Annotated in this window: 54 protein-coding genes and 2 tRNA genes; 37 read left to right on the top strand and 19 right to left on the bottom strand. The window is 69.2% G+C overall.

Annotated elements, in window-relative coordinates:
• Positions 1–56 precede the first annotated feature (56 nt).
• Complete coding sequence (locus tag BK819_RS16600) at positions 57–593, bottom strand: hypothetical protein (protein WP_143049307.1); 537 nt, start codon at positions 591–593, stop codon at positions 57–59.
• A gap of 235 nt (positions 594–828) precedes the next feature.
• Here BK819_RS16600 and rpsA point away from each other — a divergent pair, with 235 nt between their 5' ends.
• The 7 genes from rpsA (at position 829) to BK819_RS13520 (ending at position 9,037) form a co-directional block, all read left to right on the top strand.
• Positions 829–2,283 carry a 30S ribosomal protein S1 gene (gene rpsA / locus BK819_RS13550; protein WP_060921208.1) on the top strand — a complete coding sequence of 485 codons (1,455 nt, stop codon included), beginning with the start codon at positions 829–831 and terminating at the stop codon, positions 2,281–2,283.
• 144 nt (positions 2,284–2,427) lie between these two features.
• Positions 2,428–3,279, top strand: a complete 852-nt coding sequence (locus tag BK819_RS13545; protein ID WP_071329597.1) for an ABC transporter ATP-binding protein — start codon at positions 2,428–2,430, stop codon at positions 3,277–3,279.
• Entirely contained in the window at positions 3,276–4,316 is a 1,041-nt protein-coding gene (locus BK819_RS13540; RefSeq protein ID WP_071329596.1) for an aliphatic sulfonate ABC transporter substrate-binding protein, read from the top strand. Before BK819_RS13545 ends, BK819_RS13540 begins: the two co-directional genes overlap by 4 nt.
• A complete protein-coding gene (locus tag BK819_RS13535; protein WP_071329595.1) occupies positions 4,313–5,170 on the top strand; it encodes an ABC transporter permease in 858 nt (285 codons plus the stop codon). The genes BK819_RS13540 and BK819_RS13535 overlap by 4 nt, the downstream gene beginning before the upstream one ends.
• Positions 5,161–7,167: an acetate--CoA ligase gene (acs, locus tag BK819_RS13530; RefSeq protein WP_071329594.1), complete on the top strand. Its 2,007-nt coding sequence runs from the start codon at positions 5,161–5,163 to the stop codon at positions 7,165–7,167. Before BK819_RS13535 ends, acs begins: the two co-directional genes overlap by 10 nt.
• Positions 7,164–8,465 (top strand): O-acetylhomoserine aminocarboxypropyltransferase/cysteine synthase family protein, encoded by a 1,302-nt coding sequence (locus tag BK819_RS13525; protein WP_071329593.1) that lies wholly within the window; start codon positions 7,164–7,166, stop codon positions 8,463–8,465. The genes acs and BK819_RS13525 overlap by 4 nt, the downstream gene beginning before the upstream one ends.
• A complete protein-coding gene (locus tag BK819_RS13520) occupies positions 8,465–9,037 on the top strand; it encodes a CoA-binding protein (protein WP_071329592.1) in 573 nt (190 codons plus the stop codon). Before BK819_RS13525 ends, BK819_RS13520 begins: the two co-directional genes overlap by 1 nt.
• Positions 9,038–9,064: 27 nt before the next feature.
• Here the strand turns inward: BK819_RS13520 and BK819_RS13515 are convergent, their stop codons facing one another.
• Genes BK819_RS13515 through BK819_RS13505 form a run of 3 tightly spaced genes read right to left on the bottom strand, consistent with a single transcriptional unit; the run spans position 9,065 to position 10,699 of the window.
• Positions 9,065–9,595, bottom strand: coding sequence for a hypothetical protein (locus BK819_RS13515; RefSeq protein WP_143049306.1), 531 nt, complete (start codon positions 9,593–9,595; stop codon positions 9,065–9,067).
• Positions 9,592–10,107 carry a signal peptidase I gene (locus tag BK819_RS13510; RefSeq protein WP_256209474.1) on the bottom strand — a complete coding sequence of 172 codons (516 nt, stop codon included), beginning with the start codon at positions 10,105–10,107 and terminating at the stop codon, positions 9,592–9,594. The genes BK819_RS13515 and BK819_RS13510 overlap by 4 nt, the downstream gene beginning before the upstream one ends.
• 34 nt (positions 10,108–10,141) lie before the next feature.
• Positions 10,142–10,699 carry a hypothetical protein gene (locus BK819_RS13505; protein WP_071329616.1) on the bottom strand — a complete coding sequence of 186 codons (558 nt, stop codon included), beginning with the start codon at positions 10,697–10,699 and terminating at the stop codon, positions 10,142–10,144.
• A gap of 126 nt (positions 10,700–10,825) precedes the next feature.
• Here BK819_RS13505 and coaE point away from each other — a divergent pair, with 126 nt between their 5' ends.
• Genes coaE through BK819_RS13490 form a run of 3 tightly spaced genes read left to right on the top strand, consistent with a single transcriptional unit; the run spans position 10,826 to position 13,914 of the window.
• Positions 10,826–11,425: a dephospho-CoA kinase gene (gene coaE / locus BK819_RS13500; RefSeq protein ID WP_071329590.1), complete on the top strand. Its 600-nt coding sequence runs from the start codon at positions 10,826–10,828 to the stop codon at positions 11,423–11,425.
• Positions 11,426–11,482: 57 nt separating this feature from the next.
• Positions 11,483–13,555 (top strand): excinuclease ABC subunit UvrB, encoded by a 2,073-nt coding sequence (gene uvrB / locus BK819_RS13495; protein WP_025105040.1) that lies wholly within the window; start codon positions 11,483–11,485, stop codon positions 13,553–13,555.
• Positions 13,556–13,566: 11 nt separating this feature from the next.
• The gene (locus BK819_RS13490; RefSeq protein WP_071329589.1) at positions 13,567–13,914 is read left to right on the top strand and encodes a TfoX/Sxy family protein; all 348 of its coding nucleotides are present in this window, start codon (positions 13,567–13,569) and stop codon (positions 13,912–13,914) included.
• Between the two features lie 11 nt (positions 13,915–13,925).
• On the opposite strand, the gene BK819_RS13485 is transcribed toward BK819_RS13490, so the two are convergent.
• A complete protein-coding gene (locus tag BK819_RS13485; RefSeq protein WP_071329588.1) occupies positions 13,926–14,174 on the bottom strand; it encodes a hypothetical protein in 249 nt (82 codons plus the stop codon).
• Positions 14,175–14,213: 39 nt separating this feature from the next.
• Here BK819_RS13485 and BK819_RS13480 point away from each other — a divergent pair, with 39 nt between their 5' ends.
• The 11 genes from BK819_RS13480 to BK819_RS13430 all read left to right on the top strand — a co-directional run bounded on the left by BK819_RS13480 (position 14,214) and on the right by BK819_RS13430 (position 26,126).
• A complete protein-coding gene (locus BK819_RS13480; RefSeq protein ID WP_071329587.1) occupies positions 14,214–14,657 on the top strand; it encodes a MarR family winged helix-turn-helix transcriptional regulator in 444 nt (147 codons plus the stop codon).
• A gap of 122 nt (positions 14,658–14,779) precedes the next feature.
• On the top strand, positions 14,780–17,668 hold the full coding sequence (gene uvrA, locus BK819_RS13475; RefSeq protein WP_060921194.1) for an excinuclease ABC subunit UvrA: 2,889 nt from the start codon (positions 14,780–14,782) through the stop codon (positions 17,666–17,668).
• Positions 17,668–19,572, top strand: coding sequence for an excinuclease ABC subunit UvrC (uvrC, locus tag BK819_RS13470; RefSeq protein ID WP_071329586.1), 1,905 nt, complete (start codon positions 17,668–17,670; stop codon positions 19,570–19,572). The genes uvrA and uvrC overlap by 1 nt, the downstream gene beginning before the upstream one ends.
• Before the next feature lie 38 nt (positions 19,573–19,610).
• Entirely contained in the window at positions 19,611–20,483 is an 873-nt protein-coding gene (rapZ, locus tag BK819_RS13465) for an RNase adapter RapZ (protein ID WP_060921192.1), read from the top strand.
• A gap of 63 nt (positions 20,484–20,546) precedes the next feature.
• Positions 20,547–21,524, top strand: a complete 978-nt coding sequence (gene whiA / locus BK819_RS13460; RefSeq protein ID WP_060921191.1) for a DNA-binding protein WhiA — start codon at positions 20,547–20,549, stop codon at positions 21,522–21,524.
• Between the two features lie 160 nt (positions 21,525–21,684).
• Positions 21,685–22,311 carry a superoxide dismutase gene (locus BK819_RS13455; RefSeq protein WP_025105027.1) on the top strand — a complete coding sequence of 209 codons (627 nt, stop codon included), beginning with the start codon at positions 21,685–21,687 and terminating at the stop codon, positions 22,309–22,311.
• Positions 22,312–22,426: 115 nt separating this feature from the next.
• Complete coding sequence (gene gap / locus BK819_RS13450) at positions 22,427–23,437, top strand: type I glyceraldehyde-3-phosphate dehydrogenase (RefSeq protein WP_071329585.1); 1,011 nt, start codon at positions 22,427–22,429, stop codon at positions 23,435–23,437.
• A gap of 10 nt (positions 23,438–23,447) precedes the next feature.
• Positions 23,448–24,662 (top strand): phosphoglycerate kinase, encoded by a 1,215-nt coding sequence (gene pgk, locus BK819_RS13445; RefSeq protein WP_071329584.1) that lies wholly within the window; start codon positions 23,448–23,450, stop codon positions 24,660–24,662.
• Positions 24,653–25,444, top strand: a complete 792-nt coding sequence (gene tpiA / locus BK819_RS13440) for a triose-phosphate isomerase (RefSeq protein WP_071329583.1) — start codon at positions 24,653–24,655, stop codon at positions 25,442–25,444. Before pgk ends, tpiA begins: the two co-directional genes overlap by 10 nt.
• Before the next feature lie 80 nt (positions 25,445–25,524).
• Positions 25,525–25,773 carry a preprotein translocase subunit SecG gene (gene secG, locus BK819_RS13435; RefSeq protein WP_025105023.1) on the top strand — a complete coding sequence of 83 codons (249 nt, stop codon included), beginning with the start codon at positions 25,525–25,527 and terminating at the stop codon, positions 25,771–25,773.
• A complete protein-coding gene (locus tag BK819_RS13430) occupies positions 25,773–26,126 on the top strand; it encodes an RNA polymerase-binding protein RbpA (RefSeq protein ID WP_025105022.1) in 354 nt (117 codons plus the stop codon). The genes secG and BK819_RS13430 overlap by 1 nt, the downstream gene beginning before the upstream one ends.
• Before the next feature lie 56 nt (positions 26,127–26,182).
• Here the strand turns inward: BK819_RS13430 and BK819_RS13425 are convergent, their stop codons facing one another.
• Positions 26,183–27,412: a hypothetical protein gene (locus BK819_RS13425; protein WP_071329582.1), complete on the bottom strand. Its 1,230-nt coding sequence runs from the start codon at positions 27,410–27,412 to the stop codon at positions 26,183–26,185.
• Positions 27,413–27,483: 71 nt separating this feature from the next.
• Positions 27,484–27,557, bottom strand: a tRNA-Gly gene (locus tag BK819_RS13420).
• Positions 27,558–27,651: 94 nt separating this feature from the next.
• Between BK819_RS13420 and BK819_RS13415 the strand changes: the two genes are divergently transcribed.
• The 11 genes from BK819_RS13415 (at position 27,652) to BK819_RS13365 (ending at position 37,503) form a co-directional block, all read left to right on the top strand.
• Positions 27,652–27,725, top strand: a tRNA-Pro gene (locus tag BK819_RS13415).
• A gap of 60 nt (positions 27,726–27,785) precedes the next feature.
• Complete coding sequence (gene tig, locus BK819_RS13410) at positions 27,786–29,264, top strand: trigger factor (RefSeq protein WP_071329581.1); 1,479 nt, start codon at positions 27,786–27,788, stop codon at positions 29,262–29,264.
• Positions 29,265–29,336: 72 nt separating this feature from the next.
• On the top strand, positions 29,337–29,831 hold the full coding sequence (locus BK819_RS13405; RefSeq protein WP_071329580.1) for a tetratricopeptide repeat protein: 495 nt from the start codon (positions 29,337–29,339) through the stop codon (positions 29,829–29,831).
• An 81-nt stretch (positions 29,832–29,912) separates the two neighbouring features.
• Positions 29,913–30,500 (top strand): ATP-dependent Clp protease proteolytic subunit, encoded by a 588-nt coding sequence (locus tag BK819_RS13400; RefSeq protein ID WP_025105018.1) that lies wholly within the window; start codon positions 29,913–29,915, stop codon positions 30,498–30,500.
• Positions 30,501–30,517: 17 nt separating this feature from the next.
• Complete coding sequence (locus BK819_RS13395) at positions 30,518–31,159, top strand: ATP-dependent Clp protease proteolytic subunit (RefSeq protein ID WP_025105017.1); 642 nt, start codon at positions 30,518–30,520, stop codon at positions 31,157–31,159.
• A 153-nt stretch (positions 31,160–31,312) separates the two neighbouring features.
• On the top strand, positions 31,313–32,248 hold the full coding sequence (locus BK819_RS13390) for a sugar-binding transcriptional regulator (RefSeq protein WP_060921184.1): 936 nt from the start codon (positions 31,313–31,315) through the stop codon (positions 32,246–32,248).
• Positions 32,245–33,246, top strand: coding sequence for a deoxyribose-phosphate aldolase (deoC, locus tag BK819_RS13385; RefSeq protein ID WP_143049305.1), 1,002 nt, complete (start codon positions 32,245–32,247; stop codon positions 33,244–33,246). Before BK819_RS13390 ends, deoC begins: the two co-directional genes overlap by 4 nt.
• Before the next feature lie 10 nt (positions 33,247–33,256).
• Entirely contained in the window at positions 33,257–34,699 is a 1,443-nt protein-coding gene (locus tag BK819_RS13380; protein ID WP_071329579.1) for an aldehyde dehydrogenase family protein, read from the top strand.
• A complete protein-coding gene (locus BK819_RS13375; protein ID WP_071329578.1) occupies positions 34,696–35,547 on the top strand; it encodes an aldehyde dehydrogenase family protein in 852 nt (283 codons plus the stop codon). The genes BK819_RS13380 and BK819_RS13375 overlap by 4 nt, the downstream gene beginning before the upstream one ends.
• Before the next feature lie 147 nt (positions 35,548–35,694).
• The gene (gene clpX, locus BK819_RS13370) at positions 35,695–36,963 is read left to right on the top strand and encodes an ATP-dependent Clp protease ATP-binding subunit ClpX (RefSeq protein ID WP_025105011.1); all 1,269 of its coding nucleotides are present in this window, start codon (positions 35,695–35,697) and stop codon (positions 36,961–36,963) included.
• A 3-nt stretch (positions 36,964–36,966) separates the two neighbouring features.
• Positions 36,967–37,503 carry an NUDIX hydrolase gene (locus BK819_RS13365; RefSeq protein WP_071329577.1) on the top strand — a complete coding sequence of 179 codons (537 nt, stop codon included), beginning with the start codon at positions 36,967–36,969 and terminating at the stop codon, positions 37,501–37,503.
• Positions 37,504–37,518: 15 nt separating this feature from the next.
• Here the strand turns inward: BK819_RS13365 and BK819_RS13360 are convergent, their stop codons facing one another.
• Genes BK819_RS13360 through BK819_RS13350 form a run of 3 tightly spaced genes read right to left on the bottom strand, consistent with a single transcriptional unit; the run spans position 37,519 to position 41,029 of the window.
• Positions 37,519–38,016 (bottom strand): GyrI-like domain-containing protein, encoded by a 498-nt coding sequence (locus BK819_RS13360; RefSeq protein ID WP_071329576.1) that lies wholly within the window; start codon positions 38,014–38,016, stop codon positions 37,519–37,521.
• A gap of 19 nt (positions 38,017–38,035) precedes the next feature.
• Positions 38,036–40,087 (bottom strand): M3 family metallopeptidase, encoded by a 2,052-nt coding sequence (locus BK819_RS13355; protein ID WP_071329575.1) that lies wholly within the window; start codon positions 40,085–40,087, stop codon positions 38,036–38,038.
• Positions 40,088–40,096: 9 nt separating this feature from the next.
• Positions 40,097–41,029, bottom strand: coding sequence for a LysR family transcriptional regulator (locus tag BK819_RS13350; protein WP_071329574.1), 933 nt, complete (start codon positions 41,027–41,029; stop codon positions 40,097–40,099).
• An 81-nt stretch (positions 41,030–41,110) separates the two neighbouring features.
• On the opposite strand from BK819_RS13350, the gene tdh reads away from it, so the two are divergent.
• From tdh to BK819_RS13330, 4 genes are read left to right on the top strand one after another with little or no spacing between them, the layout of a single operon-like run.
• Positions 41,111–42,154 carry an L-threonine 3-dehydrogenase gene (gene tdh, locus BK819_RS13345; protein WP_071329573.1) on the top strand — a complete coding sequence of 348 codons (1,044 nt, stop codon included), beginning with the start codon at positions 41,111–41,113 and terminating at the stop codon, positions 42,152–42,154.
• Entirely contained in the window at positions 42,154–43,332 is a 1,179-nt protein-coding gene (locus tag BK819_RS13340) for a glycine C-acetyltransferase (RefSeq protein ID WP_071329572.1), read from the top strand. The genes tdh and BK819_RS13340 overlap by 1 nt, the downstream gene beginning before the upstream one ends.
• A 54-nt stretch (positions 43,333–43,386) precedes the next feature.
• Positions 43,387–44,010: a transcriptional regulator gene (locus BK819_RS13335; RefSeq protein WP_071329571.1), complete on the top strand. Its 624-nt coding sequence runs from the start codon at positions 43,387–43,389 to the stop codon at positions 44,008–44,010.
• Positions 44,007–44,225 carry a hypothetical protein gene (locus tag BK819_RS13330; RefSeq protein ID WP_071329570.1) on the top strand — a complete coding sequence of 73 codons (219 nt, stop codon included), beginning with the start codon at positions 44,007–44,009 and terminating at the stop codon, positions 44,223–44,225. Before BK819_RS13335 ends, BK819_RS13330 begins: the two co-directional genes overlap by 4 nt.
• 83 nt (positions 44,226–44,308) lie before the next feature.
• Here BK819_RS13330 and BK819_RS13325 read toward each other — a convergent pair whose 3' ends face one another.
• Positions 44,309–44,518: a hypothetical protein gene (locus BK819_RS13325; protein ID WP_071329569.1), complete on the bottom strand. Its 210-nt coding sequence runs from the start codon at positions 44,516–44,518 to the stop codon at positions 44,309–44,311.
• A complete protein-coding gene (valS, locus tag BK819_RS13320; RefSeq protein WP_071329568.1) occupies positions 44,518–47,112 on the bottom strand; it encodes a valine--tRNA ligase in 2,595 nt (864 codons plus the stop codon). Before valS ends, BK819_RS13325 begins: the two co-directional genes overlap by 1 nt.
• Before the next feature lie 157 nt (positions 47,113–47,269).
• Between valS and BK819_RS13315 the strand changes: the two genes are divergently transcribed.
• Positions 47,270–48,319 carry a P1 family peptidase gene (locus BK819_RS13315; protein ID WP_071329567.1) on the top strand — a complete coding sequence of 350 codons (1,050 nt, stop codon included), beginning with the start codon at positions 47,270–47,272 and terminating at the stop codon, positions 48,317–48,319.
• 96 nt (positions 48,320–48,415) lie between these two features.
• Here BK819_RS13315 and BK819_RS13310 read toward each other — a convergent pair whose 3' ends face one another.
• From BK819_RS13310 to BK819_RS13280, 7 genes are all read right to left on the bottom strand, one after another.
• Positions 48,416–49,228 (bottom strand): serine hydrolase, encoded by an 813-nt coding sequence (locus BK819_RS13310; protein WP_071329566.1) that lies wholly within the window; start codon positions 49,226–49,228, stop codon positions 48,416–48,418.
• Positions 49,225–50,058, bottom strand: a complete 834-nt coding sequence (locus BK819_RS13305) for a serine hydrolase (RefSeq protein WP_071329565.1) — start codon at positions 50,056–50,058, stop codon at positions 49,225–49,227. Before BK819_RS13305 ends, BK819_RS13310 begins: the two co-directional genes overlap by 4 nt.
• Entirely contained in the window at positions 50,055–51,017 is a 963-nt protein-coding gene (locus tag BK819_RS13300) for an LD-carboxypeptidase (protein WP_071329564.1), read from the bottom strand. Before BK819_RS13300 ends, BK819_RS13305 begins: the two co-directional genes overlap by 4 nt.
• On the bottom strand, positions 51,014–52,663 hold the full coding sequence (locus tag BK819_RS13295) for an ABC transporter ATP-binding protein (RefSeq protein WP_071329563.1): 1,650 nt from the start codon (positions 52,661–52,663) through the stop codon (positions 51,014–51,016). Before BK819_RS13295 ends, BK819_RS13300 begins: the two co-directional genes overlap by 4 nt.
• A gap of 1 nt (position 52,664) precedes the next feature.
• Positions 52,665–53,579 (bottom strand): ABC transporter permease, encoded by a 915-nt coding sequence (locus tag BK819_RS13290; protein ID WP_082758500.1) that lies wholly within the window; start codon positions 53,577–53,579, stop codon positions 52,665–52,667.
• Positions 53,576–54,619: an ABC transporter permease gene (locus tag BK819_RS13285; protein WP_060921166.1), complete on the bottom strand. Its 1,044-nt coding sequence runs from the start codon at positions 54,617–54,619 to the stop codon at positions 53,576–53,578. Before BK819_RS13285 ends, BK819_RS13290 begins: the two co-directional genes overlap by 4 nt.
• Before the next feature lie 72 nt (positions 54,620–54,691).
• The gene (locus BK819_RS13280; protein ID WP_256209473.1) at positions 54,692–56,497 is read right to left on the bottom strand and encodes an ABC transporter substrate-binding protein; all 1,806 of its coding nucleotides are present in this window, start codon (positions 56,495–56,497) and stop codon (positions 54,692–54,694) included.
• Between the last annotated feature and the right edge of the window lie 19 nt (positions 56,498–56,516).

The following is a 56,516-nucleotide window of genomic DNA, read 5'->3' as shown; positions in this document are numbered from 1 at the left end:
ACTGCTTGATGGAGCAATGAAGCCGAGCGTTGAAAGTGTGATCGCGACGACCGCAGCTAAGAGGCGCACGTAAACTCCTCCGAGCTCTGCAGGCCGGAGATCGTCGAGGCGGCGTTGGCGGTAGCGGCAAAGGTCACCACTGTGGGTTGCAGGGCTGGTCTATCTGGAGCGACGATCGAAGCGCCGTCAGAGTCGACGACATCCACTTCACTTACGTCTATGCAAACTCGAGCTTGCACCCCACCCGAGTCGGCGTCGGCGGACACTCCGCTCACCCATGAAAACCGCGTCGCGCCTGAAGTGCGGACTCCTTCGGCATGAAATTGGCTGAACGCGCGCCTCGTGGATTCAGCCGCCTGCCCCGATAGATGACTGAAGACGCCCTCGAAGGTTGCTGGGTCAGAGAAGTCGACGCGGTTCAAGGCGTCAATGTACTCGGAGAAGGTGGCCTCGGCAGCGACGAAGGCTTCTTCTTCGGAGGTGAACGCGGGGGAGGGGGTCGGCGTGGACTCCGGAGCGGGGGTGCATCCGGAGAGCAGCGAGACGCCGAGTGCCAGCACGGCCAGGAGACGGAGAGGAGTGGGCGACATCACCGAGCCACCGTATGCGGAATGCGCTGGTCGCGGCGGGCGTTATCCACAGAGTGGCTGCGGGAGATCCGCTCCTTCATGGGGCGACAACTTCTGGTAGCCTGAACTGTCACTCGTGGCGTGTACACGCATGCCCAGGTGACGAACACACCACAATCCACCTGCTGCGAAGCACATCCCGGCCGTGCGCGGCCATGCTCCGCAGCCCGAGTATCCATTCACAAGGACAACCCACTACATGACTACCGCAACGACCGCCCCGGCCACCAAGCAGGTCGCCATCAACGACATCGGATCTGCTGAGGACTTCCTGGCCGCGGTCGAGAAGACCCTGAAGTTCTTCAACGACGGCGACATCATCGAAGGCACGATCGTCAAGATCGACCGCGATGAGGTCCTGCTCGATGTCGGCTACAAGACCGAGGGTGTCATCCCCTCGCGCGAGCTCTCGATCAAGCACGACGTCGACCCCAACGAGGTCGTCAAGGTCGGCGACGAGGTCGAGGCCCTGGTTCTCCAGAAGGAGGACAAGGAAGGCCGCCTGATCCTCTCCAAGAAGCGTGCGCAGTACGAGCGCGCCTGGGGAGACGTCGAGAAGATCAAGGAGAACGACGGCGTCGTCACCGGTACGGTCATCGAGGTCGTCAAGGGTGGACTCATCGTCGACATCGGCCTCCGTGGCTTCCTCCCGGCCTCGCTCATCGAGCTCCGCCGCGTCCGCGACCTCACGCCGTACCTCGGCCAGGAGATCGAGGCGAAGATCCTCGAGCTCGACAAGAACCGCAACAACGTCGTTCTCAGCCGCCGTGCGCTGCTGGAGCAGACCCAGTCGGAGTCGCGCACCACGTTCCTGAACAACCTGCACAAGGGTCAGGTCCGCAAGGGCGTCGTCTCCTCGATCGTCAACTTCGGTGCGTTCGTGGACCTGGGTGGCGTGGACGGCCTCGTGCACGTCTCCGAGCTGTCCTGGAAGCACATCGAGCACGCCTCCGAGGTCGTCGAGGTGGGCCAGGAGGTCACCGTCGAGATCCTCGAGGTCGACCTCGACCGCGAGCGCGTCTCCCTGTCGCTGAAGGCGACGCAGGAGGACCCGTGGCAGGTCTTCGCCCGCACCCACGCGATCGGTCAGGTCACGCCGGGTAAGGTCACCAAGCTCGTTCCGTTCGGTGCGTTCGTCCGCGTCGCAGACGGCATCGAGGGCCTCGTCCACATCTCCGAGCTCTCCAGCAAGCACGTCGAGCTGGCCGAGCAGGTCGTGTCGGTCGGCGAAGAGGTCTTCGTCAAGGTCATCGACATTGACCTCGAGCGTCGTCGCATCTCGCTGTCGCTGAAGCAGGCCAACGAGTCGGTCGACCCCAACGGAACCGAGTTCGACCCGGCTCTGTACGGCATGCTCGCCGAGTACGACGAGAACGGCGAGTACAAGTACCCGGAGGGCTTCGACGCCGAGACCGGTGCGTGGAAGGAAGGCTTCGACGCCCAGCGCGAGGCGTGGGAGCAGGAGTACGCTGCGGCCCAGGCTCGCTGGGAGGCGCACAAGGCTCAGGTCGCGAAGGCGGCCGAGGCCGAGGCTGCGGCCGGCGACGACTTCGGCGGCCAGTCCTTCTCGAGCGAGTCGGCCGGTGCCGGCACGCTCGCCGATGACGAGGCTCTCGCGGCTCTGCGCGAGAAGCTCTCGGGCGGCAACTCCTAAGCAACACTCCGAAAAGGGTCGTCACCGCGCTTCACGGCGGGTGTGGCGGCCCTTTTCGTATGCCCGGAATCCCGCGGAACACCTGCGTGACGCAACATTACGGCCGCATTCGTAACATTCCGGAGCCTCCGACAGCATGGGGACATGACCGCCCTCCTGCCCGCTGCGTCGCACACCGCTGAGGCCCCGAAGACCGCGGGCTCCGCACAGCCCGTGCGCCTCGACGGCATCGCACGGTCGTTCCCGCTCGCACAGGGGCGACGCGAGGTGCTCCGCGGTCTCGACCTGGACATCGCCGCCGGGGAGATCGTCGCCGTCGTCGGCCCGTCCGGGTGCGGGAAGTCGACCCTGCTGCGCCTCATCGGCGGACTGGACACCCCCACGCGGGGGACGATCCGCCTGGACGGCTCCGGTGTCGCCGATGTCGACGAGCGCACAGCGATCGCGTTCCAGGAGCCGCGGCTGCTTCCGTGGCGCACCCTTGCGCAGAACGTCGAGCTCGGTCTTCCCCGCAGCGTCTCCCGCACCGTCGGACGCACTCGCGTCCGCGAACTGCTGCAGCTCGTCGGTCTCGAGCACGCCGCGGATCAGCGTCCGCGCGAGGTGTCCGGAGGCATGGCGCAGCGGGCGTCCCTCGCCCGCGCTCTCGCCAGGAACCCCGGGGTGCTGCTGCTCGACGAGCCGTTCGGCGCCCTCGACGCCCTCACCCGCCTCCGCATGCACGACCTGCTCTTGAAGATCCACGCGGCCGAGCCCACCACGGTGCTGCTCGTGACCCACGACGTGGAGGAGGCCCTCTATCTCGCCGACCGCGTGCTGCTGCTGCGCACCGTCGGCGACGCGGACGACACGGCGTCGTCCGTCGCGCGGACGATCCGCGTCCCCGGCATCCGCCCCCGAGACCGCGCCGACCGCGGCCTCGCCGACCTGCGCGCCGAGCTCCTCGAAGGGCTCGGCGTCGACACGCACCACCACACCCCCGAGGAGACCCGATGAGCACCATCACCCGCCGCATCATCCCTGCGATCGCCGTCGCCGGGACGATGATGCTCGTCGCCACCGGCTGCGTCGCCGGGGAGAACGCGTCCGCCGAGGCCGAGTCCACCCCCGCCGGGAACGGCGAGTGGTCGGCGGACACGCTCTCCATCGACTTCGCGACCTACAATCCGCTCAGCCTCGTGATCCGCGACCAGGGCATCCTGGAGGACATCCTCGGCGACGACGTGACCGTCGAATGGGTGCAGTCCGCCGGCTCGAACAAGGCCAACGAGCTCCTCCGCTCGGGTTCGGTCGACGTGGGATCGACGGCGGGCTCGGCCGCGCTGCTCGCCCGCGCGAACGGTTCGCCCATCCAGGTGATCGACATCTTCTCCCAGCCCGAGTGGTCAGCCATCGTCGTCGGGCCCGACAGCGACATCACCTCGGTGGAGGATCTCAAGGGCGCCTCTGTCGCGGCCACCAAGGGCACGGACCCCTACTTCTTCCTCCTCCAGGCCCTGGAGGAGGGCGGGCTGTCGCTGGCCGACGTCGAGGTGCAGAACCTCCAGCACGCCGACGGGCGCGCGGCGCTCGACGGCGGTTCGGTCGACGCATGGGCGGGTCTCGACCCCATCATGGCCGCCGCGGAGCAGGAGTCGGGCGACAAGCTCATCTACCGCAACGTCGACTTCAACACGTACGGCTTCCTCAACGCGACCGAGGACTTCATCGACAACCACCCCGACCTCGCTCAGGCCGTCGTCGACGCCTACGAGGAGGCCCGTGCGTGGGCGCTCGAGAACCCGGAGGAGACTGCCGCCCTGCTGGCAGAGGTCGCCGGTATCGACCTCGAGGTCGCGACCACGGTCATCCAGGAGCGGTCGAACCTCGACGTGAACGGCATCCCCGGTGACGACCAGCTGAAGGTGCTCGAGAAGATCGCTCCCGTGCTCGTCGAGTCCGGCGACGTCCAGGGTGGGCAGGAATCCGTCGACAAGGCGCTGTCCAGCATCATCAACGACACCTTCGCGACGAAGGCGGGCGCAGGCGAGTGACCGGTTTCGAGGATCGGGTGGTCGTCCCGGCGGAATCGCGGGACGCGCTCGAGTTCGCGAAGGGCGCTCCCCGGCGGGGGACGGGAGGAGCACGGCGTGGTCTGCCGCCCGTCGTACGGATCGTCGGGGGCTTCCTGCTCCCGGCTGCGATCCTCATCGCCTGGCAGGTGGTCACGACGGCCGGCCTCATCGAGCCGTACCGACTCCCGGCGCCGGCGTCGGTGTTCCAGGCCGGGGTGGAACTGGCCGAGTCCGGACAGCTCTGGACCCACATCGCCATCTCCGTCCAGCGAGTGCTGCTCGGGTTCGCGATCGGCTCGGTCGTCGGCCTCGCAGCGGCCGGCATCGTCGGGCTCTCACGCTGGGGCGACGTGCTGCTCAGCCCGACCCTCGCGGCGGTTCGCGCGGTGCCGTCGCTCGCCTGGGTGCCGCTGCTGATCCTGTGGATGCAGATCGGCGAGGAGTCCAAGGTGACCCTCATCGCGATCGGTGCATTCTTCCCGGTCTACACGACCGTCGCCTCCGCGCTCCGGCACGTGGACCCGCAGCTCGTCGAGGCGGGACGCTCCTTCAGCCTGCACGGATGGTCGCTGTTCCGCACGGTCCAGCTCCCGGCCGTGGTGCCGTCCGTCGTCGCGGGCCTCCGCCTCGCGCTCGCCCAGGCGTGGCTGTTCCTGGTCGCCGCCGAGCTGATCGCGTCGTCCATGGGGCTCGGCTTCCTGCTCACGGACTCGCAGAGCACCGGGCGCGTCGACCGCATCCTGCTCTCCATCGTGCTGCTCGCGTTGCTCGGCACGATCACCAACGGCGTGCTCGCGCTGCTGGAGAAGTACCTGCTGCGGCGATGGACGTGACGACGACCGAGGCTCGGCTGCAGGAGGAACGGGTCTATCCTCCGTCGCCCGCGTTCCTCGACGCCAACGTGACCGCGGAGGCCTATGCCCGGGCGGCCGCTGATCCTCTGGCCTTCTGGGAGGACGCGGCCCGCCGACTGGACTGGGCCGAGCCGTGGACGGCCGTGCACGAGTGGGAGCCGCCCGTCGATGGTGCGGTCCCGGCGGCGCGATGGTTCCTCGGCGGCCGGCTGAACGTCGCGGTGAACTGCGCGGACCGTCATGTCGACGCCGGGCGCGGAGACAAGGTGGCGCTGCACTTCGAAGGAGAGCCCGGTGACCGGGTCTCGGTGACCTACGCCGACCTCCAGCGCCGCGTGGCCCAGGCCGCGCACGCGCTGGAAGACCTCGGGATCCGACCGGGGGACCGCGTGGTGATCTACCTCCCCGTGCTCGTGGAGACGGTGGTCATCACGCTCGCCTGCGCGCGGATAGGAGCCGTCCACTCGCTCGTCTTCGGAGGGTTCTCCGCGGAGGCCGTGCGGTTCCGGCTCGAGGACACCGGGGCGAAGCTGCTCGTCACCAGCGACGGCCAGTTCCGGCGGGGGACGGCGACCGAGGTCAAGTCCGCCGCCGACGCCGCCGCCGCGGGACTGCCGGACCTCGAACACGTCCTCGTGCTCCGTCGCACCGGACAGGGCGTCCCGTGGACCGAAGGCAGGGACGTGTGGTGGCACGACGTCGTCGACACGGCTCCCACCGTGCATCGGGCGGAGGCCTTCGACGCCGAGCACCCGCTCTTCATCATCTACACCTCCGGCACGACGGGGAAGCCCAAGGGCCTCGTGCACACCTCCGGCGGCTACCTGACGCACGCAAGCTGGGCGCACTGGGCGCATTTCGACGCCAAACCGGACGACGTCCATTGGTGCACGGCCGACCTCGCCTGGGTGACGGCGCACACCTACGAGATCTACGGGCCGCTGTCGAACGGGCTCACCCAGGTCATCTACGAGGGCACGCCGGACACTCCGCGCCGCGAGCGGCACTTGGAGATCATCGAGCGCTACGGCGTCACGATCTACTACACGGCTCCGACGCTGATCCGGACCTTCATGACCTGGTTCGGCGACGAGCTGCCGAGCGGCCACGATCTGTCGACTCTGCGACTGCTCGGCACGGTGGGCGAGGCGATCAATCCGGAGGCCTGGGTGTGGTTCCGCCGGAACTTCGGGCGGGATGAGCTTTCCGTCATCGACACGTGGTGGCAGTCGGAGACCGGCGCCGCGATGATCGCGCCCTTGCCCGGCGTCACACCCCTGAAGCCCGGCTCCGCGTCGATCCCGCTTCCGGGCATCGACGTCGCGGTGGTCGACGAGAACGGTGACGAGGTGGCGCCTGGACGATCCGGGACGCTGGTCGTCCGGCGTCCGTGGCCGGGGATGGCGCGGACCGTCTGGGGGAACCCGGAGCGCTACCGCGACGCGTACTGGTCTGCGTACGCCGGTGTGGGCGCGCACGGCGGCTACTACGTCGCCGGAGACGGGGCGACACAGGACGCCGACGGCTTCATCTGGATCCTGGGACGACTCGACGACGTCGTGAACGTCTCCGGTCATCGCCTCTCGACGATCGAGATCGAGTCGGCGCTCGTGGCGCACGAGACGGTCAGCGAAGCCGGGTCCGCAGGCGTGGCTGATCCGGTCACCGGGCAGGCGGTCGTGGCGTTCGTCACCCCGTCCGGCCGGGCGGCGATCGACGCGCAGGCGCTGCGCGCTCAGGTCGCCCGCGCGATCGGTCCCGTCGCGAAGCCGAAGCACGTCGTCGTCGTGCCGGACCTGCCCAAGACGCGCTCGGGGAAGATCATGCGCCGCCTGCTCGCGCAGCTCTGGGATGCCGAACAGGATCGGCGCGCGGGACGCGCTCCGCAGGCCCTCGGCGACACGACGTCATTGCAGAACCCCTGGGCCGTCGACGACATCGCCGGCGCTCTCGCCGCAGAATCGAGGACATCATGACCGACGACCACCGCTTCGGGTTCCGCACGCGCGCCCTGCATGCCGGGGGTACACCGGACGCCGCCACCGGAGCGCGGGCGGTCCCGATCTACCAGACGACGTCCTTCGTCTTCGACGATGCGGCCGACGCCGGAAACCTCTTCGCGCTGCAGAAGTACGGCAACATCTACTCGCGCATCGGCAACCCCACCGTCGCCGCCCTGGAGGAACGGCTGGCCTCGCTGGAGGGCGGCATCGGGGCCGTGGCGACCGCCTCGGGGATGAGCGCGGAGTTCATCACGTTCGCCGCGCTCGTGGGCGCGGGCGATCACGTCGTCGCCGCCGCGCAGCTCTACGGCGGCACGGTCACACAGCTCGATGTGACGCTTCGACGCTTCGGCGTGGAGACGACGTTCGTCAGCTCCTCCGACCCTGCCGACTTCGCCGCGGCCATCCGTCCGGAGACCAAGGTCGTCTACGTCGAGATGATCGGGAACCCGTCGGGCGAGATCGCCGACATCGCGGGTCTCGCCGCCATCGCCCACGACGCCGGGGTGCCACTCGTCGTCGATGCGACGCTCGCCACGCCCTACCTCGCGCGCCCGCTGGAGCACGGGGCGGACATCGTCATCCACTCGGTGACGAAGTTCCTCGGCGGCCACGGCACGACCCTCGGCGGTGTGGTCATCGAGAAGGGCACGTTCGACTGGGGCAACGGCAAGTTCCCGCAGATGACCGAACCGGTGGCCTCCTACGGCGGCATCTCCTGGTGGGGCAACTTCGGCGAGTACGGATTCCTCACCAAGCTGCGCTCCGAACAGCTGCGCGACATCGGACCCGCCCTGAGCCCGCAGTCGGCCTTCACGCTCCTGCAGGGCGTGGAGACGCTGCCTCAGCGTATCGACGCTCACATCGCCAACGCCCGGGTCGTCGCCGAGTGGCTGGCGGCAGACCCCCGCGTCTCCTACGTCACCTGGGCAGGACTGGAAGGTCATCCGCATCATGAGCGTGCCGCCCGGTACCTGCCGCTGGGGCCGGGATCTGTGTTCGCGTTCGGAGTCGCCGCCGAGGACGGCCGCGCCGCGGGGGAGACGTTCATCGAGAACCTGCAGCTCGCGTCCCACCTCGCCAACATCGGCGACGCCCGCACCCTGGTGATCCACCCGGCCTCCACCACGCACCGCCAGCTCACCGCGGAGCAGCTCGTCGCCGCCGGCGTGCGGCCCGACCTGATCCGCATCTCCGTCGGCCTGGAGGACGCGGAAGACATCATCTGGGACCTCGATCAGGCCCTCACCCTCGCGACGGGAGCCCACTGATGAGCACGACCTCCGCCGGGGACGCCTGCGCCGTCCCTCAGACCACGGATGCCGCCAGCTGCGCGCTCCCCGCTGCCGTCGAGCCGGGCCGCACGTGGACCGGGCCCTCGCAGCCGCAGCGGTTCGGACTGCTGCGGCGCGCCCGATCGATCGCCATCGTCGGTGCCTCGGGGAATCCGTCACGGGCCTCGTACTTCGTCGCGACCTACCTGCTGTCCAGCACGGCCTACGACGTCTATCTCGTGAACCCGAGGGAGACCGAGATCCTCGGGCAGCCGGTCTACCCGTCGTTGAGCGCCCTGCCCGTGCAGCCCGACATCGTCGACGTCTTCCGTCGTCACGACGACCTTCCGGGGGTCGCGCAGGAGGCGATCGACAGCGGTGCCAAGACGCTGTGGCTCCAGCTCGGCTCCTGGAACGAGGAGGCGGCCGCGCTCGCGGAGGAGGCCGGTCTCTCGGTCGTCATGGATCGCTGCATCAAGATCGAGCACGCCCGCTTCCACGGCGGCCTGCATCTCGCCGGCTTCGACACCGGCGTGATCAGCTCCCGACGGCAGCTGCTCGCGCGCTGAGGGGCGCTCGCTGCGTCCCCGGGGCGCTCACGCGCAGATCGTGTTCGCCGTGCTGCGTTGCAGCGTCACGGGAACCTGCAGGTCGGTGAGGTGCCAGTCGAGACTGCGGCCGGTGAGCCGCGGCAGAGTCGAGCACGTCCATGCGCGGTCGGGCGTGACATGGCTGCCTGGGAGCACCCCCGCTTCGGCCCAGGAAGTCCACGTGCGGGGAAGGCTCGTCGCCCTCTTCAGATCGACATCGACGTCGACGTGGTGCGACCCGCCCGGTGCGTTGGTGCTGATGTAGAAGTGGCCGGAGGTGTCGCTGATCTCCTCATAGCGGATGGCCGTGATCGCGCAGGTCGTGGGGGCGGCCGACGGGCTGCTGTACGCCTTGCACGAGTTCCCGGTGAACGGGGACAACCATGTTGAGGCGGACGTCACCGTCGCCGTGACCACGGTCCGATCCGTCCACGCCGCGCTGGTGGTGGAAACGCTTCCCTGGGTGACGGACAGGAAGACGAGCGCCATCGCGACCGCGACGCCGGCCACCGGGGAGAATCGTCGTACGGGTGTCACGTGGTCAGCGGCTTACGCGACGGTCGCTCGACGGGACTCATCATGCTGAGGCCGAGCAGGCCCAGGAGCCCAAGCAGCAGCGGGACGGCGACGGGAGGCGACGTCATCCTCATGATGGCGGTTCCCCACCCGGGGAGCTGTACTGCCGGCTTCCACACCTCGCCGGTCACGGCATAGTCCAAGGCGTCGGAGAAGTCGTTATTGTCGCCCTTCATAGTGATCGTGTGCGCGCCATCGGCGGCCTCGATGGCGGTGATGCGGTGGGTCACCAGGGTGTCGGTCAGCGCGCTCGGGAGGCTGACGACGTCCCCGACCTCGAGGGAGTCGGCGGGGACCTTGGTCGCGACGAGGAGGTCGCCCGTCATGATCTCGGGTTCCATGGAGCCCGAGATCACGACGAGCGGCTGGATGAGCCCGATCGCCGTGGCGCCCCAGACGACGCCGCAGCCCACGCCCGCGGCGGCCAGCGCCCAGAGCACGAGCAGGGCGAGCCGGCGGAGGAGCTGCACCACGGTTCGTCCCTCGTCTCTGCTGTCTCGGTGAGTGTCAGTTGGTCGCGGTGGCGGAGACCGTGACGACGATGGTGCCGCTCTTGCCCTGGTTGCTCGTCGCCCAGTCGGTCGGCGTGGTGACGACGAGCTCGAACTCGTCGCTCGCCGTGGAGCCGGAGGAGGTCAGCGACGCCGCGAGCCCGGTGATCGTCGCCGTCGGCTTCACCGTGAAGTCGGTCGCCGCGTTGCCGGGTGCGTACTCGACGGTCGAGGTGAGGGCGGCGTTGACGGAGCTGGAGTTCTTGACCCAGAGCTTGATGGTGCGGGTCTCGCCCGGGAGCAGATTCGCCAGCTTCTCCGCCGGGACGACGAGCTCGACGCTGTTCTTGGTGGCCGACTCCTTCCAGGTGGTTCCATCGGTCGAACCCTGGAGGTTGAAGGTGGCCGCCGCGGCGGGGGCGCTGAAGAACGTGTTGTCGGTCCACGCGGCGCTGGTGAGGGCGGCGCCGATGCCGCCCGTCGCGAGCACGGCCAGCGCGAACGCCATGATGGGGCGCCGCCTGGAGGGTCGCTCGGTGCGGTCAGGGCGTGCGGTGGCTTCCGTGTTCGTCATGGCTTCGACGTTACGCAGCACACCTCAGGGGACCGTCAAGTCTTCCTCAAGAGGGACCGAAGCTTTCCCGATTGTTCCTCGGCAGCGTCGTGCGACGCCCTCGGTCAGGCGTGGCAGGATGGTCGGATGCCGCTCATCGCTCTCACCGGAGGTATCGCGTCGGGGAAGTCCACCATCGCGAACCGGCTCGCCGAGCTCGGCGCGGTGATCGTCGACGCGGATCGGATCGTTCGCGAGGTCCAGGCGCCGGGATCCGAAGTGCTCGATGCGATCGCTCGGGCGTTCGGCGACGAGGTCATCGCCGACGACGGATCGCTCGACCGGGCGGCCCTCGGGGCGACCGTGTTCGCCGATCCGGACCGTCTCGCGCAGCTGAACGCCATCGTGCACCCTGCCGTGCGGGCCGAGTCCCAGCGCCGTTTCGACGCCGCGTTCCGTGCCGATCCGGATGCTGTCGTCGTCTACGACGTGCCGCTTCTCGTGGAGGCGCGTGTCGACGACCCGTGGGATGCGATCGTCGTCGCGCACGCTCCCGAGGAGGTCCGTCTCGAGAGGCTCGAGCACCTGCGCGGGATGACGCCTGACGAGGCCCGCGGGCGGATCGCCGCGCAGGTTCCCGACGACAGGCGGCTCGCGATCGCCGACATCGTCATCGACACCGCCGGATCGATCGCGGACACGCTGGCCCAGACGGACGCGCTCTGGGACCGGCTCCGCGCGAGCTGAAGCGCTGCCGCCACCGGACGCGGCCCCGATGTCGGAGGGGCGGCATACGCTTGATGTATGCAGCCCACCCGCAGTGTCCGCCCCTTCGAGGTCATCAGCGAGTACGCCCCCGCCGGTGACCAGCCGCAGGCCATCGCCGAGCTGGCGTCCCGCATCAACGCGGGCGAGACCGACATCGTGCTGCTCGGGGCGACCGGAACAGGCAAATCGGCGACCACGGCCTGGCTCGTCGAACAGGTGCAGCGCCCCACGCTCGTGCTCGCGCATAACAAGACCCTCGCGGCGCAGCTCGCCAACGAGTTCCGCGAGCTCATGCCGAACAACGCCGTCGAGTACTTCGTCTCGTACTACGACTACTACCAGCCCGAGGCCTACGTCCCGCAGACGGACACCTTCATCGAGAAGGACTCCTCGATCAACGCGGAGGTCGAGCGCCTCCGCCACTCGACGACCAACTCCCTGCTGAGCCGTCGGGATGTGGTCGTGGTGTCGACCGTCTCCTGCATCTACGGCCTGGGCGCCCCGGAGGAGTACCTGCGCGCCATGGTCGCGCTCCAGGTGGGGGAGCGGTACGACCGCGACGCCTTGATCCGTCAGTTCATCGCGATGCAGTACAACCGCAACGACGTCGACTTCTCGCGCGGCAACTTCCGTGTCCGCGGCGACACGATCGAGATCATCCCGGTGTACGAGGAGCACGCCATCCGCATCGAGCTGTTCGGCGACGAGATCGAGGCTCTCTACTCGCTGCACCCGCTCACGGGCGAGGTCATCGAGAAGCTGGACGCCGTGCCGATCTTCCCGGCCTCGCACTACGTCGCGGGCACCGACGTCATCCAGCGCTCCATCGGCACCATCGAGCACGAGCTGGAGGAGCGGCTGAAGGAGTTCGAGCGCCAGGGCAAGCTCCTCGAGGCACAGCGACTCCGAATGCGGACCACGTTCGACCTGGAGATGCTGCAGCAGCTCGGATTCTGCTCCGGCATCGAGAACTACTCGCGTCACATGGACGGACGCATGCCGGGCGAGCCTCCGCACACGCTCCTCGACTTCTTCCCGGACGACTTCCTGCTCGTCATCGACGAGTCCCACGTCACGGTGCCGCAGATCGGCGCGATGTACGAAGGAGACGCGTCCCGCAAGCGCACCCTCGTCGACCATGGATTCCGGCTGCCGAGCGCGATGGACAACCGCCCACTGCGCTGGGACGAGTTCAAGAACCGCGTGGGGCAGACCGTCTACCTGTCCGCCACCCCGGGCAAGTACGAGATGGGCATCGCCGACGGAGTGGTGGAGCAGATCATCCGCCCGACCGGCCTGGTCGATCCGGAGATCATCGTCAAGCCGTCGAAGGGGCAGATCGATGATCTCCTCGAAGAGATCAGGCTTCGCGTGGAGCGTGACGAGCGCGTGCTCGTCACGACGCTCACGAAGAAGATGGCGGAGGAGCTGACCGACTTCCTCGGCGAGCATGGCGTCCGGGTGCGCTACCTGCACTCCGACGTCGACACCCTGCGTCGCGTCGAGCTCCTCAGCGAACTGCGCGCCGGCGTGTACGACGTCCTGGTGGGTATCAACCTGCTGCGCGAGGGACTCGACCTCCCGGAGGTGTCGCTCGTCGCGATCCTCGACGCAGACAAGGAGGGCTTCCTCCGCTCCGGGACCTCGCTCATCCAGACCATCGGCCGCGCCGCGCGAAACGTGTCCGGTGAAGTGCACATGTACGCGGACAACATGACGGACTCCATGGCCAAGGCCATCGAGGAGACCGACCGCCGACGTGAGAAGCAGATCGCGTACAACAAGGAGCACGGCATCGATCCGCAGCCGCTGCGCAAGCGCATCGCCGACATCACGGAGGTGCTGGCGCGCGAGGGTCAGGACACCGCGGAGCTGATGTCCGGCCGAGGCCGCGCGTCGGGCAAGGGGAAGTCGCCGACACCGAACCTGCGGCGCACCGGGATCGCGGCCGAGGGCGCCCAGCAGCTGGAGGCCACGATCCAGGACCTCACCGATCAGATGCTCGCGGCGGCCGCCGAGCTGAAGTTCGAGCTGGCCGGACGCCTGCGTGACGAAGTGCAGGATCTGAAGAAGGAGCTCCGGTCGATGGAGCGGGCCGGGCACGCGTAGACGGAGTGGAGATGGATGCGGCAGGAGAGGAACTCGCGGACCGCGTCCGCGCACTGCTCGGGGCCGACCCTTCCATCGAGGAGCGCCGGATGTTCGGGACCAGGGCGTTCCTCGACGAGGGGCGCATCCTGGTGGGCGCCCGGAAGGACGGGACGCTTCTCGTCCGTGTGGATGAGGAGAACGGCGCCGTCGCGGTGACCCTGCCCGGAGCTTCCCGCGCCGTGATGGGGTCCCGCACCATGGGGTCCGGGTGGATCGATGTCTCCGCGTCGGCGATCGCCGACGATGCCGCGCTCATGACCTGGATCGACATGGCCCGGGAGTCGGTCGGCGCCGCCCTCGCAGCCGACGACGACTGACGCCGAGGGGCCTACGGGCAGTGCACCAGCGTCTTCGCGCCGGAGCGGTCGATCTCGTGCTCGGTCATCGGCGCACCGCAGAGCGGACAGGCTCGTTCCGCGCGCTCCGCGGCGCTCGGCGGGGGCGTCTTCTCGTAGGGCCCGACCGAGGCCGGACCGGCGAGACGCACGAGGTTGGTGTTCACCCAGGTGTAAAGGCCCCCCGCTTCGCGGATTCGGGTGCGAAGAGGGGGGCGGCTGGAGTCGCGTGACATGTTCATTAGTGTACTAATGATTCGTGCAGATGTATAGTCAAGATCGTGACTGACACCGATGATCTGCTCCGGCTCGAGAACCAGCTCTGCTTCGCCGTGGTCACGGCGGCGCGGAATGTGGTGGCGATCTACCGGCCGATCCTCGAGCCGCTCGGGTTGACGCACCCGCAGTACCTGGTGATGCTCGCCCTGTGGGAGCGGTCGCCGCGGACCCTGAACGACCTCGCCGCCGACCTCGCGCTGGAGCCCGCGACCGCGTCGCCCCTCGTCAAGAGGCTCGAGGCCGACGGGCTGGTGACCCGCCAGCGAAGCAATGAGGACGAGCGCCGGCTGGAGATCACGCTCACCGACGCCGGAGCGGCGCTGCGTGCGAGGGCCGTGGACGTGCCGCATCGGGTGATGGCCGCCGTCGGGATGGGCATCGGCGAGATCGCCGCACTCCGGGACGGGCTCGGGGCCTTCGCGGGGCGGCGCTCCGAGCAGAGCTGAGCCGTCCGGGGGCCCGGGGGGAGCGGCCCGCTCGCCGTGACGACTCCGGGAAGCCCCCTCGCCGGGACCAGGCGTTGGGCGTTCTCGGAGCCGATGTCCGTGGCCCCTCGTAGACTTGTTCGGTGCCCATCGTCCCCGTTGCTTCCCCAGGAAAACTCAGTGTCCGCGGCGCCCGCGTGCACAATCTCAAGAACGTCGACATCGACATCCCTCGCGACTCGCTGGTGGTCTTCACCGGCCTCTCCGGATCGGGGAAGTCGAGCCTCGCCTTCGACACGATCTTCGCCGAGGGGCAGCGTCGGTACGTCGAGTCGCTGAGCGCCTACGCGCGGCAGTTCCTCGGCCAGGTCGACCGGCCGGACGTCGATTTCATCGAGGGGCTGAGCCCGGCGGTGTCGATCGATCAGAAGTCGACGAACCGCAATCCTCGGTCGACGGTCGGCACGATCACCGAGATCTACGACTACATGCGTCTGCTCTGGGCGCGCATCGGCGTTCCGCACTGTCCGGTGTGCGGAGAGAAGATCCAGCGTCAGACTGTCCAGCAGATCGCCGACCAGCTCATGGAGCTGCCGGAGCGTACCCGCTACCAGGTCGTCGCGCCGATCGTCTCGCAGAAGAAGGGCGAGTTCGTCGACCTGTTCCGGGAGCTCGGGGCGAAGGGGTACTCGCGGGCGATCGTCGACGGCGAGCTCATCCAGCTGGCCGAGCCTCCGACGCTCAAGAAGAGCTACAAGCACGACATCGCCGTGGTCGTCGACCGCCTCGTCGCCTCGCCGGACATCCTCGGACGCGTGACCGACTCGGTGGAGACCGCTCTCGGACTCGCCGGCGGTGTGGTGCAGATCAACTACGTCGACGGCGAGGGCGACGACGCCTGGCAGACCTTCTCGGAGAAGCTCGCGTGCCCCAACGGCCACGCGCTCACCCTCACCGAGATCGAGCCGCGCACGTTCTCCTTCAACGCGCCGTTCGGCGCCTGCCCCGCCTGCTCGGGCCTCGGCACCCGCATGTCGGTGGACGTGGACCTGATGCTCGGCGACGAAGACCTCTCGATCCGCGAGGGCGTCATCATCCCGTGGACCACCCAGGGCAAGGGCCTCTTCCAGTACTACGAGCGCCTGCTCGAAGGACTCTCCCGCGACCTCGACTTCTCCCTCGACACCCCGTGGCGCGAACTGCACTCCGACGTCAAGGAAGCGGTGCTGCGCGGAGAGAACTACAAGGTCACGGTCAAGTGGAAGAACCGCTACGGCCGTGAGATGCGCTATGCCTCCGGCTTCGAGGGCGTGGTGCCGTACATCGAGCGGCAGTACCTGCAGGCCGAGTCCGACACGCAGCGCAGCCGGTGGGGCGAGTACCTCCGCGAGGTCCCGTGCCCGGTCTGCAATGGCGACCGTCTCAAGCCCGAGGTGCTGGCCGTGCAGGTACACGGTCACTCCATCGCCGAGGTCTCGCACCTGAGCCTGGCCGATGCCCGGGCCTTCATGGAGAAGCTGCACCTCACCGACCGCGAGGCCAAGATCGCCGCCCAGGTGCTCCGTGAGATCCGCCTGCGCCTCGACTTCCTCCTCCAGGTCGGTCTGTCCTACCTGAACCTCAGCCGCTCGGCGGGCTCGCTGTCGGGTGGCGAGGCCCAGCGCATCCGCCTCGCCACGCAGATCGGCTCCGGCCTGACCGGCGTGCTCTACGTCCTCGATGAACCGTCGATCGGACTGCACCAGCGCGACAACCGCCGACTCATCGAGACGCTGCTCACGCTGCGCGACCTCGGGAACACCCTGATCGTCGTCGAGCACGACGAAGAGACGATCGAGGCCGCGGACTGGGTGGTCGATATCGGTCCCGGCGCGGGTGTGAACGGCGGAGCGGTGGTCCACTCCGGGCCGTACTCGGCGCTGCTCGCCGACACCGACTCCATGACCGGCGACTATCTCTCGGGCCGTCGAGAGATCCCGATGCCGGCGAAGCGCCGGAAGATCGACAAGAAGCGCATGCTGAGCGTGGTGGGCGCGCGCGCCAACAACCTCCGCAACGTCACGGCGGACTTCCCGCTCGGCGTCCTCACCGCGGTCACCGGCGTCAGCGGATCCGGGAAGTCGTCCCTGGTGAATGACATCCTGTACCAGGTGCTCGCGTCGCGGCTCAACGGCGCGCGAACGGTGCCGGGCAAGCACACCCGCGTGACCGGCCTCGACAACCTCGACAAGGTCGTGCACGTCGACCAGGCACCGATCGGCCGCACCCCGCGATCGAACCCGGCGACCTACACGGGCGTCTTCGACCGCATCCGCACGCTCTTCAGCGAGACGCCCGAGGCGAAGGTCCGCGGCTACCAGCCGGGCCGGTTCAGCTTCAACGTCAAGGGCGGACGCTGCGAGGCCTGCTCGGGTGACGGCACGATCAAGATCGAGATGAACTTCCTCCCGGACGTGTACGTGGACTGCGAGGTGTGCCACGGCAAGCGGTACAACCGCGACACCCTCGCCGTGCACTACAAGGGCAAGAACATCGCCGAGGTGCTGGAGATGCCCATCGAGGAGGCGGCCGAGTTCTTCGAGCCGATCCAGGCCATCCACCGCTACATGAAGACCCTCGTCGACGTGGGGCTGGGGTACGTGCGCCTCGGCCAGTCGGCGACCACGCTGTCCGGCGGTGAGGCGCAGCGCGTGAAGCTCGCGACCGAGCTCCAGCGCCGCAGCAACGGGCGGAGCATCTACGTGCTCGACGAGCCGACGACGGGTCTGCACTTCGAGGACGTGCGCAAGCTCCTCGAGGTGCTGAACGGTCTGGTCGACAAGGGCAACACGGTGATCGTGATCGAGCACAACCTCGACGTGATCAAGTCGGCCGACTGGGTGATCGACCTGGGTCCGGAGGGCGGTTCCGGCGGCGGCACGATCCTCGCCACCGGCACGCCGGAGCAGATCGCGCGGGTCGAGGAGAGCCACACCGGCCAGTTCCTCGCCGAGATCCTGGGTGAGGGGCGCTCTGCGCGGAAGGCCAGCTGATGGCCGACGTGCTGCCGTACAAGCCCCGGGCGGGCGAGATCCCGACCGACCCGGGGGTGTACCGGTTCCGCGATGCCAACGGCCGGGTGCTGTACGTCGGGAAGGCGAAGAACCTCCGTCAGCGGCTGTCGAACTACTTCGCTCCGCTGCGGACGCTGCATGAGCGCACGCGTCGGATGGTGACGACGGCGGCGTCGGTGGAGTGGACGGTCGTGCCCACCGACGTCGACTCCCTTCAGCTCGAGTACATGTGGATCAAGGAGTTCGATCCGCCGTTCAACGTCAAGTACCGGGACGACAAGTCCTACCCGTTCATGGCGGTCACGCTGGGGGACGAGGCGCCGCGGGTGCTCGTGACCCGGAACCGGAAGATCCCCGGAGCCCGCTACTTCGGTCCTTATCCGAAGGTGTGGGCGGTGCACGAGACCATCGACCTGATGATCAAAGCCTTCCCCATCCGCACCTGCAGCGACGCGAGCTACAAGCGGGCGATGCAGACGGGCCGCCCGTGCTTCCCGGGGCAGATCGGCAAGTGCGGCGGGCCGTGCTCGATGACGGTGTCGATCGAGGAGCACCGCGCCATGGTCGACGATTTCGTCGCTTTCATGGCGGGCGGTGACGAACGCTTCACCCGCGAGCTCACGCAGCGCATGCTCGCCGCGTCGGCGGCCATGGACTACGAGGCGGCCGCGAAGTACCGGGACAAGCTCTCGGCGATCGAGGCCGTGCTCGGCAAGAGCGCCCTCGTGCTGCCGGCGGACGAGGACGCCGACCTGTTCGGCATCGCCGAGGACGAGCTCGCGGCCGCGGTGCAGCACTTCGTCATCCGCGGCGGTCGTGTCCGAGGGGTCCGGGCTCTGACGATCGAGAAGGAGATCGACATCTCCGGCGGGGAGCTCGTGGAGCAGGTCCTCCAGCAGGCGTACGGGGAGGCGCAGGACGTGCCACGTCGCATCCTCGTCCCTGTGCTTCCCGACGACGCCTCCGAGCTGGAGGCGTGGCTGCGTGAACGTCGAGGCCGGAAGGTCGAGATCGCGGTGGCGCACCGCGGCCAGCGGGCCGACCTCATGCGCACGGCCACCCTGAACGCCCAGCAGGCGCTGATCAGGCACAAGACGCGTCGGACGAGCGACTACGTCGCGCGCACGCAGGCGCTGACCGATCTGCAGGAAGCGCTGGGCATGGAGGAGGCGCCCCTCCGGATCGAGTGCTTCGACATCTCGCACCTCGGGGGCACGAACGTGGTCGCTTCCATGGTCGTGTTCGAGGATGGGCTGCCGCGGAAGGACCAGTACCGCACCTTCAACATCGCGGAGACCACCGACGACACCGACTCCATGTACCAGGTGCTGCGGCGTCGGCTCGCCTACCTCGACCGCCCGGAGGAGCAGGAGACCGTCGACCCCACCACCGACGACGTGGTCGCGGAAGACGTCGGCGAGGCGGGTGTGCGCCGGAAGCCCCGGTTCGCCTACCCGCCGCAGCTGCTGCTCGTGGACGGCGGGCAGCCCCAGGTCGAGGCCGCAGCTCGAGCCCTCCGCGACGCGGGACACACCGAGATCGCCGTCTGCGGCATCGCCAAGCGCCTGGAGGAGATCTGGCTTCCGGGAGACGACTTCCCGGTCATCCTCCCGCGGACCAGCGAATCTCTCTACCTGCTCCAGCGGCTTCGCGATGAGGCGCATCGATTCGCCATCACGCACCAGCGGAAGAAGCGCAAGAAGGACATCACGACGGTGCTCGCCGAGGTGCCCGGTCTGGGGGCGTCGCGGATCAAGGTCCTGCTGAAGCACTTCGGCTCGGTCACGGCGCTGCGCGCCGCCGAACCCCACCAGATCCAGGAGGTCCAGGGGATCGGACCGGTGCTGGCCCAGAACATCCATACGCACCTGTCCACTCGCTAGGCTGGGAGGCCGAGGGGGAGAAGGAGCAGTGAGTAGCGATGTCTGACGGGGAGAAGGGCGAGTTCCTCATCGTCACCGGGATGTCCGGCGCGGGGCGCACCACGGTGGCCAATGCGCTCGAGGATCTCGGCTGGTACGTCGTGGACAACCTGCCGCCGCAGATTCTTCGTCCGCTGCTCGACCTCACCGGCATGGGCGGGGATTCGCTCCCGAAGGTCGCCGCGGTGGTCGACGTCCGCGGTCGCAACCTCTTCGACGACTTCCCCGAGGTGGCGCGTGTGCTGCGCACCCGGGGATCGATCCGCGTGCTGTTCCTCGATGCGTCCGACGACGTCCTCGTCCGTCGGTTCGAGGCGGTGCGTCGCCCCCACCCGCTCCAGGGCGATGGGACGCTCCTCGACGGCATCCGCACCGAGCGCACCCGGCTGGCGCCGATCCGCGAGGCCGCAGACCTCGTGATCGACACCACGGCGTTGAACATCCACCAGCTGGCGACGAAGGTGTCCGACATCTTCTCCGAGGAGGGGGAGGCCCGGCACCGGGTCACGCTGCTCAGCTTCGGATTCAAGTACGGGCTCCCCACCGATGTCGACGTCGTCGCCGACATGCGCTTCCTGCCGAACCCGTACTGGAACGAAGACCTGCGCGGACTCACGGGGCAGGATGAGACGGTACGCGAATACGTGCTCTCTCGCGACGGCGCGGAGGAGTTCCTCGACGCCTACGCGAAGGCTCTCGTGCCCGTCCTCGAGGGGTACCAGCGCGAGAACAAGAGCCACTCCACGATCGCCATCGGGTGCACGGGAGGCAAGCACCGTTCGGTCGCGATGTCCGAGGAGCTCGCCCGTCGACTGGCGGGAATCCCGGGCGTCGCGGTCAACGTCCGCCACCGTGACCTCGGCAGGGAATAGGCCCCCGAGCGAGTAAGCTGGAGGTTTGCGTCGCGACCCGGCGCGTGAACGTGAAGGAGTCTCGTGGCACTAACCACCGACGTCAAGGCTGAGCTCGTCAGCATCCGCAATGCACCCCCGACGGTGCGCGTCGCTGAGGTGACGGCCATCCTCCGGTTCGCCGGTGGTCTGCACTCCATCGCCGGCCGGGTGGCGGTGGAAGCGGAGGTCGATGCCGAGACCCTCGCCCGCCGCGTGGCTCGTGACCTCGCCGAGATCTACGGCGTCCGTCCGGAGATCGCCCAGGTGCAGTCGAGCACCGCCAACGACGGCGCCCGCTGGGCGGTGCGCGTCATCGCGCAGGGGGAGACCCTGGCCCGCCAGACCGGGCTTCTCGACCAGCGTCGCCGCCCGGTCCGCGGACTCCCGAACCGCCTTACCACGGGTTCCCGTGCGGAGGTCGCCGGCCTCTGGCGCGGGGCGTTCCTCGCCGCGGGGACGCTCAGCGAGCCGGGCCGCTCCGCCATGCTCGAGGTCGCCTGCCCGTCGTCCGAGGCGGCCATGGCGCTCGTGGGTGCCGCTCACCGTCTCGGCGTCGCTGCGAAGGCCCGCGAGGTCCGTGGGCTTCCCCGCGTAGTCGTCCGCGAGGGCGAGGCCATCCGCACCATTCTCAGCGAGATGGGCGCCCAGCGCACCGCCCTCGCCTGGGAGGAGCTGCGACAGCGCCGCGAGGTGCGCGCCGGCGTGAACAGGCTCGTCAACTTCGACGATGCGAACCTCCGCCGTTCCGCGCAGGCGGCCGTGGCGGCATGCGCCCGGGTCGAGCGTGCTCTCGAGATCCTGGCCGACGAGGTGCCCGACCACCTCCGTGTCGCCGGCGAGCTCCGCCTCGCGCACCGTGACGCCAGCCTCGACGAGCTGGGGCACCACGCCGACCCTCCGCTCACCAAGGACGCCGTGGCCGGCCGCATCCGCCGGCTGCTGGCGATGGCGGACAAGCGTGCGCAGCAGGAGGGCATCCCGGGGACCGAGGCCGCCGTCCCCGCAGGGCTCGACGTCTGACCCGGTGACGCCGCCCTGGACGGCGTGTCAACCCCTGGAAGGATCCGGACACCCGAGGCGTTGTCGTCAGTAGGATGAAAGTCGTCCGCTCTCCGTCGCACATCGGCGACGCGGAGCATCGGCAAGCGCCGCGGCGCGGCGCGGATTGGATGAATGCGATATGGCAACCTACACGCTCCCCGACCTTCCCTACGACTTCGCCGCTCTCGAGCCGCACATCAGCGGCAAGATCATGGAGCTGCACCACGACAAGCACCACGCGACGTATGTCGCAGGCGCCAACACCGCCCTGGAGCAGCTGGCCGAGGCCCGCGAGAGCGGCAACCTCGCGAACGTGAACAAGCTCGAGAAGGACCTCGCGTTCAACCTCGGCGGCCACGTCAACCACTCGATCTTCTGGACGAACCTCTCGCCGAACGGCGGCGGTCAGCCCGAGGGCGAGCTCAAGGCGGCCATCGACGAGTACTTCGGCTCCTTCGAGAAGTTCCAGGCGCACTTCACCGCCGCCGCCACCGGGATCCAGGGTTCCGGCTGGGCCGTCCTGAGCTGGGACTCGATCGGCTCGCGCCTCATCATCCAGCAGCTCTTCGACCAGCAGTCGAACACCGCGCAGGGCACCATCCCGCTGTTCCAGCTGGACATGTGGGAGCACGCCTTCTACCTCGACTACCTCAACGTGAAGGCCGACTACGTCAAGGCCGCGTGGAACATCGCCAACTGGGAGAACGTCGCCCAGCGCCTCGAGGTCGCCCGTCAGCAGACGAACGGCCTGCTGGTACTGTCGTAATCGGGTCGCGTCCCGGCGGGCCCACGGCTCGTCGGGGCGCCATCTCAGCCAAAAAACCCGCGCATGGCGCACGCTCGACGGCGGCGCTCGGCGCATGAGAAACAGGGAGACCTGAGTGTCTGTCAAGATCGGTATCAACGGCTTCGGCCGCATCGGACGCAACTACTTCCGCGCAGTTCTCGCGCAGGGAGCAGACCTTGAGATCGTCGCGGTCAACGACCTCACCGACAACAAGACCCTGGCACACCTGCTGAAGTACGACTCGGTCAGCGGTGTCCTCGACGCCGAGATCACGTACGACGACGACAGCATCAGCGTCGACGGCAAGGAGATCAAGGCCTTCGCAGAGCGTGACCCCGCCAACCTCCCGTGGGGCGAGCTGGGCGTGGACATCGTCATCGAGTCCACCGGCTTCTTCACCAACGCCGACGCCGCGCGCAAGCACATCGACGCGGGTGCGAAGAAGGTCGTCATCTCGGCTCCGGCCACGGGTGACGACCGCACCATCGTCATGGGCGTGAACGAGGAGACGTACAACCCGGAGACGGACCACATCATCTCCAACGCCTCCTGCACCACGAACTGCCTCGCGCCGCTGGCCAAGGTGTTCAACGACGCCTTCGGCATCGACCGCGGCTTCATGATGACGGCCCACGCGTACACCGCCGACCAGAACCTGCAGGACGGCCCCCACAAGGACCTCCGCCGCGCCCGTGCCGCCGCGATCAACATCACGCCGGCCTCGACGGGGGCCGCGAAGGCCATCGGCCTCGTCCTCCCGGAGCTGAACGGCAAGCTCAGCGGCTCGTCGTACCGCGTGCCGGTCCCCACGGGCTCGATCGTCGACCTCACCCTCATCACGGATCGCGAGAACCTCACGGTGGACGAGGTCAACGAGGCCTACAAGAAGGCTGCGGCCGAGGGCCGTCTGGCCGGGTACCTGCAGTACAACGAGGACCCGATCGTGTCGAGCGACATCGTGCACAACCCGCACTCGTCGATCTTCGACTCCACGCTCACCAACGTCAGCGGCAACCTGATCAAGGTCTCGAGCTGGTACGACAACGAGTGGGGCTACTCCAACCGTCTCGTCGACCTGACCGAGTACGTCGCCGAGCGCATCTGAGCTCCGCCACATGACTCTGCGCACCCTGGACTCACTGGGTTCGCTCGAGGGCAAGCGCGTCATCGTCCGTTGTGATCTGAACGTCCCCTTGCGGGACGGGGTCATCACGGACGATGGCCGTGTCCGCGCCTCGCTGCCGACCCTGAAGACCCTCATCGACGCGGGCGCCCGCGTCGTCGTCTGCTCGCACCTCGGCCGCCCCGACGGCGCCCCCGACCCGCAGTACAGCCTCGCGCCGGTCGCCCAGCGGCTGTCCGAGCTGCTCGGCGCGCCGGTCGCCTTCGCGGGCGACACGGTCGGTGAGGCCGCGAAGGATGCCGTGGCGTCCCTCGAGAACGGTCAGGTCGTCGTGATCGAGAACCTCCGATTCAACCCCGGGGAGACCTCGAAGGACGACGCCGAGCGCGGTGCCTTCGCGGCGCAGCTCGCGGAGCTGGGCGACGTGCTCGTCTCCGACGGCTTCGGCGTCGTGCACCGCAAGCAGGCGAGCGTCTACGACCTCGCGAAGCTGCTGCCCTCGGCGGCCGGCCTCCTGATCGCGACCGAGCTCGACGTGCTCGACCGCTTGACGGAGAACCCGGAGCGGCCGTACGCGGTCGTGCTCGGCGGGTCCAAGGTGAGCGACAAGCTCGGAGTCATTTCCCACCTGCTGCCGCGGGTGGACCGCATCCTCGTCGGCGGCGGCATGCTCTTCACCTTCCTGAAGGCGCAGGGCCATGCCGTCGCGTCGAGCCTCCTTGAGGAGGACCAGCTCGACACCGTCCGCGGGTACATCGCCGAAGCGGCGGAGCGCGGCGTGGAGCTCGTGCTCCCCACCGATGTGGTGGTCGCCGCATCCTTCGGCGCCGAGGCGGACCACGAGGTGGCTGCCGCGGACGCGATCGAGGAGACGGCGTTCGGCTCGTCGGGCATCGGCCTCGACATCGGACCGGAGACCGCGGCGCGCTTCGCCGAGGTCATCCGCGGATCGAAGACGGTGTTCTGGAACGGCCCGATGGGCGTGTTCGAGTTCCCGGCCTTCGCCGCGGGCACCAAGGCGGTCGCGCAGGCGCTGACCGAGGTCGACGGCCTCAGTGTGGTCGGTGGCGGCGACTCCGCCGCAGCCGTCCGCCAGCTCGGATTCACCGACGACCAGTTCGGGCACATCTCGACCGGCGGCGGTGCGAGCCTCGAATTCCTCGAGGGCAAGAAACTACCTGGGCTGGAGGTCCTCGGATGGGCGTGAGCTCCCGTACCCCGCTGATCGCGGGCAACTGGAAGATGAACCTGGATCACCTGCAGGCGGTGGCGTTCGTGCAGAAGCTGCACTGGACGCTGAAGGACGCCAAGCACGAGGACGGCTCCGTGGAGGTGGCGGTCTTCCCGCCCTTCACCGATATCCGCAGCGTGCAGACGCTGATCGACGCGGACAAGATCCCGTTCGCGTTCGGTGCGCAGGACGTCTCGGCGCACGACTCCGGTGCGTACACCGGCGAGATCTCCGGGGCGTTCCTGGCGAAGCTCGACGCGAAGTACGTCATCATCGGACACTCCGAGCGTCGCGAGTATCACGCCGAGTCCGACGAGATCGTGGCCGGCAAGGTGAAGGCTGCGCTCAAGCACGGCCTCTCCCCGGTGATCTGCGTCGGCGAGACGGCGGAGGACCTGGAGAAGTTCGGTGCCAGCGCGGTTCCGGCCGGACAGCTCGAGGTCGCCCTTCAGGGCGTCTCCCCGTCCGCTGACATCGTCGTGGCGTATGAGCCCGTCTGGGCCATCGGATCGGGCCAGGCGGCCACCCCGCAGCAGGCGCAGGACGTCTGCGCGGCGCTCCGCGGTGTGATCGCGAAGGTCCTCGGCGACGAGGCGGCGGCCCGCACCCGCATCCTCTACGGCGGATCGGTCAAGGCGGCGAACATCGCCAGCTTCATGCGCGAGCCCGACGTGGACGGCGCTCTGGTCGGCGGCGCGAGCCTCGTCGTCGACGAGTTCGCGGCGATCATCCGCTTCGAGAAGCACGTCGGCGTGTGAGTGCGGCGGGGCTTCGGCCCCGCTGCACCGTATACTTGACCGTTACGGGGGCGCTCCGGCCCCAGCGAAAGGCTCTTTCCGTGGCAATTCTCGAGTTCGTCCTGCAGGTCGTGCTGGGCATCACCAGCGTCCTGCTGACTCTCCTCATCCTCTTGCACAAGGGTCGCGGCGGCGGCCTGTCCGACATGTTCGGTGGCGGCATGACCACTGCGGTCGGCTCCTCCGGTCTCGCGGAGCGGAACCTGAACCGCTTCACCGTCGTCCTGGCGCTCACGTGGTTCATCGCCATCGTGGCGCTCGGCCTCATCACGAAGTTCGAGGTGATCTGATGGCTACCGGTGGAAACGCGATCCGCGGTACCCGTGTCGGTTCCGGTCCCATGGGGGAGCAGGACCACGGCTACCACGCCGACCGCATCGCGGTGTCGTACTGGGACGGTCTCGGCAACGAGACGGTCCGCTACTTCGCCGCCGGTCTCCCCGAGGAGGAGATCCCGGAGATCATCGATCACCCGCAGTCGGGTCTTCCGGCCGGGCGGGATAAGGAGAACCCTCCCGCGGTCGCCAAGGCCGAGCCGTACAAGACGCACCTGGCCTACGTGAAGGAGCGTCGCACGGACGAGGAGGCCGTCCAGCTCCTGGAGGACGCCCTCACCCAGCTCCGCGAGCGTCGGGGTCAGTGACCGCCGACTGAGCGAGAGGAGAAGCCGCCGTGGCGACCACGGCGGCTTCTTCCGTCTCAGCGGCAGCCGGCCGCCGCGTCGATGTAGTTCTGCGGGGGATACCCGTAGGCCCAGACCCCGTTCGCATCGTCCGTGAAGCCCATGCTGATCGCCCAAGCCGTCGCCCACTTCTCGATGCTGTCCTGGGTGGATGAGTCGTACAGGTCCTGACATTTGACGCTGATGGCGTGGCCCACCTCGTGGGCGACGAGCGCCTTGCTGCGTTCCGCTGGCCACTGCTCCGCGACCGAGTCCGACAGCTCGATGACTGCGCGTCCCGGCGTGTCCCACCACCAGGTCGTGTATCCGCCCATGCTGCCGTTGTACCCGGCGCCGTTGACGACGGGGGCCCAGTCGAACTCCAGCAGGACCCCGGGGGCGAGGGACCGGGCGAAGGCCTCGATCGCCAGTCGGGCGGCGCGGAGCGGTCCCGCCTTCTCCGCCAGTTCCGCATTCTCCGCCGAGACGACCGCGGTCGCCGCCTTCTGCAGGGCGACGTAGGCCGCCGCGGCCGCGTCGTCGACCTCGGTGACGGCGAGGGCATCCGCGGCGGCTCCGCGCAGAGCGATCACGGCGGCGTTGCGGGTCGACGGATGCGCGCTCTCGAAGGCACCGGCGGCCTCGGCTGCGGCGGTGAGCACGGCCACGCCGTTCGTCCGGACCGCGTCCACGCTCGCGGCGGCGGACGTGGAGGCACTGTCCATCGACTCGGCGACGTCGCGCAGGATGCTCTGGTCCTCGGCGAGACGGCTCGTCGCGGCGAAGAGGTCCCAGAACCAGCCGGGTTTCGTCTCGTCTGCCGGGAGTCGCGTCGCGAGGACGTCCTCGGCCTCGGCGCCGGTGGCCTCGCCCTCCGCCACGGCGGAGTCCAGGGCCGCCCAGAGGTCCTCGGGAACGGCGAGGGCGGGCGCGCCGGTGTCGATGATGACGTGGCCGGCATCCGTCGCCGTGATCAGATCGGCGGTCCGCTGCCGGAGTTCCGTCTGCTGGGCGGTCACCGATCGAGTGGCGTCCTCGACCCCGCTGGCGGCCTCGTCATATCCCTGGTTCGCGACAAGCTGCGTGATGCCGAGACCCGTCAACACCGCGACCGTGCCGACGGTGCCGGCGAGGACGCCCCTGAGCCGTCGCCGGTCACGCGGCGATCGTGGCGGGACGGGAGCGGAGGAGACGACGGGAGGGAGACGGTGCCCGCCCGGAGCCGGCCCCGAGGCGGTCGCAGCCACCGACGGGGGAGGGACGGTCACGAGGCGCTCATCTCGGCAGGCCTTCCGGTCGGGAGCTGATCCTGTCAGCGTATTCGACCGAGGTGACGACGTGGAGGGGGTGACGGGAATCGAACCCGCGCAATCAGTTTGGAAGACTGAGACTCTACCATTGAGCTACACCCCCGGAACCGGAGTCCGGACTCCATCGATCATAGCGGACGGTCGGGCGTGCTCCTGTCCGTTAGACTCGATGGGGCTGAATCTGCGTGCGGATTCCCCGGGGCGTAGCTCAGCTTGGTAGAGCGCCCGCTTTGGGAGCGGGAGGTCGCAGGTTCAACTCCTGTCGCCCCGACTCGACCCCACGACCTTCCAGCCGCGTTCCGCGCGGAAACCACAAGGAGAACACACCAGCATGGCGAACAGCACCGTCGAGAAGCTGACCCCGACCCGGGTCAAGCTCACCATCACGGTCACCCCGGACGACCTCAAGCCCAGCATCGCGCACGCCTACGAGCACATCGCGCAGGACGTCCAGATCCCCGGCTTCCGCAAGGGCAAGGTGCCCGCTCCGATCATCGACCAGCGCATCGGCCGCGGCGCCGTCATCGAACACGCCGTGAACGAGGGCCTGGACAAGTTCTTCCGCGAGGCGACCGCCGAGCACAAGCTCCGCATCGTCGGCCGCCCGTCGGCCGAGATCACGCAGTGGCCGAACGAGAAGGACTTCTCGGGCGACCTCCTCGTCGACGTCGAGGTCGACGTCCGCCCGGAGATCGAACTGCCCGACTACGCGGGCATCACCCTCGAGGTCGACGCCGTGGAGGCCGACGAGGCCGCCCTCGACGCGGAGCTGGAGAACATGCGCGCCCGCTTCGGCACGCTCATCCCCGTCGACCGCCCCGCGGCCACGGGCGACTTCGTCGAGCTGGACCTCGTCGCCACCATCGACGGCGCCGAGATCGACCGCGCCGAGGGCGTCTCGTACGAGATCGGCTCCGGCGAGCTCCTCGAGGGCATCGACGACGCGATCGAGTCGCTCACCGCCGGTGAGGACACCACCTTCCGCTCCGCCCTCGTCGGCGGCGACCACGCCGGCAAGGAGGCGGAGGTCTCCGTCACCGTCAAGGCGGTCAAGGAGCGCGAGCTCCCCGAGGCCGACGACGAGTTCGCGCAGATCGCGAGCGAGTTCGACACGATCGCCGAGCTGCGCGACAGCCTGCGCGAGCGCGTGGAGCAGCAGGGCGTCTTCACGCAGGGCTCCGCCGCCCGCGACAAGCTCGTCGAGACGCTGCTCGCGCAGATCGAGATCCCCGTCCCGCCGCAGCTCATCGAGGACGAGGTGCACAACCACCTCGAGGGCGAGGGTCGTCTCGAGGACGACGTGCACCGCGCCGAGGTGACCGAGGCCAGCGAGAAGCAGTTCCGCACGCAGGTGCTGCTCGACACGATCGCCGAGCAGGCCGACGTGCAGGTCTCGCAGGAGGAGCTCTCGCAGTACCTCATTCAGTCCGCCGCGCAGTACGGCATGGCGCCGCAGGAGTTCGTGGAGGCGCTGCAGTCCTCGAACCAGCTCCCCGCGCTGGTCGGCGAGGTCGCCCGGAACAAGGCGCTCGCGATCGCCCTGGGCAAGGTCAAGGTCGTGGACACCAACGGCAAGGCCGTCGACCTCTCCGACTTCGTCGTGACCGACGACGAGGCCGAGGCCGAGGGCGAGAAGGCCCCCGAGGCCGAGGAGAAGCCGGCCGCGAAGAAGAAGGCCCCCGCCAAGAAGCCGGCCGCCAAGAAGGACGCCGACGCGGACGAGAAGCCCGCCGCGGAGAAGAAGCCCGCCGCCAAGAAGCCGGCGGCGAAGAAGGCTCCGGCCAAGAAGGACGCCGACGCCGCCGAGTGATCGGCATAGTCGAGTGAAGAGGGCGGGTGCTGCGGCATCCGCCCTCTTTCTCATCGAGGGAAGGATCACGGGATGACGAGCTGGGACGATCGCATCGAGCAGGTGTGGGCGGAGGCCTCCGGAGAGGAGGTCGGCGACGAGACGATCGCCCGCATCGACGCTCTCGCCGCCGAACGGGGTGCAGACGACGCCCGGGCCGAGTTCGAGCGCGCCGGTGCTCGCGATTCCGCGGGACGCCCGGCGGAGGCCGTAGAGCTGTACCGCCGCGCTCTGGCCCTTGGCCTCGACGAGGAGCATCGCCCCCAGTGTGTGATCCAGCTCGCGAGCTCGCTGCGCAACCTCGGAGACTACGACGAGGCGCTACGGGTGATCCGCGCCGAGGAGGAACTGGCGGCGGACGGGCCGTATCGCGACGCGGTCGCGGTGGTGCACGCCCTCATCCTCGCGAGCGCCGGCCGGCCCGCTCAGGGCCTGTCGGTTGCCATCCTCGCGCTCGTCCCGCACCTGCCGCGCTATCACCGGTCGATGACGGCGTACGCGCACGAGATCGCCGCCAGCGACACCTGATATGCCGACGGCGAACACGACCTAGGGGCTGTGCGCGCGCCGGTAGATTCGAATCACTGAAACACGGAAGCAGGAGCTGACATGGCTGAACCCCTCGTCGCGACAAGCGTCTTCGACAGGTTGCTGAAGGACCGCATCATCTGGCTCGGCTCGGAGGTGCGAGACGACAACGCCAACGAGATCTGCGCGAAGATCCTCCTTCTCGCCGCCGAAGACTCCGAGAAGGACATCTACCTCTACATCAACTCGCCCGGCGGGTCGATCACCGCGGGCATGGCGATCTACGACACGATGCAGTTCGTGCCGAACGACATCGTCACCGTCGGCATCGGCATGGCCGCGTCCATGGGACAGCTGCTGCTGACCAGCGGCACCAAGGGCAAGCGCTACATCACGCCGAACGCCCGCGTGCTGCTGCACCAGCCGCACGGCGGCTTCGGCGGCACGGCGAGCGACATCCAGACCCAGGCGCAGCTCATCCTGTCGATGAAGAAGCGCCTCGCCGAGATCACCGCCTCGCAGACCGGCAAGCCCGTCGAGCAGATCAACGCCGACGGCGACCGCGACCGCTGGTTCACGGCGGAGGAGGCCCTCGAGTACGGCTTCGTCGACCACATCCGCGAGCACGCCAGCGACGTCACCGGCGGCGGCGGCACGGGCGTCGAGTAAGGATTCGAGAGGACACCATGTACACACCCACGTTCCAGTCCGCCGGAAACCTGCCCTCCAGCCGTTATGTGCTGCCGCAGTTCGAGGAGCGCACCGCCTACGGCTTCAAGCGCCAGGACCCGTACAACAAGCTGTTCGAAGACCGCGTGATCTTCCTCGGCGTGCAGGTCGACGACGCGTCGGCCGACGACGTCATGGCGCAGCTCCTCGTCCTGGAGAGCCAGGACTCCGAGCGCGACATCACCATGTACATCAACTCGCCCGGTGGCTCCTTCACCGCGATGACGGCGATCTACGACACGATGCAGTACGTCGCGCCGCAGATCCAGACCGTCGTGCTCGGCCAGGCGGCCTCGGCCGCCTCCGTGCTGCTCGCGGCGGGTGCCCCCGGCAAGCGTCTCGCGCTGCCGAACGCCCGCGTGCTGATGCACCAGCCGGCGATGGGGGAGGCCGGACACGGTCAGGCCTCCGACATCGAGATCCAGGCGGCGGAGATCCTCCGCATGCGCACCTGGCTGGAGGAGACCATGGCCCGTCACACCGGCAAGCCGGTCGAGCAGGTCAATCGCGACATCGATCGCGACAAGATCCTCTCGGCCAACGAGGCGCTGGAGTACGGCATCGTCGACCAGGTGCTCACCTCGCGCAAGCGCGCGTAGTCCGCATCCGCAGAAGAGGACGCCCGTCGGTCGACGGGCGTCCTCTTCGCGTCTCCGGCGGATGCGCGCGGGAGGATAGCGCGAGTGCGCATATGAGCAGGTGGGTGCGCGAACGCTGAATCCGGCTTACCCTGGAGGAGGAAGGAGGGCATCGTGGAAGAAGATCTGCTCATGGTCCGGGTCGCCGAGCTGTACTACGACGAGGACAAGACGCAGGACGAGATCGGTGGTCTCCTGAAGATCTCCCGCTGGAAGGTCGGGCGCCTCCTCACGCAGGCGCGGCAGCGCGGCATCGTCCGCATCGAGATCGTCCACCCGCGCGCCCGTCGGCTCGGCCTCGAGCGCGAACTCGTGGAGCGCTTCGGGCTCACCGACGCCGTGGTCGTCCCCTCGCCGGAGGGCGACGAGGGCACCCTGGAGCGCGTCGCTCAAGCGGCGGCCGACTTCCTGACCGCCCTCCGCCCTGTTCCGCGCACGCTCGGCGTGAGCTGGGGCAAGACGCTCCGCGCCGTGGCCGAGGCCCTGCCCGACGGCTGGGCGAACGGCGTCACCGTCGTGCAGCTCAACGGCGGCGTCAGCCTCAACCGGCGCTCGGGCGGGGCGGCGGGACTCGCGGTGACCATCGCCCAGCGCGCCTCCGGCCAGGTCTCGCTGCTGCCGAGCCCCGCGATCCTGGAGCACGTCGAGACGAAGCAGGCCATCGAAGGCGACCGCACCGTCGCGGCGGTGCTGGAGGAGGCCGCGGACGCCCAGGCGTTCCTGTTCACCGCCGGACCGTGCGATGCGACCTCCGCCCACGTCGAGAACGGCTATCTCACCGCCGCCGATGTGGAGGAGCTGGCGCGCCGCGGTGCCGTCGGTGACGTCCTCGGGCGCTACGTCGACGCCGAGGGCAACATCGTCGACCCGCAGCTGGATGCCCGCACGGTCGGCGTCTCGCTCGACCGCCTGCGCGGCGCCGCGCGGGCCATCTTCGTGACGGCGGGCCCCGCCAAGCACGACATCGCGCGCACGGTCGTGACCAGCGGCCTGTGCGGGGTCCTGGTGACCGATGAGACCACAGCACGAGCATTGTTGGAGGAACAGTGACGACGACAGAACTCAGCCGCAGGACGGCGGTGGACGTCCTCGGCGGTGAGCCGGACGACGCGACCCTCCGTCGCTTCCTGCACGGCCTCCCCGGCGTGGACGCCGTCGGGCTGGAGCAGCGCGCTGCCGGCCTCGGCACCCGCTCCATCAAGACGACGTCGAAGGCGTGGGCGCTCGACACGATCATCACGCTGATCGACCTGACCACCCTGGAGGGCGCGGACACCCCCGGCAAGGTGCGCTCCCTCGTCGCCAAGGCGAAGAACCCCGACGCCGCCGACCCCTCGACGCCCCGCGTCGCTGCGGTTTGCGTCTACGGCGACATGGTCGCCGGCGCGGTCGAGGCCCTCGGCAGCCTGCACGGCGACCCCGATGACGGCCTCATCTCGGTCGCCGCGGTGGCGACCGCCTTCCCGAGCGGCCGGTCCTCCCTCGCGATCAAGCTCGCCGACACCGCGGAGGCGGTCGCGGCCGGTGCGGACGAGATCGACATGGTCATCGACCGCGGCGCGTTCCTGTCCGGGCGCTACGGACTGGTGTTCGACCAGATCGCCCAGGTCAAGGAAGCCTGCCGTCGTGAGGACGGCTCGTACGCCTCGCTCAAGGTGATCCTCGAGACCGGCGAGCTGAACACGTACGACAACATCAAGCGCGCCTCCTGGCTCGGCATCCTCGCTGGCGGCGACTTCATCAAGACCTCGACGGGCAAGGTGCAGCCGGCGGCGACGCTGCCGACCACGCTGCTCATGCTGGAGACGGTGCGCGACTGGTATCGCGGGACGGGCGAGCGCATCGGCGTGAAGCCCGCCGGCGGCATCCGCTCGTCCAAGGACGCGGTCAAGTACCTGGTGACCGTCGCCGAGACCGTGGGGGAGGAGTGGCTCCAACCGCACCTGTTCCGCTTCGGCGCCTCAAGCCTGCTCAACGACGTGCTCCTGCAGCGCCAGAAGCTCACCACCGGCCACTACTCCGGCCCCGACTACGTCACGATCGACTAGGAAACCCGACATGTCATTCCTGGAATACGCTCCGGCTCCGGAGTCCACGGCGGTGCTGAACCTCAAGGACAGCTACGGGCTGTTCATCGACGGCGAGTTCGTCGACGGCTCCGGCGCCCCCTTCCGCACCATCTCCCCGGCGACGGAGAAGGACATCGCCGAGATCGCCTCCGCCGACGACGCGGACATCGACCGCGCCGTCGCCGCGGCCCGTCGCGCCTACGACAAGGTCTGGTCGCGGATGAGCGGCCGCGATCGGGGCAAGTACCTGTTCCGCATCGCCCGGCTCGTGCAGGAGCGCGCCCGCGAGCTGGCCGTCGCGGAGAGCCTCGACAACGGCAAGCCGATCAAGGAGAGCCGTGATGTGGACGTGCCGCTCGTCGCGTCCTGGTTCTTCTACTACGCGGGCTGGGCCGACAAGCTCGACTACGCCGGTCTGGGCGCGAACCCTCGCGCCCTGGGCGTTGCCGGGCAGGTCATCCCGTGGAACTTCCCGCTGCTGATGCTCGCGTGGAAGCTGGCGCCCGCGCTGGCGGCCGGGAACACGGTCGTGCTCAAGCCGGCCGAGACCACGCCGCTGACGGCGCTGATCTTCGCCGAGATCCTGCAGCAGGCCGATCTTCCCGCCGGTGTGGTGAACATCGTCACCGGAGCCGGGGCGACCGGTGCCGCCCTGGTGCGTCACCCGGACGTCGACAAGGTCGCCTTCACCGGCTCGACGGGTGTCGGTCGCGACATCGCCCGTGCCGTGGCGGGGACGAACAAGAAGCTGACGCTGGAGCTGGGCGGCAAGGCTGCGAACATCGTGTTCGACGACGCGCCGATCGATCAGGCGGTCGAGGGCATCGTCAACGGCATCTTCTTCAACCAGGGTCACGTGTGCTGCGCCGGGAGTCGTCTGCTCGTGCAGGAGTCGATCCACGACGAGGTCGTCGACCGACTGAAGAACCGGCTGTCGACGCTGCGTCTCGGTGACCCGCTCGACAAGAACACGGACATCGGCGCGATCAACTCGGCGGCGCAACTCGCCCGCATCCGCGAGCTGAGCGACATCGGTGAGGCCGAGGGCGCGGAGCGCTGGACCGCCGACTGCGCGATCCCGGAGCAGGGCTTCTGGTTCGCCCCGACGATCTTCACCGGCGTCGAGGCTTCGCACCGCATCGCCCGTGACGAGGTCTTCGGCCCGGTGCTGTCGGTCCTCACCTTCCGGACGCCCGCCGAGGCGATCGCGAAGGCCAACAACACCCCGTACGGTCTCTCCGCCGGCATCTGGTCCGACAAGGGCTCGCGCATCCTCGCGGTCGCTGATCGGCTGCGTGCGGGCGTCGTATGGGCGAACACGTTCAACCGTTTCGACCCGTCGAGCCCGTTCGGCGGCTACAAGGAGTCCGGGTTCGGCCGCGAGGGCGGTCGCCAGGGACTCACCGCCTACCTCAAGGGAGCCGCAGCATGAGCAAGCGACTGACCGTTCCGAAGACCTACAAGCTCGCCATCGGCGGGGCCTTCCCGCGCAGCGAGTCCGGACGCACCTACGAGGTCGTCTCCCGCAAGGGTGCCTTCCTCGCCAACGCCGCCCAGGCTTCTCGCAAGGATGCCCGCGACGCCGTCGTCGCCGCGCGCGCCGCCGTCAAGGGCTGGTCGGGGGCGACGGCCTACAACCGCGGCCAGGTGCTCTACCGGGTCGCCGAGGTGCTCGAAGGGCGTCGCGCGCAGTTCATCGACGAGATCGTGGCGCAGGAGGGCATCTCGACCTCGGCGGCCACGACGCAGGTCGACGAGGCGATCGACCTCTGGGTCTGGTACGCCGGCTGGTGCGACAAGTACGCCCAGGTGGCGGGCAACGCCAACCCCGTCTCCGGTCCGTACTTCAACATCTCGGTGCCAGAGCCCACCGGTGTGGTCGCCATCGTGGCCCCGCAAGACTCGGCGCTGCTCGGCTTGGTCTCGGTGGTCGCCCCCGCCCTCGTCGCCGGGAACACCGTCGTCGTGGTCGCGAGCGAGCAGTACCCGCTGTCCGCGATCAGTCTCGCGGAGGTGCTCGCGACCAGCGACGTGCCAGGGGGCGTGGTGAACGTGCTCACCGGCTCGCCGGCGGAGATCGCGCCGTGGCTCGCCTCGCACCAGGACGTGAACGCCCTCGACCTCGCCGGCGCGGGCGCACTGGAGTGGGTCGACATGCAGATCGCCGCCGCGGAGACGCTGAAGCGCGTGCTCGCCCCCGGCGACGTGGTCGCCTCGCCGGAGCGGATCGCCGCCTTCACCGAGGTCAAGACGGTCTGGCACACGAAGAGCATGGTCTGACGACCGCCACCGGGGAGCCCCGTCGCGATGCCCGCGTCGGGGCTCTTCGCGCAGGAACCGCCGAGCGACCCGTCGCCAATGCGGCCCGGTGTCGTATGCAGCGGTTAGGCTCGAAGAACGATCCTGATCCCCCCGAGGAGGACGCGCATGGCCCGCATCGGTGAAAGCGCTGACCTGTTCAAGTGCTCTTTCTGCGGAAAGAGCCAGAAGCAGGTGCAGCAGCTCATCGCCGGACCCGGCGTGTACATCTGCGACGAGTGCGTCGAGCTCTGCAATGAGATCATCGAAGAGCGCATGGCGGAGTCGTCCGCCGAGGGTGTCGCCGAGTTCGAGCTGCCGAAGCCCCGCGAGATCTTCACGTTCCTCGAGGAGTACGTCGTCGGACAGGAACCCGCGAAGCGCGCGCTGTCCGTCGCCGTCTACAACCACTACAAGCGCGTGCGCGCGCACGGCACCCTGCAGCCGGCCGAGCAGAAGGCCGAAGAGGTCGAGATCGCCAAGAGCAACATCCTGCTCATCGGCCCGACAGGCTGCGGCAAGACCTACCTGGCGCAGACGCTCGCCAAGCGCCTCAACGTGCCGTTCGCCGTCGCCGACGCGACGGCACTGACCGAGGCGGGCTACGTCGGCGAAGACGTCGAGAACATCCTGCTCAAGCTCATCCAGGCCGCCGACTACGACGTGAAGCGCGCCGAGCAGGGCATCATCTACATCGACGAGGTCGACAAGATCGCCCGCAAGGCCGAGAACCCGTCGATCACCCGCGATGTGTCGGGTGAGGGCGTGCAGCAGGCGCTGCTGAAGATCATCGAGGGCACGGTCGCCTCGGTGCCGCCGCAGGGGGGCCGCAAGCACCCGCACCAGGAGTTCCTGCAGATCGACACCTCGAACGTGCTCTTCATCGTGGCCGGGGCCTTCGCCGGGCTGGAGGACATCGTCTCGGCGCGCGTCGGCAAGCACGGTGTCGGCTTCGGCGCTCCGCTGCACGACAAGGGCAAAGACCTCGACCTGTTCAGCGAGGTGCTCCCGGAAGACCTCCACAAGTTCGGTCTCATCCCGGAGTTCATCGGTCGTCTGCCCGTCGTGACGAACGTGTCACCGCTCGACCAGGCCGCCCTCATCGACATCCTCACCGGTCCGCGCAACGCCCTCGTGAAGCAGTACCAGCGCATGTTCGAGCTCGACGGCGTCCAGCTGGAGTTCGAGGAGGACGCGCTGCGGTCGATCGCCGACCTCGCCGTCGAGCGCAAGACCGGGGCCCGCGGACTCCGCGCCATCCTGGAGGACGTGCTCGGTCCGGTGATGTTCGAGATCCCCTCTGCCGAAGACGTCGCGAAGGTGATCATCACGCGCGCGGCCGTCGACGAGGGTGCCCCGCCCACCATCGTGATGGAGCGCAAGCGCAAGAGCGCCTGATCCATGGGTGCCGACCCCGTTCCATGGACGACCGTCGCGCGGACGACGCTCGTCGCCGATCGGTGGATCACGGTGCATGCGGATGAGTGCCTGGACGAGAAGGCCCGGCGGATCGCGCCGTACTACGTCCTCGAGTACGGCGAGTGGGTCTCCGTCCTCGCCGTCGATCGCGACGGCGACGCGATCGTGGTCGAAGAGTACCGCCACGGAGCGGGAGTCCTCGCGTTGGGCACCGTCGGAGGGGGAGCGGAGCCGGGGGAGAGCCCGGAAGACGCGGCGACGCGCGAACTCCGGGAGGAGACCGGATGCGTCGCGGGTGAGCTGGTGGCTCTCGGCGCGACGTGGGCGAACTTCGGAACGCACACGAACAAAGTGCATCACTTCCTCGCTCTCGGCTGCACGCGCGTCACTGAGCAGGCCCTGGACGAGCACGAGGCCATCGTCGTGCGGTCCCTGCCTCTCGACCGGGCGGGGGAGCACCTCACCCAGAGCTACCACCAGCTCACCTGGTACAAGGCGATGGACCGACTCCGGCGATAGGAGCTGAACGCCTGCTCAGGCCACGGGCATGAGCAGGTCGGTGCGGAGTTCGTCGGGAGCGACATCCGGGTCCGAGACGTAGACCTCGATCCAGACGCCGCGCGGGTGCAGCCCCGCCTCTGCGGCGCGCGCGACCAGCCCAGCCCAGCCGGCGCCGAGGCCGTCGTAGGAACCGAAGACGGTGGTCGCGACGGCCTGCCCGGTCGGCAGGGCCGACGCCACGATGGCAGTTCCGTCGCCCGTGGCGATCGGGTCGGAGGGTGGAGCCTGCACGGGGAAGCCGAGCTCCAGATCGAACACGCCCATCGGATCGCCGTGGTAGATCGCGACTGCCGGGCCGGCCGGAATCAGGGTGCCCGCAGCGAAGGCAGCACCGATCGCCGCGTATCCGGAGTCGAAGGCATCGCGGAGGTCGGAGATCCGGATGCCCCCATGACGGATGACGGCCAGCGGAACGGGCTCCAGCTCCAGGCTGTCCGTCGGGCCGAAGGGAGCGTCAGGGAATGCGTCCATGCGCTCAGGGTCTCACGACTCAGGAATCCAGTCCACGGCGTTTCAGGAGCGGCTCGATCTCGGCATCCCGCCCGCGGAAGTCGCGGTACGCGGCCAGCGGGTCCTTCGAGCCTCCGACCCCGAGCAGCCGGTCGCGGAAGCGGTCCCCAGTGGCGCGGGTGAGGCCGCCGTTCTCCCGGAACCACTCCACGGTGTCGGCGTCGAGCACCTCGCTCCAGATGTACGAGTAGTACCCGGCGCTGTACCCCCCGGAGAAGACGTGGGCGAAGTAGGTGGAGGAGTACCGGGTCGGAACGGCGGGGTCGTCGAGCCCGATGTCCGCCAGCGCGGCCGCCTCGAAGCCTGCGACATCGTCCACCGTGTCCTCGGCGGAGAGCCGGTGCCACGCCTGATCCAGCCACGCCGCGGCGAGGTACTCGCTGGTCGCATGACCCTGGTCGAAGGTCGCGGTCTCCCGCAGCCGCTCCACGATGGCGGGATCCAGCGGTTCCCCGGTCTCGTGGTGCCGGGCGTAGTGGTCGAGGACCTCGGGCCAGAGGATCCACATCTCGTTCACCTGGCTGGGGAACTCGACGAAGTCGCGGAACACGTTGGTCCCGGCGAAGTGCGGGTAGGTCACCGTGGCGAACAGGCCGTGCAGCGCGTGCCCGAACTCATGGAAGAGCGTCGTCACCTCGTCGAGCGTCAGCAGCGTGGGCTCGCCGTCCCCAGGCTGCGGGACGTTGAGGTTGTTGACCACGACCGGGGCGCTGCCGCGCAGGCGGGACTGGCTGACGATCGCGTTCATCCAGGCGCCGCCGCGCTTGGAGTCGCGGGTGTAGAGGTCGAGCACGTAGAGCCCGAGCGGCGAGTCGTCGGCGTTGCGCACCTCGAAGACGCGGGCCTGCGGGTGGTAGGCCGCGAGGTCGTGCCGTTCGTGGAAGGTCACCCCGTACAGGCGGGTCGCCGCGAAGAAGACGCCATCCTGCAGCACGCGCTCCGCCTCGAACCAGGGGCGCAGGGCGGCGGTGTCGATGTCGTAGCGCGCAGTGCGCACGCGCTCCGTGTAGAACGCCCAGTCGTGGGCCGCCACGGGGAAGGGCTCCGGTTCGGTCCCGTCGACGATCGCCTGGAGGGCGGCACGTTCGGCGCGGGCGTTCCGCGCAGACGGCGTGGCCAGCCGGCGCAGCATCTGCTCCACGGCCTCCGGGGAGCCCGCCGTCTCGTCGGCGGTGATGTACGCGGCATGCGACGGGTACCCGAGGAGGCGCGCGCGCTCGGCGCGGAGGCGCACGATCTCGCGCAGCACCGGGCGGTTGTCGTTGCCGTTGTCCCGTGATCCGCGCGCGCAGGACGCCGCCATGATCCGGTGGCGGGATTCCCGCACCGCGAGCCGGGCGAGCGCCGGATGGCCGGTGAACAGCGGCAGGGTGAGGAGGTAACGGCCGTCGAGCCCGCGGTCGGCCGCGGCGCGCGCGGCGGCGGACAGCTCACCCGGGCTCAGGCCCTCCAGCTCGGCGGCGGAGTCGAAGACCACGGCGAGGTCGTTCGTATCGCTCAGCAGGTTCCGCTCGAACGTATTCGTGAGCACCGACAGCTTCTGGTTCAGAACCGTGAGCTGCGCCTTCGCCTCGTCGCCGAGCGCGGCGCCGGCATGCGTCATCTCGCGGTGGTAGCGCTCCACGAGATAGCGCTGCTCAGGATCGAGGTCGAGGGTGTCGCGTTGCTCGTACACAGAGGCCACGCGCGCGTAGAGCGCCGCATCGAGTGTGATCGCATCCTGATGGGCAGCCATGAGCGGCGCGAGCTCCTCGTCGATCGCCTGGATCTCCGGTGTGGCATCGGCGGAGCTCACCGTGTAGAACGCGTGCGCCACCCGGTCGAGGAGCTCGCCGGACCTCTCCAGTGCCTCGAGGGTGTTCTCGAACGTCGGCATCGACCGTACGCGGGTGATGTTCGCGACCTCGGCGAGCTGCTCCGCGAACCCGGCGCGGAAGGCGGGGAGGTAGTGCTCCGGGCGGATGGCCCGATAGTCCGGGAGCCCGAAGGGGAGGGTCGACGGCTGCAGCAGCGGGTTCGTGGCGTCGCTCATCCTCCGAGCCTAGCCATCGCCGTCCCCGGAACGCTCCGCGCTCAGACGGGTCATCACCTCTCGCAGGGCGTCCACGACGACCCGAACGGAGCGGCGGCGCAGGTTCTCCGGGCGCGCGAGGACGTCGATCATGCGGTGCGTGCTCACGCCTCGGAGCGGGATGCGTACGATGTCGCGATCGTCGACGCTGCGCGAGGTGAACCGGGGGAGCATCCCCACGACGCCCCCGGCGGCGACCACCGCCGACACCGCACCGTAGTCGTTGATGCGGTGCCGGACCTCGACCGGGCGGCGGGCGACGGCGGCGACCGCGCGGAGCACGTCGTCCGGGGAGTAGCCGACGCGGCTCGTCACCCACTGCTCGTCGGCGATATCGTCCGGTGAGAGAGTGCGGCGATCGGCGAGAGGGTGGTCGGTGGCGACGGCGACGTCCAGGGGTTCCCGGATGAGACCGACGGTGCGGATGCCGTCTTTCGGCCACGGGGCGGAGTGCTCCATCCGGTGAGCGAGGACGAGGTCGTACCGCGCGGTGAGGCCGGGGAACTCGCTCTGCGCGACGTCCTCGTCCGTGAGGCGGACGGTCGGCGCGTGCTCCTTCCCGGACAGCTCGCGGACGAGCGGGCCGAAGAGCGCTTGACCGACGCTGTGGAAGCCGCTGACGCTGACCTCTCCCGTCGCCGCGCCCTCGAAGTCGTCCAGGGCGTGGCGCGCCGCCGCCATCGCATCGATGGCCTCGGCTCCGGCTGCTGCCAGTACCTCGCCGGCGGCGGTCAGCACGAGGGTGCGCCCCTGGCGACGGGTGAGCGGGGCCGGGAAGGAGCGCTGCAGCGCGGCGAGCTGCTGCGAGACCGCGGAGGGGGTGACCCGGAGCGCTTCGGCGACGGCGGTCGCGCTGCCCAAGGCTCCAAGCTCGCGGAGGATCTGGAGCTGATGGAGTTCCACTCCTATAGTTTAGACGGCGCTATAGAGACAATGCAGAAGATGACGATTGTTCTACAGCAATGGATGCGATGAGATCAGAGTATGAGAGCTCTGTTCAAGGAGGAACCCGGCGCGGGCCTCGCGCTCGTGGAGCGTCCCGACCCCGTCGCGGGTCCCGGAGAGGTCGTCATCCGTGTCCTCCGCACCGGCATCTGCGGTACCGATCTGCACATCCGTCGCTGGGACGACTGGGCGGCCTCCGCGATCGCCGCGCCCCTCATCCCGGGACACGAGTTCTACGGGGAAGTCGTCGAGGTCGGGCCGCTCGTCCACGACATCGCCGTCGGCGACCGGGTGTCCGGCGAGGGGCACATCGTCTGCGGCACATGCCGGAACTGCCGTGCCGGACGCCGGCAGATGTGCATCCGCACGATCGGACTCGGGCTGCAGCGCGACGGCGCCTTCGCCGAGTACCTCTCGCTTCCGGCGACGAACGTGTGGGTCCACCATTCCGAGGTCGCCCCGGAGCTCGGCGCGATCTTCGACCCGCTCGGCAACGCCGTGCACACCGCCCTCCGCTTCCCCCTCGTCGGCGAGGACGTGCTCGTCACCGGGTGCGGGCCGATCGGCCTGATGGCGATCGCCGTCGCCCGGCATGCGGGCGCCCGCTTCATCGTCGGGACCGACGTGAGCGCGCCGCGGCTGGAGATGGCACGAGGGATGGGAGCCGACGAGGTCGTCGACGTCTCCCGCCAGGAGATCCGCGACGCGCAGCGGGCGCTCGGGATGCGCGAGGGGTTCGACATCGGCTTCGAGATGTCCGGCGCGGCATCGGCGCTCCCGGCGATGATCGACAACATGAACCACGGCGGACGCATCGCCATGCTCGGGCTGCCGTCGACCGGGTTCGACATCGACTGGGGCAAGCTCGTCACGCACATGCTCACGATCACCGGGATCTACGGCCGGGAGATGTTCGAGACCTGGAACGCCATGGGGGCGATGCTGCAGACGAGTGCGACGTTGCGCGAAGCGATCGCCCGGGTGATCGCCGAGGTCGTACCGGCGCGCGACTGGGAGCGCGGATTCGCGGCGGCGGAGTCCGCCGGCACGGGCAAGATCATCCTCGACTGGACGGAGCTGTGATGTACGCGACCTTCAAAGACCATGTGGCGCAGGAGCTGGCAGGGATCGAGGAGGCCGGGCTCACCAAGCACGAGCGCGGCATCCGCGGCCCGCAGCGGGCGGAGATCACGGCCGATGGCGTCGAGGTGCTCAACTTCTGCGCCAACAACTACCTGGGGCTGGCCGACGACCCCCGGATCCTCGCTGCGGCGCGCACGGCGCTCGACGAGTGGGGGTATGGGCTCGCGAGCGTCCGCTTCATCTGCGGTACGCAGGAGCAGCACCTCGAACTCGAGCGTCGGCTCGCGGACTTCCTCGGCACCGATGACGCGATCCTCTACTCCTCCTGCTTCGACGCGAACGGCGGTGTCTTCGAGACGCTGTTCTCCGCCGAGGACGCGATCATCTCGGACGAGTTGAACCACGCGTCCATCATCGACGGGATCCGGCTGTCGAAGGCACGCCGGCTCCGCTACCGCAATCGCGACATGGCGGACCTGGAGGAGCAGCTGCGGGCGGCCGCCGATGCCCGCTTCCGCGTGATCGTGACCGACGGCGTCTTCTCGATGGACGGCTACATCGCCCCGTTGGCCGAGATCTGCGACCTTGCGGAGCGCTACGACGCCCTCGTCTTCGTGGACGACTCGCACGCGGTCGGCTTCGTCGGCGACAACGGACGCGGAACGCCGGAGCTGTGCGGCGTCGCGGATCGCGTGGACATCTACACCGGCACGTTCGGCAAGGCGCTGGGCGGCGCCTCCGGCGGGTACGTCGCCTCGCACGCCGAGATCGTCGCGCTGCTGCGTCAGCGCTCCCGTCCGTACCTGTTCTCGAACACCCTCGCTCCGGCCATCGTGGCCGGAACGCTGACCGCGCTCGACCTGGTCGAGGGATCGGCCGACCTTCGGGCGCGGCTGCGGGACAACGCGGCCCTGTTCCGTGCCCGGATGGCGGAGGAAGGGTTCGACCTGCTTCCGGGCGAGCACCCGATCGTGCCGGTCATGTTCGGCGATGCCGCCCTCACCGCCCGGATCGCCGCGGCGATGCAGGATCAGGGTGTCTACGTGACGGCGTTCAGCTTCCCGGTCGTGCCGCGGGGCAAGGCGCGTATCCGGGTGCAGCTCTCCGCCGCGCACACCCCCGACCAGGTGGAGCGCTGTGTGGCGGCCTTTGTCGCGGCGCGGGATACAGTGAGCTGACCAGATGCAAAGAAATGCTTGCAAAGAAGTGTTTGCAAGCGTATCTTTGCATTCATGACGAACGAGACGCAGGTACGGACGCTGGATGCGAGGGCGCTCAAAGCGCTCGCGCATCCGCTGCGGGTCAAGATCTTCGATCTGCTCGCCTCTCGCGGTCCTCAGACGGCCAGCTCTCTCGCGGCCCTCGTGGGGGAGACCTCGGGATCCACCAGCTATCACCTCCGCGCTCTCGCGGCCCACGACCTCATCCGCGAGGTGGAAGGCCGGGGCACGACACGGGAGCGATGGTGGGAGCGTCCGAAGGGACGCATCGACCTGCCGGGCCCGGACGAGCAGATGTCGCCGGCCAACCGTGCCGCGGCGCAGATCGTGACGTCGGAGTTCTTCCGGCTCCGGCACGAGACGCTGATGCAGTACCTCAACCGCCCGGAGTCCGAGGTCCCCGAGGGGTGGCGGGACGTGGGCATCACCGTCACGACACACCTCGACGTCACGCCGGCGCAGGCCATGGCGCTGCGGCAGGAGATGGAGGACCTCATCGAACAGGCCATCGAACGCTATCGAGGTCAGACCGGGCCCGATGTCCGGCGGGTCTCCGTGCGGGCCGAGCTGTTCGATCTGCCGACATCGCCGCGGGCGAGCACCGCCGATGCGGGCGAGACGACGGAGGCATCATGACCGCCGCGACCCTGCACCTCGTCAGTCCCACACGGACGGAGCGTGGCCTGCTGCGCCTCGCAGACCAGGTCACCGCCGCGGTCGAACACCGGATCGAGCGTCGCGCACAGCGGCGGACCCTCGCCCTCGATCTCCTCCGCGAACAGCAGGCCCGCCGTCACGACCCGCACGCCGTGGATCATCTCCTCGCGCAGCTCGGAGCCCCGCGTCGCTGACCCGAGACCCCGGGTACGCATCGAGACCCCCTCTTTTCTTCGCGGGAAGGAGGGGGTCTCGACGATGAAGCGGGGTCTCGCGATCAGAAGGGGCGGGCGATGACCTCGCCGGAGGGGGTCTGGAGGACCTCCCAGCCGGCATCGAGCTCGGCGATCGCGCGGCCCTCCAGCCAGGTGAGGGTCCAGTGGCCGGTAAGGCCCCGGGACTCGACCTCGGCGATCGCGGGACGCAGCGCCTCGGGGACCGACGCGGGCGGCTGAGCACCCGTCGCCCAGCGCGTGCCGAGCTGCATCAGGAGGCCTCGACCGGGGCGAGCTCGATCGCGGTGACCGCGAACTCCTCCGCCTCGGTGATCTCGAGCTCGGCGATGCGGCCGACCGCGCGGAGGTCGTCCGCGGCGGCGCGCAGGGCCTCGACCTTCGCTGCGGGAGCGGCGATGGCGGCACGGGAGACCGGGGTCTTCTGCGATGCCTTCGCCTCGGTCTTCGCGCGCCGGATGCCGATGAGCGCCTCGCTCGCGGCGGCCAGCACGGCCGGGTCGCCCTCGATGCCGAGCTTCTCGGGCCAGGCAGCGGTGTGCACGGAGCCCTCCTCGAACCACGACCAGGCCTCCTCCGTGGCGAAGGAGAGCACCGGTGCGAGCAGGCGGAGCAGCGTGGACAGGGCCAGACGCAGCGCGAGGGCGGCCGAAGCCTGACCCACGTCGTTCTGGTTGTAGGCGCGCTCCTTCACGAGCTCCAGGTAGTCATCGCAGAACGTCCAGAAGAACGCCTCGGTCAGCTCCAGCGCCCGGGCCGCGTCATACCGGTCGAAGGCCGCGGTGGCCTCGGCCACCACGCCGTCGAGCGCCGTGAGCATCGACGCGTCGAGCGCGTGCGTCACCTGAGCGCCCGCGGGCACCGGGAACGACAGCACGAACTTGGCGGCGTTGAGCACCTTGATCGCCAGACGCCGGCCGATCTTCACCTGCGTCGGATTCTGCGGGTCGAAGGCCGCGTCCATGCCGAGGCGGCTCGACGCCGCCCAGTACCGCACCGCGTCCGAGCCGTGGGCGTCGAGCACGTCGGCCGGGGTGACCACGTTGCCCTTCGACTTCGACATCTTCTTGCGGTCGGGGTCGACGATGAAGCCGGAGATGGCGGCGTTCTTCCACGGGGCGCGGCCGTCTTCGAGCGTGGAACGCAGCATGGTCGAGAAGAGCCAGGTGCGGATGATGTCCTGTCCCTGCGGGCGCAGGTCGAACGGAGCGGTGAGCTGCCACAGCTCCTCGTCGCGCTGCCAGCCGCCCGCGAGCTGCGGGGTCAGCGACGACGTCGCCCATGTGTCGAGGATGTCGGCCTCGGCGTCGAACCCGCCCGGCACCCCGCGCTGGTCCTCGGTGTAGCCGGCCGGGACATCCGTGGTCGGGTCGATGGGCAGCGCGGCCGCATCCGGGGTGAGCACCCGGTCGTAGTCGCGCTCCCCGTTCTCGTCCAGCGCGTACCAGAGCGGGATCGGCACGCCGAAGAATCGCTGCCGGGACACGAGCCAGTCGCCGGTGAGGCCGCCGACCCAGTTCTCATAGCGGACCCGCATGAAGTCGGGGTGCCACGCCAGCTCGGTACCGTGCGCGAGGAGCTGATCGCGCAGCTCGCCGTCGCGGGCGCCGTTGCGGATGTACCACTGCCGGGTCGAGACGATCTCGAGCGGGCGGTCGCCCTTCTCGAAGAACTTCACGGCGTGCTGGAAGGGCTTGCCGACGGCGGTCATGTCGCCGGTCTCCTGCAGCTTCTCCACGATCGCCTTGCGGGCGCTGAAGACGGTCTTGCCTGCCACGTTCTCCGCGTACCAGGCGCGCGCGTCGGCGTCGGCCACGATCGACGGGGCCTCGGGCAGGAAGCGGCCGTCGAGGCCGATCGTCGTCATGTTCGGCAGGGACTCGCCGGCGGTGGTGCGCAGCTCGCGCCACCAGATGATGTCGGTCACGTCGCCGAAGGTGCAGACCATCGCGGCGCCGGTGCCCTTGTCGGGCTGGGCGAGGTGGTGGCCGTGGATCTCGATCTCGGCGCCGAAATAGGGCGTGCGCACCGTGGTGCCGATGAGGTGCTTGTGCGGCCCCTCGGGGTGGGTCACGATCGCGATGCACGCGGGGAGGAGCTCCGGGCGCGTGGTGTCGATCGCGATCGAGCCGGAGCCGTCCGCGAAGGGGAATTCGATTGTGTGGTACGCGGCCTGCTGGTCGCGGTCCTCGAGCTCGGCCTGCGCGATCGCGGAGCGGAAGTCGATGTCCCACAGCGTCGGCGCGAGGGCCTGGTACGCCTCGCCGCGCTCGATGTTGCGGAGGAAGGCGAGCTGGCTCTGCCGGATCGTGTCGTCGGAGATGGTGCGGTAGGTCTGCGTCCAGTCCACGCTCAGCCCGAGCTGACGGAACAGCGCCTCGAACTGCTTCTCGTCCTCGATCGTGAGGCGCTCGCACAGCTCGATGAAGTTGCGGCGGCTGATGGGCTGCTGGTCGGCAGCCCGGCTCGACTTGTTGTCGCCGCCCTCGAAAGGCGGGGTGAAGTCGGCGTCGTAGGGGAGCGACGGGTCGCAGCGGACGCCGTAGTAGTTCTGCACGCGGCGCTCGGTGGGCAGACCGTTGTCGTCCCAGCCCATCGGGTAGAACACGGTCTTGCCGCGCATGCGCTCGTACCGGGCCTTGACGTCGGTGTGCGTGTAGGAGAACACGTGACCGATGTGGAGGCTGCCCGAGGCGGTGGGCGGCGGGGTGTCGATCGAGTAGACGCCCTCACGACCGAGCTCGGCGGCGCGCAGACGGTCGAACAGGTATGTGCCCTGCTCCGCCCAGGCGGCGTCCCACTTCGCTTCGAGACCTTCGAGTGCGGGCTTGTCGGGAATGGCGGACATGGAGGTCTCCTCGAGCGATGTATGCGGCACTGTGTGAGCGTGCCTGAGTGTGGGTGGTGCCGCCCAGTCTATCGAGCGCACGGGCGGGGCGCTCGACCCGGCGGAGCCTCCGGCGCGGCGCTGCGGTCGGTTCCTCCGACGCTGGAAGGATCGGAGTATGACACCGCCGTCGTCGCGCGCCTCCCGTCCTCGCCTGGCCGATCTCGGCGTGCCGTCCGGAGCCTTCGCGCGCGGCGCGGAGAACGCGATCACCGACGTCCCCGGTGTGCGGGTGGGGCACGCCACGCTGCACGGCGACGGTCTGCACACGGGCGTGACGGCGATCGTCCCGGATGCCCTCACCGCCGAGCGCCGGAGCCTTCCCGCGAACCTCTCCGTCGGCAACGGCTACGGCAAGCTCGTCGGCGCCACGCAGCTCCGCGAGCTCGGGGCGCTGGAGACGCCGATCCTGCTGACCTCGACACTGTCGGTGTTCCGCGTCGCCGACGCGCTCCTCGGGCATCTGTTGGCGACGCCGATGCACGCGCGGACGACGACGCTGAATCCGGTGGTGGGAGAGACGAACGACGGCTTCCTCTCCGACATCCGTCGACGGGCCGTGGGGGAGGAGCAGGTGACGACCGCGCTGGCTGCGGCGGCGCCGGGTCCGGTCGCGGAGGGGTGCGTCGGTGCCGGCGCCGGAACCGTCGCCCTCGGATACAAAGGCGGTATCGGAACGGCCTCGCGCCTGGTCGAGGTCGCGGGGCAGCCGGCCACGGTCGGCGTCCTCGTGCAGACGAACTTCAGCGGCACGCTGCGGATCGCCGGCGTCCCGCTGCCCGCGGAGGAGCTCCTCGCCGACGCTCCGGCACAGCCCGTCGGCAATTCCTGCATGATCGTCGTCGCGACGGACGCCCCCGTCGACGGACGGCAGCTCGGCCGTGTGGCCAACCGCGCCGTGTTCGCGATGCGGGGTGTCGGCGCGGACTACGCGCAGGGCAGCGGCGACTACGCGATCGCGTTCTCGGTGCACGACCAGGTGAACGGCGGTCCGGCGGCGGACGACGAGCTCTCGCCGCTCTTCGCCGCGACGATGGACGCGGTCGAGGAGGCGCTGATCAACTCCGTACTCGCGGCGGAGACGACCGTAGGCCCCGACGGGCGGTCCGCGCATGCGGTGCCGATCGACCAGGTGCGGGAGCGCCTGACGCGAGCCGGGGTCGTCTGACTCGCGTTCACAACTCAGGAGAAGGTGGGCGGTGGGCGCCGCAGGCGCGGCGCGCCGCGCCGCCATCGGCCGGAACTCCTGAGTTGTGAACGGTGGTCAGTCGGCGAGCGCGGCGTGAATGCCCTCGCCGATGCGGCGCATGGCGGCCAGCACCGGGCCGCGCCCGTCGGCGCCCCGGTCCCAGTTCGCCAGCACGGCGTAGGCGATCCGGCGGGTGGAGGACATGACGATCCCGGTGTCGGCGCGGACGCGGGAGATCGTGCCGGTCTTGTTCAGCAGCCAGACGCCGCGATCGAAGCCCCAGTGCGCGAGCGGGTCGAGGTCGAACGCCGACGCGACCATCGACAGGTCCATGCCCGCGCCCAGCCAGCGGCGCAGCGTGTCGGCCGAGGCGGGGGAGAGATCGGTGCCGTCGGCCAGCCGCGACATGAAGAGCACGAGCTCCGCGGCGTTCGCGTGCGACAGCGTCTTCGGGGCCCCGGGCGGGATCGGCCACCGCACGATGTCGTCGAGGGCCGAGGCGGTGTAGCCGAGCGCGCGCGTGTGCTCCTGCACGGTCGGGATGCCGATGACGCGGCCCAGCGTGTTGGTCGCGGCGTTGTCGCTCACCGCACCGATGAGCGCGGCCACGTCGTACAGCGACAGTTCGGACGCCTGCAGCAGGTACCAGAGCCCGGAGTCCTCGATGGCCTCGACCGGCCGTCGGGTCACGCGCTCTTCGAGAGTACGTGTGCCGGCGTCCACCTCGACGAGGAGGCGGTGCAGGAGGAAGATCTTGCCGACGCTCGCCGTGTCCTGCACCGTCTCCGGGTCATGGCGCAGCAGCACCTCGCCGGAGTCGATGTCCTGGACGAGGACCGACCACACCGTGCCGTTCTCGTCGGGGAGCTCCACGTCGATCGCGCTCATGCGTCCTCCTCGTCGCGTGCGCGTCCGGTGACGTGCGCGCGGATGAGCTCACCGACCGCGCGCATGCCGTCGAGCACGGGCGCGCGGAGGTCGGCCGCGGAGTCCTTCCAGTTCGCCGCCACCGCATACGCGACGGCGGCCTTCGGGCCCCGCAGCAGTCCGACGTCGACGCGGGCGAAGCTGACGCTGCCGGTCTTGTGGCGCAGCACCATGCCCTGATACTCGGCCTCGACGTGGGCGAGGGGGTCGAGGAGGAAGGCGTCGGCGGTCATCGACGTGTCGGTGTCGGCGGCCAGCCAGTCCAGCACCCGGGCGCTCACCGCAGGGGAGAACGCCTCGCCGGCACCGAGCCGGCGCATCACGTCGGACAGCTCGGCCGCCGTGCCGAACGACGGGGTCCAGGGCAGGTCGGGGGTGCGCTCGTTGCGGATGTAATCGTGCAGCGCGGTGTCGCGGTATCCGAGTGCCGGGGCGACAGCCCGCACCTCCTCCAGACCGCAGAGGTGGATCAGGGCGTTCGTGGCGAGGTTGTCGCTCACCGCCCCGACGAGGAGCGCCGCATCGTGGACCGTGATGCGCTGATCGTGCATGCGGTACAGCAGCCCGGAGTCCTCGACGCGGTGCTCGTCCGGGATCTCGATCCGGTCGTCCTCGGCGAGCGCGCCCGCCTCCAGCCGTCGAGCGACCTCGAGGAGCAGGAAGATCTTGCCGATGCTCGCGGTCTCGCACTGCGTGTGCGGCTCGTGCTCGGCCAGGGTCTCCCCGGTGCCGGCGTCGACGAGCCGGATCGACCAGGTGACGCGGGGATCGAGGGGCGGAAGGGCGATCATGGCCGTCCCACCGTGAGGCGAGGCTCGTCGCCGGTCGCGTCCAGCACTCCGTCGACACCGAGCGGGATGGTCAGGGCGTGCGGGTCGTGGCCGAAGCCCTGCTCCCACAGCACGGGGACCCCGGCGTCCTGGAACTCGTCCCGCATGAGCGCGTGGACGAGGTCGAGGTCGCCGCACTCGTGCCAGGAGCCGAGCACGATGCCCGTCGCCTGGGCGAGTCGGCCCGCGCGCCGGAGCTGCGTGACGAAGCTGTCGAGGCGATAGGGCTCCTCGGTGATGTCCTCCAGGAACAGGATGCCGGGGGAGGGGACGTGCGCCTCCGGGGCGCCGAGCCCGGCCGCCAGCAGGCTGAGGTTGCCGCCCGTGAAGCGCCCCTCGGTGCGGCCCGGCGTCATGATCTCGGTCTTGGGGCCGATGAGTTCCCGCCCGCGCCAGGGTTCGAAGAGCCAGCGCTGCACGTCGTCGCGCACCTGCTCGGAATCGCGGAAGACGTTGTTGCCCGCCATCGGGCAGAAGAGCGTCGCGACGTCGAGGTGCGCGCGCCACGTCTCGTGCAGGGCGGTCACATCGGACGAGCCCGTGAGGAGCTTCGGCCGCCCGTCCCGGCGCAGCGCCCCGCGGCGCATGTCGGCCCAGTCGATGCCGTCGAGGAGGCGCAGCGCACCGTAGCCGCCGCGGGCCGTGACGACGGCGTCCACGTCCGGATCGAGCCAGGCGTCGACGAGGTCGGCGCGGCGGAGGTCATCCGGCCCCGCGAGGTACGACGCGCGCGGGTGGGGCGTGAGGACATGCTCACCCACCCGGACGTTCAGCCCCCAGGACTCGTAGTAGCCGACGGCGCGCTGTGTGTTCTCCTCGTTGCCGGGACCGGACGGCGAGACGATCGCCACCGTGTCGCCGGGCTGCAGGGGAGCCGTGTCGAGATACGGCGACACCGCCGCCTCCGTCAGGGTGCTCATGCCGTCTTCTCCTCGATGCGCGGCGCCGCGGACAGCAGGTGCCGGGTGTACTCGTGCTGCGGGTTCAGCAGCACCTCTTCGGTGGGTCCGTGCTCGACGATCTGTCCGTGGTACATCACCGCGACCGTGTGGGCGATGTTCCAGGCGAGACCGAGGTCGTGCGTGATGACGAGGGCGGAGAGCCCGAGGCGGCGGCGCAGCTCCAGCAGGAGCCCGAGGATCTCTCCGCGCACGGACGCGTCGAGCGAGGCGACGGGTTCGTCGGCGATCAGCAGCTGCGGCTGCACGGCGAGCGCACCGGCGATGACGACGCGCTGCCGCTGTCCGCCGCTGAGCTCCTGCGGGATGGCGCCGAAGTAGCGCTCCGGCGGGGTGAGCTCCGCGTCCGCGAGGCTCTGTGCCACGCGCTCGCGCTCGTCGCCGGGGAAGCGCTGCACGCGCAGCCCCTCGGCGACGGACTCGTAGACGCTGTGCTTGGGGTTCAGGGCGGCCCACGGATCCTGGAGCACGAGCTGCACCTGCGAGCGGAACCGCGCGAGGTCGCGACCTTTCGACGGGATCGGTGCGCCGTCGAAGAGGATCTGCGACCCGGGGTCGGCGGGCTGGAGTCCCATGAGCGCGCGGGCGAGGGTCGACTTGCCGGAGCCGGACTGGCCGACGAGCGCGACGATCTCGCCCTTACGCACCGAGAGGTCGACGTCGCGGACCGCATGCACGGGGCGCCCGCCGGAGTGGTAGGTGACGTTGACTCCGCGCGCCTCCAGCAGCACCTCGTCGCCGTGGGTGATCTCCGGCACCTCGTCCGCATCGCGGCCGTGCCGCGTCACCGGGGCCATCCGCGAGGCGGGGTCGCCGATCGTGGGGAAGGCGTCGGCGAGCTGTCGCGTGTACGCCTCCTGCGGGGTCGTGCAGACCGCGTAGCTCTCGCCGACCTCGACCAGCTCCCCGTCGCGCATGATGGCGATCCGGTCGCACGCCGTGGCGAGCACCGAGAGGTCGTGGCTGATCATGAGCATCGAGATGCCGCGCTCCGCCACCAGACGCGAGATCATGTCGAGGATCTGCTTCTGCACGATCACGTCGAGTGCGGTGGTCGGCTCGTCCGCGATGATGACCTCGGGATCGCAGGCGAGGGCCATCGCGATCATCACGCGCTGCTTCTGGCCGCCGGAGAGCTCGTGCGGGTACGACTCGCTCTTCTGCTGCGGCAGGTCGACGATGTCGAGCAGCTCTCGGACCCGCTCCTTGCGCGCCTTCTCGCCCTTCCATCGGTCGGAGGCGTGCAGCTCCAGCGCCTCCAGTAGCTGCCAGCCCACCGTGCGGACCGGGTTGAGCGAGTGCATCGCGCCCTGGAACACGATGGACGTCTGCGCCCAGCGCACGGCGCGCAGCTGCCCGAAGGACAACGTGGCGACGTCCTGGTCGCCCAGGAGCACGCGGCCGCTGAGCCGGGCGTTGCGCGGCAGGAGCCGGAGCACGCTCATGGCGAGGGTGGACTTGCCGGAGCCGGATTCGCCGGCGATGCCGAGGGTCTGCCCGGCGGGGAGCGTGAGCGAGACGTTGCGCACGGCCGCCACCTCGTCGCGACCCGACCGCCCGGAGGTGCGGTACGTGATGGAGACGTCGTCGAAGATCAGGTCGGGCATCTCAGCGGCTCCTCAGCGTCGGGTTGGTGATGTTCTCGACGGCGCGGCCCATCAGGGTGAACGACAGCACGACGAGGACGATGGCGATGCCGGGCACGAGCACGTACCACCAGTAGCCGCTGGTCGCGGCGGAGACGTCCATCGCGTTCTTCAGGATCGAGCCCCACGACTGCAGGGTGGTGTCGCCGAGGCCGAGGAACGCCAGGGTGGATTCGGAGATGATCGCCGAGCCGACCGTGAGCGTCGTGTTGGCGAGCACGAGCGGCAGCACCCCGGGGAGGAGGTGCTTCATGATGATGTGCCAGTGCCCGGCGCCGAGGGCCCGCGAGCGCTCGATGTAGTCGCGCGACTCCACGGAGAGGGTCTGTGCGCGGACGACGCGGGCGGTGCCGGCCCACGAGGTCAGGCCGATCGCGATGATGATCGTCCAGACGCCGCGGCTCAGCACCGACGACAGCACGATCGCGAGGATCAGCGACGGCAGCACGAGGAAGAAATCGATGATGCGCATCATCAGCCCGCCGAAGAAGCCCGTGAAGTGGCCCGCCGAGAGGCCGACGAGGGTGCCGATGATCATCGACATCGCCGTGGCGGCGAGGCCGACGAGCAGGGACACCCGGGCGCCCCACACCATGCGGACCCAGATCTCGCGGCCCTGATGGTCGGTGCCGAGGGGATGCTCCCAAGACGGCGGGGCGAAGCGCTGCACGTCGACGAGCTTCGTGACGTCGAGCATGCTGGCGGGGGCGATCACGGGGGCGAAGATCGCGATGAGGGCCACGATCACGAGGAAGACGAGCCCCACCATGCCCGCCCGGTGCTGGGCGAACTGCCGGCAGAAGTCGACGAAGGCGGTGCCGCGGCGATGCCACGCCAGGGCACGGGGCGATCGGATGGTCGGGGATGCCGTGGTCATGCGCGCCTCACCCTCGGGTCGAGCTGACGGTAGATGAGGTCCGCGATGAGGTTCATCGCGATGATGATCGTGGAGAACACCACGAAGGTGCCCTGCAGGAGCGGGAGATCGGGGCCGGAGATGGCCTCGAAGGTGAGCTTCCCGAGCCCGGGCCAGGAGAACACCGTCTCCACCGTGACGGCCCCGGCGATGAGACCGCCGATGTGCATGAAGACGAGGGTGACGGTCGGCAGCAGGGCGTTGGGGACGGCGTGTCGGCGCCGGACGAGGTCCTCCCGGAGGCCCTTGGCCCGCGCGGTGGTGAGGTAGTCGGCGCCCATCTCCTCGAGGAGCGAGCTGCGCATCACCATGAGGTACTGCGCGTACACGACCGCGACCATCGTGATCACCGGGAGCACCATGTGCGAGATCACGTCCAGGACCGCGCCGACCGGATCGGTGGGCGGGTTGGGGGAGACCATGCCTCCGGTCGGGAACCAGTGCAGCGTGCCTCCGAAGACCATCAGGAGCAGCAGGGCCAGCCAGAAGGTCGGCACCGACCAGAACACGAGCGACGTGCCGGAGACGATGCGGTCGAAGGTGGAGCCGTGCTTCCAGGCCGCCTTCTGTCCGAGCCAGAGCCCGAGGGCGATCGCGATGATCGCCGCCGTGCCGGTGAGGAGGATCGTGTTCCAGAAGTACTGGCCGATGAGGTCGGACACCGACGTGCGGTAGACGTAGCTCGTGCCGAAGTTCAGGGTGAAGACGTTGCCGAGGTAGTCGATGAACTGCTGCCACAGGGGCTTGTTCAGACCGAGCTGCTCGCGCAGCTGGTCGGCCTGCTCGGCGCTCATCCCGCGCTCGCGGGCGATCGAGGCGACCGGATCGCCCGGCAGGATCTTGAAGGCGAAGAATCCGAGGAGGATCACCATCGCCAGGCTGATGGCCGCGCCGCCGAGCTTGACCAGGAAGTAGCGGAGGGCGCCGACGCCCTTCGGCTGCTCCTCGGCCGCGGCGCTCGTCGCGATGGCGGAGGTGGACGGGGGTACCGCGTTGGACATGGGGGTCTCCTTACAGCGGACCGGGAGACGCCGCGGGGGCGGAGGCCCGCCACCCGCGGCGTCTCGCCGGACTCATTCGACGTCGGCGATGTTGCGGCGACGGATCAGGAAGAAGATGAGCCCTCCGATGATGACCACCCCCACGACGATGCCTCCGATGAGGAGTCCGGTGTTCGTGCCGGTGCCGCCGGCGGTCGCGCCCTCGACGGGCTCGACGGTGAGGTAGCCCCAGTAGCCGGCCTGGTTGGCGATGATGCCGCCGTCCTTCGGCTGCAGCGTGAAGCCCGTGAAGCGGTCGGAGCGGTAGGCCTCCAGCGAGTTGGCGTACCAGGTGGCGACCTGTGCGGTGTCGGTGTAGTTCAGCGCGAGCATGTCGTGCACGATCTCCTGGCGCTTGTCGGCGTCGATCTCGGAGCGCTGCGCGGCGTACATCTCGTCGAACTCCGGGTTGCAGTACCCGTCCTGCGTGGTGCCGCCGGTGCCGTCGGTCGCGGTCGGCAGGTTCATGCAGGTGTTGATGCCCAGCTGGTAGTCGGGGTCGGGGTTGACCGACCAGCCGCTGAAGTACAGGTCGTAGTCGCCGGAGGTGGCCTTCGCGCTGATCGTGTCGGAGTCGGTGGACTCGACCGTGATCTCGATGCCGATCTCCTTCATCCAGGGGACGAAGAAGTCGGAGATGGACTGCTCGTTCGCGTCGTCCGCGTCCGTCAGCAGGCGCAGGCTCAGGCGCTGGCCGTCCTTCTCGCGGATGCCGTCGGCACCGGGGACCCAGCCCGCGTCGTCCAGCTTCGCCTGCGCGGCCTCGGGGTCGAAGCCCACGATCACGTCGTCGTCATCCGAGAGGTGCCACTTCGGGAAGGACGCCGGGATGAAGCTCGTCGCGAGCGTGCCCTCGCCGTCCAGGACCTTGTCGAGGAGGGTCGCCGTGTCGGTGCCGAGACGGATGGCCTGGCGCACCTCGAGCTCCTTCAGCGCGGCGTTGCCGGTGCCGTAGGGCACGTTGTCGCGCGTCTGCTGGCCGACGTTGATGCTGATCGAGTGGTAGCGGCGGCCCTCACCGGAGTGCGTGGTGATGCCGTCGACGCCCTCGAGCGCCGAGAACTGCGTCGGGGTGAGGCCGGTGACGAGGTCGACGTCGCCCGCCTTGAGAGCCTGCACCTGGGCGTCCGAGTTCGTGTAGTAGACGTACTGGATCGCGTCGATCTTGGGGGCGCCCCGCCAGAAGCTCTCGTTCGCCTTCAGCACGATGGACTGGTTGGCCGAGTAGCTGTCGAGGACGAACGGGCCGGAGCCGACCACGTCGGCGTCGTTGGTGAAGGTCGTCGGATCGTCGACCTCCTCCCAGATGTGCTTCGGGACGATCGGGATCTCCGAGCCGGGGTTCGGGGCCTGCGGGGTCTTCAGGGTGATCACGACGGTCTTGTCGTCGGGGGTCTCGACGGTGTCGAAGTTGGAGACGAGGTTGCCGTTGGCGGTGCCGAGCGCGGGCACCGTCATCATCTGGTCGTACGTGTACTTCACATCGGCGGAGGTGATCGGCTCGCCGTCCGACCAGACCAGGTCGTCCTGGAGGGTGAAGGTCCACGTCTGGCCGCCGTCGGTCGCCTCCCAGCTGTCGGCGAGACCCTTCGTGGGGGAGCCGTCCTCGGCGTCGTTCTGCACGAGCGACTCGTAGACGTACCGGATGATGTTCGTCGGCGTCAGGTAGATCGAGATGAACGGGTTGAACGTGTCCACGAACCCGGAGGTGGCGATCCGCAGCGTCGTGTCGGATGCCGGGGATTCGGTGGCGGCGCTGACGGACTGCGCCTGAGCGGCACCGACCGGAGCGGCGAGGAGGAGCGCGGAGGCGATCGCGGCGGCGGTCAGACTTCGCACGGTTCTGGAGCGGGGGGCA

The sequence above is a fragment of the Microbacterium sp. LCT-H2 genome (assembly GCF_001866135.1).
In the GTDB taxonomy this organism is placed as follows: Bacteria; Actinomycetota; Actinomycetes; order Actinomycetales; family Microbacteriaceae; genus Microbacterium.
This window is presented reverse-complemented; position numbering and strand designations above follow the sequence as displayed.

Bases quoted from the DNA above. Each gene is read 5' to 3' on its own strand.
- pgk (WP_071329584.1), top strand. From the start codon at position 23,448: ATGACTCTGCGCACCCTGGACTCACTGGGTTCGCTCGAGGGCAAGCGC.
- BK819_RS13400 (WP_025105018.1), top strand. From the start codon at position 29,913: ATGGCTGAACCCCTCGTCGCGACAAGCGTCTTCGACAGGTTGCTGAAG.
- BK819_RS13355 (WP_071329575.1), bottom strand. From the start codon at position 40,087: ATGAGCGACGCCACGAACCCGCTGCTGCAGCCGTCGACCCTCCCCTTC.
- BK819_RS13290 (WP_082758500.1), bottom strand. From the start codon at position 53,579: ATGACCACGGCATCCCCGACCATCCGATCGCCCCGTGCCCTGGCGTGG.
- BK819_RS13360 (WP_071329576.1), bottom strand. From the start codon at position 38,016: ATGGACGCATTCCCTGACGCTCCCTTCGGCCCGACGGACAGCCTGGAG.
- uvrB (WP_025105040.1), top strand. From the start codon at position 11,483: ATGCAGCCCACCCGCAGTGTCCGCCCCTTCGAGGTCATCAGCGAGTAC.
- BK819_RS13330 (WP_071329570.1), top strand. From the start codon at position 44,007: ATGACCGCCGCGACCCTGCACCTCGTCAGTCCCACACGGACGGAGCGT.
- BK819_RS13325 (WP_071329569.1), bottom strand. From the start codon at position 44,518: ATGCAGCTCGGCACGCGCTGGGCGACGGGTGCTCAGCCGCCCGCGTCG.
- BK819_RS13380 (WP_071329579.1), top strand. From the start codon at position 33,257: ATGTCATTCCTGGAATACGCTCCGGCTCCGGAGTCCACGGCGGTGCTG.
- BK819_RS13485 (WP_071329588.1), bottom strand. From the start codon at position 14,174: ATGAACATGTCACGCGACTCCAGCCGCCCCCCTCTTCGCACCCGAATC.
- BK819_RS13340 (WP_071329572.1), top strand. From the start codon at position 42,154: ATGTACGCGACCTTCAAAGACCATGTGGCGCAGGAGCTGGCAGGGATC.
- BK819_RS13305 (WP_071329565.1), bottom strand. From the start codon at position 50,058: ATGATCGCCCTTCCGCCCCTCGATCCCCGCGTCACCTGGTCGATCCGG.
- BK819_RS13540 (WP_071329596.1), top strand. From the start codon at position 3,276: ATGAGCACCATCACCCGCCGCATCATCCCTGCGATCGCCGTCGCCGGG.
- BK819_RS13430 (WP_025105022.1), top strand. From the start codon at position 25,773: ATGGCTACCGGTGGAAACGCGATCCGCGGTACCCGTGTCGGTTCCGGT.
- BK819_RS13365 (WP_071329577.1), top strand. From the start codon at position 36,967: ATGGGTGCCGACCCCGTTCCATGGACGACCGTCGCGCGGACGACGCTC.
- tig (WP_071329581.1), top strand. From the start codon at position 27,786: ATGGCGAACAGCACCGTCGAGAAGCTGACCCCGACCCGGGTCAAGCTC.
- BK819_RS13545 (WP_071329597.1), top strand. From the start codon at position 2,428: ATGACCGCCCTCCTGCCCGCTGCGTCGCACACCGCTGAGGCCCCGAAG.
- BK819_RS13395 (WP_025105017.1), top strand. From the start codon at position 30,518: ATGTACACACCCACGTTCCAGTCCGCCGGAAACCTGCCCTCCAGCCGT.
- BK819_RS13505 (WP_071329616.1), bottom strand. From the start codon at position 10,699: ATGACGAACACGGAAGCCACCGCACGCCCTGACCGCACCGAGCGACCC.
- BK819_RS13335 (WP_071329571.1), top strand. From the start codon at position 43,387: ATGACGAACGAGACGCAGGTACGGACGCTGGATGCGAGGGCGCTCAAA.
- BK819_RS13375 (WP_071329578.1), top strand. From the start codon at position 34,696: ATGAGCAAGCGACTGACCGTTCCGAAGACCTACAAGCTCGCCATCGGC.
- valS (WP_071329568.1), bottom strand. From the start codon at position 47,112: ATGTCCGCCATTCCCGACAAGCCCGCACTCGAAGGTCTCGAAGCGAAG.
- BK819_RS13490 (WP_071329589.1), top strand. From the start codon at position 13,567: ATGGATGCGGCAGGAGAGGAACTCGCGGACCGCGTCCGCGCACTGCTC.
- tpiA (WP_071329583.1), top strand. From the start codon at position 24,653: ATGGGCGTGAGCTCCCGTACCCCGCTGATCGCGGGCAACTGGAAGATG.
- rapZ (WP_060921192.1), top strand. From the start codon at position 19,611: ATGTCTGACGGGGAGAAGGGCGAGTTCCTCATCGTCACCGGGATGTCC.
- BK819_RS13455 (WP_025105027.1), top strand. From the start codon at position 21,685: ATGGCAACCTACACGCTCCCCGACCTTCCCTACGACTTCGCCGCTCTC.
- rpsA (WP_060921208.1), top strand. From the start codon at position 829: ATGACTACCGCAACGACCGCCCCGGCCACCAAGCAGGTCGCCATCAAC.
- tdh (WP_071329573.1), top strand. From the start codon at position 41,111: ATGAGAGCTCTGTTCAAGGAGGAACCCGGCGCGGGCCTCGCGCTCGTG.
- uvrC (WP_071329586.1), top strand. From the start codon at position 17,668: ATGGCCGACGTGCTGCCGTACAAGCCCCGGGCGGGCGAGATCCCGACC.
- acs (WP_071329594.1), top strand. From the start codon at position 5,161: ATGGACGTGACGACGACCGAGGCTCGGCTGCAGGAGGAACGGGTCTAT.
- clpX (WP_025105011.1), top strand. From the start codon at position 35,695: ATGGCCCGCATCGGTGAAAGCGCTGACCTGTTCAAGTGCTCTTTCTGC.
- BK819_RS13405 (WP_071329580.1), top strand. From the start codon at position 29,337: ATGACGAGCTGGGACGATCGCATCGAGCAGGTGTGGGCGGAGGCCTCC.
- coaE (WP_071329590.1), top strand. From the start codon at position 10,826: ATGCCGCTCATCGCTCTCACCGGAGGTATCGCGTCGGGGAAGTCCACC.
- BK819_RS13520 (WP_071329592.1), top strand. From the start codon at position 8,465: ATGAGCACGACCTCCGCCGGGGACGCCTGCGCCGTCCCTCAGACCACG.
- BK819_RS13315 (WP_071329567.1), top strand. From the start codon at position 47,270: ATGACACCGCCGTCGTCGCGCGCCTCCCGTCCTCGCCTGGCCGATCTC.
- BK819_RS13300 (WP_071329564.1), bottom strand. From the start codon at position 51,017: ATGAGCACCCTGACGGAGGCGGCGGTGTCGCCGTATCTCGACACGGCT.
- BK819_RS13285 (WP_060921166.1), bottom strand. From the start codon at position 54,619: ATGTCCAACGCGGTACCCCCGTCCACCTCCGCCATCGCGACGAGCGCC.
- BK819_RS13310 (WP_071329566.1), bottom strand. From the start codon at position 49,228: ATGAGCGCGATCGACGTGGAGCTCCCCGACGAGAACGGCACGGTGTGG.
- BK819_RS13295 (WP_071329563.1), bottom strand. From the start codon at position 52,663: ATGCCCGACCTGATCTTCGACGACGTCTCCATCACGTACCGCACCTCC.
- BK819_RS13525 (WP_071329593.1), top strand. From the start codon at position 7,164: ATGACCGACGACCACCGCTTCGGGTTCCGCACGCGCGCCCTGCATGCC.